We start from the raw sequence: 54,701 nt of genomic DNA on the forward strand, positions 1-54,701 counted from the left end.
GTCGTCGCCTCCTTCGTCGGCGAGTGGCTCTCCGGCGAACCGCAACCGGGGCCGGAGGTCGGGGCCGTGATGTGGGCCGATCCGCTGAAGCTCGGCGGGCTCGCAACCACGCGCGAACTCGCAGACGTGCTGCGCCGGGCTCACAGCCTGTTCACGGCCGGCGGTGCGGCATGATGCGCGGTGCGCGCGCTTGGGCCATTCTGGCCCTTGCCCTCCTCGCTCCGATGGTTTCCCAGGCGCAGCAACGCACGCCGCAGCCGGCGAAGCCGCCCGCGGCCAAACCTGCCGAGCCGCCCGTCCAGGAGCCGGACGGACCGCCCTATGAGCCGCAGCTTCTCCAGCTCGCGGAGATCATGGGGTCGCTTGCCTATCTACGCACGCTCTGCGGAGGCAAGGAGGCGCAGGACTGGCGCGCCCGCATGGCTGCCCTGCTCGATGCCGAAGGGCGCACCCCGCAACGGCGCGACCGCCTGACCGCCGCCTTCAACCGCGGCTTCAAGGCCTATTCGCTGACCCACCGTTCCTGCACCGATGCCAGCCAGGAGGCATCCGCGCGCCTCGCGGCCGAAGGCGAGGCCCTGTCGCGGGCGCTGGCCAGCCGTTATGGCGGATAGGCAACAGCTGTTGCCCGAATGCGATCTTCGGTGGAATTCTTCCGGTCGCGTTAACCTTTCTTAAACACCGCGGTAGCGTGCCGCTCTGGCACGGCTTATGACTTGAGCATCGCCCAACCGTCGCGATCCGGGTCACAACCGGCGCGATTCGCATCAGATTGAAGGCGCAGAGTCCCGTTTCGATGCCGATCCAGCCCGAAGACACGATGCTCGACCCGAATCTCGCCGAAGACCACGGCGATGCGCGCCGCGTCGCCTATGGCTATGTCGAGGACGCCTTCACCGAGGCCCAGCAGGACGGGCTCGATTCGGATGCGCTCGCGCATGCCGCGCTCTTTGCGGCGTTGCGCACACTGGTCGAGACCTATGGCGAGGAAGCCACGGCCGTCTTCACCGAGACCCTCCCCGAGAAGGTGCGTTGCGGCGCCTTCACCATCGGCACGCGGCACTAATCTGCCGCGGTGCGGGCCCTCGCCGCCCGCGCTTCCATCAACGCCCGTTCCTTGACGTTACCCGTCAGCGCCACCGCCTGCTCGAAGGCCTCCGCCGCTTCCCGGTGCCGGCCGAGCTTGGACAACAGGTCGCCGCGCACGCTCGGCAGCAGGTGGTAGCGCTTGAGCGACGGCTCGCTACCCAGCGCCTCGACCAGTTCCAAGCCCGCTGCCGGCCCTTCAGCCATGCCGACCGCTACGGCCCGGTTGAGCTCGACGATCGGCGACGGCATCACCCGGCCGAGCACCGCGTAGAGCGCCGTGATTCGCTGCCAGTCTGTCTCCTCCGCCGTTCGCGCGCGAGCATGGCAGGCTGCCAGCGCTGCCTGCAGCAGATAGGGCCCCGGCGCGGCGCCGGCGAGCCGCTGCGCCCGTTCCAGCGCCGCGAGCCCCCGCCCGATCAGCAGCCGGTCCCAGCGCGCACGATTCTGGTCTAGCAGGAGGATCGGCTCGCCGCCGGGGCCGATGCGCGCCCTGAGCCGCGAGGCCTGCAGCTCCATCAGCGCGACAAGCCCATGCACCTCCGGCTCGTCAGGCGCCCGCGCCGCGAGAACGCGCCCGAGCCTGAGCGCTTCCTCGCACAGCGCCGGCCGCACCCAATCCTGCCCTGCCGTCGCGGCATAGCCCTCGTTGAAGATCAGGTAGACGACCTCCAGCACCGAGGCCAGGCGCTCGCCGAGCTCGGCGCCGGCAGGCACCTCATAGGGGACCTTCGCCTCGCTCAGCGTCTTCTTCGCCCGCACGATGCGCTGCGCCATGGTCGGCTCCGGCACCAGGAAAGCGCGAGCGATCTCCTCGGTCGTAAGGCCCCCGAGCAGCCGGAGCGTCAGCGCGAGCCGCGCCTCCTTGGGTAGCACCGGATGGCAGGCGGTGAAGATCAGGCGCAACAGGTCGTCGCCAACCGCGTCATCGAGCGCTTCGTCGAGATCGGGCATCGCCGGCCTTTCGCCGTCGATATCGCGGCCGATCTCCTCCTGCTTGCGCCGGGCCATGATCTCGTGGCGGGCGGCATCGGCGGCGCGGTGCTTGGCGACCTGCATCAGCCAGGCAGCCGGATTGCGTGGCACGCCCTCCTCGGGCCATTGCTTCAACGCCGCGACCAGCGCGTCCTGCGCCAGCTCCTCGGCCCGACCGATATCGCGCGTCAGCCGCGTAAGGCCGGCGATCAGCCGGGGCGACTCCATACGCCAGACCGTCTCGATGGTGCGGTGTGTATCGCTGCCCGACATGGGAAGCGATACACACCATCAGCCCATCGGCTGGCAAGGGGCGCAGGCAAGGCGTCGGTCGGTCAGCCCTGCCGCTCGGACTCGGCCTTCAGGCGATCCCACTGCGCCGCAGTTTCCGGCGTGACGATCTCACCGAAATCGGCCAATTCGAACAGCGGCCGGATCTCGATTTCGGACGGGCCGGGCATCGGGTTCGGGCAACGCTTGACCCAGGCGATGGCTTCGTCGAGCGAAGCGCATTCCCAGAGCCAGTAGCCGGCCACAAGTTCCTTGGTCTCGGCGAAGGGCCCGTCGACGACGGCGCGTTTCGTGCCGTCGAACTGGACACGCGCACCCTTCGAGCTGGGCTGCAGACCGTCGCCGCCCTTCATGATGCCGGCTTTCACCAGCTCTTCGTTATAGGCCATCATCGCCTCGAGCAGTTCCTGGGTCGGCGGCGCGCCGGCCTCGCTGTCCGGGGTCGCCTTGACCATCACCATGAAACGCATCGGTTTTCTCCTTGGATTTGGGATGTCAGGTCGGGTCAGCTGATGCGCTTGTCGGCTTCGGCGCGCAGCTGCTCTTTCCGCTCGCGCCGCTCCGGCGTCACCATCTCGCCGAACTCCTCCATCTCGAAGACGGAACGCAGCTCGATCTCGGTGCCGCCGTCGAAGGGCGCGCGCTTCAGCCATTCGACGGCTTCGTCGAAGGACTTCACCTGCCAGAGCCAGAAGCCGGCGAGCAGCTCCTTGGTCTCGGCGAAGGGGCCGTCCGTGATCGTCCGCTCGCTACCGGAAAAGCGCATGCGCAGCCCCTTGGAAGTCGGGTGCAAGCCTTCTGCGGCGAGCAGGATGCCAGCCTTGATCAGCTCCTCGTTGTAGACACCCATCTTCGCGAAGACGTCCGGGTCCGGCATCACGCCGGCTTCGCTGTCCTTGCTGGCCTTGACCAGAACCATCACACGCATCGGTCTTCTCCTTGGGTTTGGGAGAACCGGGCGGCTCCGGCGCGGACCGCCGAAACCCGTTCTCTGACTGCACGTCGAACGGGCGCGGCTGGAATCGACAGCGCCGGAAATCTTTTTTCGATTTTTTTGCGGAGCCGACCGCGCGCTCATCCAGAGCCGAACGCGGGCGGCGCCGATCCGTTTCAGGCGCCGCGCGGCAGCGCCTCCAGGAAGCGGGCCGGCTCGCCCTGCGACGGCATCGTTAGCTCTCCCTCCCACATCACCTTGAGGCCGCGCACGAAGGTGCCGACCGGCCAGCCGGTGACGGTGACGCCGTCATAGGGCGTCCAGCCGCATTTCGAGGCGCTCCACTCCTTGGTGATCGTCTCCCGGCGCTTGAGATCGACGACGGTGAAATCGGCATCGTAGCCGACTGCGATCCGGCCCTTGCCTTCCAGCCCGAAGATGCGCTGCGGCCCGGCGCTGCTGAGGTCGACGAAGCGCTCCAGCGTGAGCCGGCCGGCATTCACATGGTCGAGCATGATCGGCACCAGCGTCTGCACGCCCGGCATGCCGGAATGGCTCGCCGGATAGGGGTGGTGCTTCTCCTCATGGGTATGCGGCGCATGGTCGGAGCCGAGCACGTCGACGATGCCCTGCTCGACGCCCCACCAAATGCGCTGGCGATGACTCTCGTCCCGGATCGGCGGGTTCATCTGGGCGTAGGTGCCGAGCCGCTCGTAGCAATCCGGCGCGACCAGCGTCAGATGGTTCGGCAGCACCTCGACCGACGCGACATCCTTATGGTCCTTGAGGAAGACCATCTCCTCGCCGGTCGAGATATGCAGAATATGGACGCGCGCGCCGGTCTCGCGCGCGATCCGCACCAGCCGCTTGGTGCAGGTCAGTGCTACCTCCGGCGAACGCCAGATCGGATGGCTCGACGGATCCCCCTCGACGCGCAGCGGCATGCGCTCGCGCAGCATCATCTCGTCTTCGGAATGGAAGGCGGCGCGGCGGCGCGTGCGCTTCAGGATCTCCGCGACGCCCCGGTCATCCTCGACCAGGAGGTCGCCGGTGGAGGAACCCATGAAGACCTTGATCCCGGCCGCGCCGGGCAGCCGCTCCAGCTCCGGCACATCGGCAGCGTTCTCATGCGTGCCGCCGACCCAGAAGGCGAAGTCGCAATGCATGCGGTGCCGGCCGCGCCTGATCTTGTCGGCCAGAGCCTCCGGCGTCGTCGTCTGCGGGATCGTGTTCGGCATCTCGAAGACGCAGGTCACGCCGCCGAGCGCGGCCGAGCGCGAGCCCGTCTCCAGATCCTCCTTATGGTCGAGCCCCGGCTCGCGGAAATGCACCTGGCTGTCGATCACGCCCGGCAGGATATGCAGGCCGGTGCAATCGACCACCTCACCGGCCGAGGCCTGCGAGAGATCGCCCAGCGCCATGATCTTGCCGCCGGTGATGCCGATGTCGCGCGCAACGCGGCCATCCTGGTTCACCACCGTGCCGCCCTTGAGGATGACGTCATAGGTCTGCGGCATGGCGGTTCTCCGGGCGGTTGAGCAAAGGGGCGATGCGGCCTACCTATCGGCAGAGTCGCCGTCTCGGAAGTGGAAACAGCTTTCGGGTGGCGCAGTGCTCCCTTTCGGCCGCACGAGCCCGCCACGGAATCAGAACTGGACCGGCTGCCCATGTCCGCTACCCGATTGATCGATCGCGGTGTCATCCGCGTCAGTGGCCAGGATGCCCGCGACTTCCTGCAGAACCTCGTCACCAACGATCTCGACCCGGTCACGCCGGGCCACGCCGGCTACGGTGCGCTGCTGACACCGCAGGGCAAGATCATCTGCGACTTCTTCATCGTCGCGCTGTCGCCGGAAGACGGCTGCGGCTTCCTGCTCGACACTCCGCTGCTCCAGACCCCCGATTTGATGAAACGCCTGAAGCTCTACAAGCTGCGCTCCAAGGTCGTGCTGGAGGACCTCACCGAGAAGAGCACGGTGCTCGCCTCCGCTGATGGCGCGCCGCTGCCGGAAGACGCCGGCTTCGTCTATGACGACCCGCGTCTGCCCGCACTCGGCCAGCGGGCCATAGCCGATGCCGAGGGCATCGACGATCTCGTCACGGCAACGGCTGATGCCTACCACGCCCGCCGCATCGCGCTGGGCATACCCGCCGGCGGGCGCGACTTCCCCTATGGCGACACCTTCCCGCACGAAGCGCTGCTCGACCAGCTCGGCGGCGTCTCCTTTAAGAAGGGCTGCTATATCGGCCAGGAGGTCGTCTCCCGCATGCAGCATCGCGGCACCGCCCGCACCCGCGTCGTGCCCGTTGACTTCGACGACGGCATCGTCGCCGAGACCGGCACGGAGGCGGTGGCCGGCGGCAAGATGATCGGCAGCATCGGCTCGGGCGCGAACGGCAAGGCGCTCGCCATGCTCCGCCTCGACCGGCTGGCCGACGCGCTCGCGGCCGGCGAAACGCCGCTCGGCGGCGGCCTCGCTTTCCATCTGGCGGAGAAGCCCGATTTCATCCGCTTCCCCTTCCCCGGCGAGCCGGGCTTCGGAGCAGCCGCAGAGGTCGCCCTATGAGCGAGGCAATTGTCTCGAGCGAAGAGCGCGTCGCGATCGAAGGGCCGGACGGCAAGTTCCGCTGCCGTTGGCCGGGCACGGACCCGCTCTACCTCGCCTATCACGACACTGAATGGGGCGTGCCGGAATATGATTCCCGCGCGCTCTGGGAGAAGCTGATCCTCGATGGTTTCCAGGCGGGCCTGTCCTGGATCACCATCCTCAGGAAGCGCGATGCCTTCCGCGCCGGTTTCGCCGATTTCGAGCCGGAAGCGGTCGCCCGCTTCGGCGAGGCCGATGTCCAGCGCCTGCTCGCCGATCCCGGCATCATCCGCCATCGCGGCAAGATCGAGGGCACGATCAAGAGCGCACAGGCCTATCTCAGGCTGAGTGAACGCGAGCCCTTCGCCGATTTCCTCTGGAAGCATCTCGACGGCCGCGTGCTGCAGAACAGCTATCGCACGCAGGGCGAGGTGCCGACGCAGACCAGGCTATCCGAGACGATCGCCAAGGAGCTGAAGAAAGCCGGCTTCACCTTCTGCGGCCCGACCATCGTCTACGCCTTCATGGAAGCCTGCGGGCTGGTCAACGACCACCTGACCGGCTGCTTCCGCTATGCGGAATGCGCTGCGCTGGCGCGCGACTTCCGCCCCGCCGCCTGATGGCCCGCAAGCTTGAACCGCCGCGCGCCTGGCAGCGCATGCTCTCCGGCCGCCGGCTCGACCTGCTCGACCCCTCGCCGCTCGACATCGAGATCGAGGACATCGCCCATGGCCTTGCGCGTGTCGCCCGCTGGAACGGCCAGACGCGCGGCGCGCATTCCTTCTCGGTGGCGCAGCATTGCCTGCTGGTCGAGGCGATCGCGGGTCATCTCAACCCGGATTGGAGCGATACCTGGCGCCTGATGGCGCTGCTGCACGATGCGCCGGAATATGTCATCGGCGACATGATCTCGCCGTTCAAGGTGGTTATGGGCGATGCCTATAAGAGCGTGGAACTGCGCCTGCTCACGGCCATCCATCTGCGCTTCGGCTTGCCTGCGACGACGCCGGCGATGCTCAAGCGCAGAACCAAGGAGGCCGACACCATCGCCGCCTTCTTCGAGGCGACGCAGCTCGCCGGCTTCGCCCGCGCGGAGGCACTGAAATTCTTCGGCCGACCGCAGGCGCTGCCGGCCGAGGTCATCGCCTGGCTCGATCCGCTCGATACCGAGACCGCACAACACCGCTTCCTGGCGCGCTTCGGCGAGCTCGGCGGCGAGCTCAATGAGTCAAACGCACCGCGCTGATCTCGTTCGCAATCGACTTGAAGATAGGACTCAACTGGGAGGCGCTCGTCACCTCATAATACATGCTCGCATCGCTAGCGCAGTTACGCAGCATCGCTGCGTTTCCATCCATGACCCGGATCGTATAGACATTGACGCCCGCCGCCTTGACGTTCGCGCAAGCAAGTTTCGTCCGTGCATCGATATTTGGATTCGAGGTGCTGCCGTCGCCTTCGAAACGGTTTTGTGTGTTGTCGCCATCGGTCAGCAGGATCATATACTTCTTCAGCCGCGGCTCCGTATTTGGCTTTGCCTCAGTGTAGGGCGCGCCGGGCGAAAGCGTCGCCCAGCCCCAGACTGCGCCGATGGTGACGTTGGTGGCGCCGACCGGCGTCATCGTATCGATTTTGGCTGACAGTGCTGTCCAGTCGGAACTCAGCCCCATCGTCTGCGCGAGCGAAGTCTGGCCACACCATGTCGCCGGATACTGCTGGGCGCTGGCGGAATACGACCCGCCATCGGTGACGTCATAGCTCTGGTCCCGGTCAGCTATGCAGCCCTCGGTCTTAGCCCAATTGGCCTTGGTCAGGGTCTCGGTGCAGGTCATCACGCCCTTGTTCGTCTTGCAGCCTGAGATCGTTGGATCCGACGAAGCTGCACCGCTCGGCGCCTTGCAGTTATTGCCATTCTTATCGCAGGTCATCGTCACCGAACGGGTCATGCCGTAGCGGATCCACTGCTCGTCCTTCAGGGCTCGGTCGATACGAACCTGTGTGTTGAACGGCACGATCGAGATCCGAATCTGATCTGTGTCGATCGTCGCGTCTTTCATGATCTGAATCAGATCCTTCGACGCCTGTTTCAGCGCCGTCATCTTTCCCGAGGACGACATCGAGCCCGTATTATCGAGAACCAGCGCAAGCTCGATCGTGTTGGTGCCCCAGGTCGATTGGCTATCGCTCGCAACTGCGATGGACTGAGGGCCGAGCACGCGCCCGATCGTCGTCTCCACACTGGCATTCGCCGAGATTTTGATCGTTCGCGCCGTACGGTCGATCGAGACAGTTGCGCCACCGAACTCGCTCTTCACGCTCGCTGGCAGGTTGTCGCGGATCCAGGAATCGATACGGTCCCGGAGCTGAGCGTCGGTCAGCTTCTGGGCATCGCGCGCGGCCATCAGCGAGGCGGAGTCGATCGCCGAACTCAGCGCTTGGCGGGCGTTGCTGGCACGCGCATAGTCGACGGTGACCCCGACGATTCCGATCAGCGGAAGGGTCAGGAAGCCGGTCATGACGAGCACGTTGCCGCGCTGATCGCGGCGCAACCGCCGCATCAATTCCGAAACGAAAGCGAGCTTGACCATCACATCTCATCCTGGGCCGGATTGCCGCATTGAGCCGGATGAGGGTTGGGGGTCGGAGCTTACGAATTGCTAAAATCGATTCGTGGAACTCGGCCCTATCTGCACATTTTGCGGCAAAACAGGTACCGCAACGTCATATCGCCTTCGACGCATGGAATATTATTTCCATTTCAGAACAAGTGATGATCATTTTTTGTCGTTTTGAAAATAATGATTTCACGGGACAATGCGATCAGATCACCAAAGGAGCAGCCATGTCGGACACCCCCGCTCTCTCCCTGCCCTCCGGCGTCGTCATCAAGGGCGCCGTGCAGCCGCGCTTCGACGAGATCCTCACCACGGAAGCGCTCGCCTTCGTCGCCGACCTGCATCGCCGCTTCAACGAAACGCGCAAGCGGCTGCTCGCCGTTCGCGCCGAGCGGCAGAAACGCTTCGACGCCGGCGAGACGCCCGACTTCCTGGCCGAGACCCGGCATATCCGCGAAGGCGACTGGAGCGTCGCGCCCATCCCGGCCGATCTGCAGGACCGCCGCGTCGAGATCACCGGCCCTGTCGACCGCAAGATGATCGTCAACGCGCTGAACTCCGGGGCCAAGGTTTTCATGGCCGATTTCGAGGACGCCTCCTCGCCGGTCTGGGCCAACATGATCGAAGGCCAGATCAACCTCCGCGACCGCTGGGCGAACAAGATCGACTTCACCGATCCTACGAACGGCAAGGACTACAAGCTCAAGGACAAGCCCGCGGTCCTGATCATTCGCCCGCGCGGATGGCATCTGCCGGAGCGCCATATCGAGATCGACGGCGAGGAGGCCTCGGGCTCCCTGGTCGATTTCGGCCTCTACGTCTTCCATAACGCCAAGGCGGCGCTGGCCGCCGGCTCCGGCCCCTATTTCTACCTCCCGAAGCTGGAGAGCCATCTCGAGGCCCGGCTCTGGAACGACGTCTTCGTCGCCGCGCAATCGGCGCTCGGCCTGAAGAACGGCACGATCAAGGCGACCGTCCTGATCGAGACCTTGCCCGCCGCCTTCGAGATGGACGAGATCCTCTACGAATTGCGCGAGCACATGGCAGGCCTCAACTGCGGTCGCTGGGACTACATCTTCTCCTTCATCAAGAAGCTCGCCCGCAACAAGGCCTATATCCTGCCCGACCGGTCGCAGGTCGTGATGTCCAAGGCCTTCCTGCGCGCCTATTCGCTGCTGCTGATCAAGACCTGCCACAAGCGCGGCGCCTTCGCGATGGGCGGCATGGCGGCGCAGATCCCGGTCAAGAACAACCCCGAGGCCAATGCCGCCGCCTTCGCCAAGGTCAAGGCCGACAAGGAGCGCGAGGCCGGCGATGGCCATGACGGCACCTGGGTCGCCCATCCCGACCTCGTCCCGGTCGCCATGGAGGTCTTTGACCGGCTGATGCCGCAGGCCAACCAGCTCGGCAAGAAGCGCGACGACGTGAACATCGGCACCAGGGATCTGCTGGAGGTCCACCAGGGCACACGCACGGAGGAAGGCTTCCGCGAGAATATCCGCATCGGCGTGCAGTATATCGAGGCCTGGCTGCGCGGCCGCGGCGCGGTCCCGATCTACAACATGATGGAGGATGCCGCGACCGCCGAGATCAGCCGCGCCCAGATCTGGCAGTTCGTCCAGTACGGCGTCGAACTCGAAGGCGGGGTCAAGGCCGATGCCGCGCTGTTCAAGCGCTGCCTGCCCGAGGAGATGGACAGGGTGAAGGGCGAACTCGGGGCGGAGGCCTATGCCAAGGGTCGGTTCCCCGAAGCGATCGCGCTCTTCGAGACGCTGTCGCTGGCGCCGAACTTCGAGGACTTCCTCACCGTGCCCGCCTACGCCAAGCTGGGCTGAACACAGCTCCGATCAGTCCAGGAAGGGCGCCGCCAGATGGTGGCGCCCTTTCGCTTTCGTGGTCAGTTCAGGTGCCACTAGACGCGCCCGCCGATAATCACGGCAAGCAGGATCACCGCCCCGAAGAGGTGCAGGAGATCGGCTTTCCAGCCGCCGGCCGGCGAGGAGCGCACATGCCGGTAGATCGCTTCCCGGCGGCGACGATAGCTGCCGATCGTGCTCATTGAAGTCTCCATCCGAAACATTGCGGGCGCTTCCCCCACGCCGGTCAGGCGCGGTGGGCAGGCCCCGTCGCGCCCCGGCTCGCGGGGGCCGGTACCGTTCCTGCGAGCGGGCGCGGTAGATCCTCGATCACATCACGCACGAGGGTTGCGAGCTCGGGGCGCACCGAGACGAGCGGCGCGCGGCAGGCCGCGCCGATGCCGGGATGCAGTATCGACAAGGCGAGCTTGACCAGCACCGGATCGGGCTCCCGCGCCAGCAGGTCGAGCAGCGGGACGAGGCGCCGCTGCAGGATCTGCGCCTGCCCGTAGAGCTCGGAGCGCGCCGCGCTCTCCAGCCGCGCCAGCCAATGCGGCGCGAGATTGCCGACGCTGGTGACCGCCCCGCATCCACCCGCGAGCAGATAGGCCGGGATAGTTTCGGCCGCACCGGTGAGCCGCATGAACCGGCGGTCGCGCAGCCGCGCGATCCGGTCGCAGCGCGCGAGATCGCCGCGCCGTTCGAGGATGCCGACAATGTTCGCCGCGCCTGCGAGCATCTCGAGCGTCTCCGACGCGATCTCGACGCCGCAGCGGTCCGGATCATTGTCGAGGATGATCTCGAGACCCGTGGCCTGCGCCGCCGCGAGCGCATGGGCCGCGAGCCCCGCCTGCGTCGGCCTGTTGTAATAGGGCATGCGCAGCAGCAGCGCCGAGGCGCCGGCCTTCTCGGCGGCGACGATCTCGGCAATCGTCTCGGCCGTGGCATAGCTGCCGACGGCCGCGATCACCGGGAAATGCCTGCCCGCGATGAGGCGGGCGGCAGCACAAAGTTCGCTGCGCTCCGCCTCGTTCAGCGTCGAGTTCTCGCCTGTGGCAGTGCCGATCACGATACCGTCGGCGCCCTGAGCGATCTGCCAGTGAATGAGGCGTTCCAGGGCACCGTAGTCGATCGCATCCTCGTCGAAGGGCGTGACCAGCGCGGTGAACATGCCGTGAAGCCAGTGGTTCATGGCGCGTCTCAAAGCAGCCGGAGCGTTTTCGCGGTCATACGGACCGCGCGCGGCCTGCGGCCGGCTTCGAACACGGCATAGCGCAACGCGGCGCCCTGATCGGCGAAGATTCCGCCGCCGCGGCCATGGGTCTCGACGGCCAGCCAGTGACCTTCAACGTCTCGCCCGACCAGAAACGCGAGCGGGCCGCCAAAGGGTTTGCGAGGGATACTGAGCATCATCCTGTTTCCCGAACGGTCTCCGGGACCGCACGGACAAGGTATTTTCGCCGCCATAGCCATTCGAGACAGGGCAAGGGGCGACAACATCAACGATGCATAAGGAGAACGCGAAACCGCTTTTGACTTCCGCGGGCCGCTCGCGCTCAATCCGGCCCTCTCGTCTGGATTCGCCGCATGCGCCCCCGCCTTCTCCCCCTCCTCGCCGCCCTGCTGTGCGCCTCCTTCGCCCAGGCCGCGACGCTCGCCCCCGAACAGCGCTTCAGGACGCTGGGCGACTTCTCGGGCAAAAAGCCCGGCAAGCCGGCCCGCGATGTCAGCGGCCTCGCCTGCATGCCAGTCGCGAACGGCGCCCAGCGCTGCTTGCTGATCAATGACGAGGGCTCATTCGCCCAGTTCGCCCGGATTGCGGAGAACCGCATCACGCCCGGCGCCACGCTCCCGATCGTCGGCACGGACGCTTCGCCCGACACCCTCGGCCAGCCGCCGCAGGGCATCTGCCGGGCCCCCGGCCGCTTTGCCGAACTCGACGGCGAGGCCGTCGCCTATGCGGATGGCGCCTTCTATCTGGCGGGTTCGCATGGTTGCTCGCGCAACAAGGGCGAATTCCGACTCTCCGCCTTCCATCTGGCGCGGATCAAGGTCGACGTGGAAGGCGCCCCGACCGGCCGCGTCGAGCTGACCTATCGCCTGAGCGACATGCTGCGCCAGGCCGGCGAGGCGGGAGCCTTCTTCGGCCGGAGCCTGATGGACGACAACGGGCTGAATGTGGAAGGCATCGCCGTCATCGGCGATACGCTCTGGGCCGGCCTGCGCGCACCTTCGCTCGGCGACCGCAGCTTCCTCGTCGGCGCTTCGCTCACAGCGCTCTTCGCACCCGGGCATGCGGCCGCGACAGCGGCTCCGACGGTGGTGGCGCTGCCGGCCGGGCGCGATCGCGGCATTCGTGACCTCGCCCCCCTGCCCGGTGGGCGATTGCTCGCGCTGCTTGGCCCGGCACAGGAGCAATCGCTCCCATATTCCCTGATGTTGGTCGACACGGCCCGGCCCGAGGCAGCTGAGACCCTCGGCGAGCTGCCCGCCCGCGGCAGCGGCAAGGCGGAATCCCTGACCGTTCTGGCGGAGGGCCGCGGCGCGCTCAGCGTCCTGATCGGCTATGACGGCCGCAAGAACGGCCATTTCGAATCCTACCGATTGCCCCTGCCGGCAGAGACCCGCTGAACGCCATGGACTTCCACGCCCGCCTCTCCCGCGCCGTCGCGCGCTACCGGAGCGAGGTCGCCGGCCCGCGCGAGCATCTCTCGCTGCTGCGCTGGCAGATGGCGGAGGGCCATGCGCTCGACCGCCGCGATACCTTTCCCGGCCATCTCACGACCAGCGCTTTCGTGCTCTCCCCCGACCATGCGCAGATCCTGCTGATCGACCATGTCGTGATCGGTCGCTGGCTCCAGCCCGGAGGCCATTGGGAGGAGGCTGAGCACTTCCACCTCTCGGCGGCGCGCGAGGCTGAGGAGGAGACCGGCGTCCAGGGGCTGTCCCTGCATCCCTGGCACGCGGGCGGCGACGTGCCCTTCACCATCGACAGCCACGACGTGCCCGGCAAGCCCGCGCGCGGCGAGCCGGACCATATCCATCACGATCTGCAATACCTCTTCCTGGCCGATCCTGCCTGGCCATTGGTTGCCCAGGCGGAGGAGGTACATGCCGCGGCCTGGAAACCCGTCGAGGAACTGGCGGCGATCGCGCCGCGCGCCCTGGCCCGCATCGCGATGCTGTCCCTGCCCGCCTGATTGTTGCTGCGACGCAACATGTTACGTTATAACGCAACAAGAGGCACCCCAACTCTCGCGTCGCCGTCGCGGCCACGCCATAGTTCGTCGGGAGGCGCCCCTCTATTGCAAATCACTTGCAATACGTATGACCGTCGCTCACCCGCTGGAGTCGTCATGCTGACAAACCCGTCTCTGTTGCTGCGGCACAACAGCCGGATGGATTGTCGCAATACTTATGGCTCCTTTATCGCGGCAGGCGGGCCACGAATGCATCCTTGCACCGACCCCGGATGACTGAGCGCGGTTTGCACGCGCCCGGTTCCCACTCAACTGGAATTTCTGCTATGAAGCTGGCCTCCGCCCTCCTCTCCGCCCGCCTCGGTCTCGCCCTCGTCGGCACCTGCGCCGCCTCCATCGCCTCCGCCGCCGACCTGCCATCCCGCAAGACCGCTCCCGCACCGGCGCCAGTCGTCTCGGCCTGTATCGAGAGCGAAGGCATCCCGACCGACGCCTTCGGCTTCACCACCGGCTCGGATGTTGCGGAGAAGGGCTCCTTCGGCCCGAGCCTGACCTTTAACGGTGGCTTCGGCACGCGCGTCGGCTCCTCGAACGGGCACGCCCTTACCTTGCAGGGCTCCTACGGGCTCTTCCCCTGCTTCGAAGTCGGCCCTTATGTGCTGGGCAACTTCACGAATGCCTCGGCAGGCGGCGTGAGCGCCGACTCGGGCGCCTTGGGCGCCGGCGTCGAGATGAAGTACAAGCTGCTCGGCCGCGACATGCACGGCCTCGGCCTGACGCTCGTCATCGACCCCAGCTTCAACCGCGCCGATCCGGACGGCGCCGGCCGCTTCACCACCTACAACACCGGCATCCGCCTCTTCGCCGACAAGACGCTGATCCCGAATACACTGTACGCCGCGCTCAACCTCTCGCAGGATCTGACCTGGACCGGGCCGTCGCCCTATCAGCGCTCATCCACCTTCACGGTCGGCGGTTCGCTCTCCTGGCAGGTGTCGGATGGGCTCTATCTCAGCGGCGAGGTCCGCCATATGCGCGCCCATAACGAGCTCGGCTTCGGCAACGAAGCCGGCTACGCCACCTTCGCCGGCCCCGGCATCTTCTGGCAGGCGACGAAGCAGCTCGCCCTCTCCGCCGCCTACAACATCCAGATCGCCGGCAAGGCCAAGGGCGAGCCCGGCAATCTCGATCTGACCAATTTCAGCCAGCACCTCGTCAAGGTGAAGCTCGGCTACAGCTTCTGAGCCTTCCGAACATCGCGCCTGCGCAAGGGCGGCAGCGGCAACGCTGCCGCCCTTTTTCATGTCGGCAGGTCGTCCGCATTGACATACTCCCCCCGAGTACCATAGCTTGACCGGCAGATCGAAGCTCGACGCGCCCCCAATGCCTCACACGCCTGAAGAGAAGAAGCGCGCCGTGACGCGGCTGCGCCGGATCAAGGGGCAGGCCGACGCCCTGATCGCCGCCGTGGAGCGCGGCGAGGAATGCGGCGCGTTGCTCCAGCAGCTCGCGGCGCTGCGCGGCGCAGCGACCGGGCTGATGGCGGAGGTGCTGGAAAGTCACTTGCGCGAGACCATGCATGGCACTGCCGACGCGGCGAAGGCGCCCCCCGACGATGCCGACGAAATCGCCGCGATCATGCGGGTCATCCGCCCCTATTTGAAATAGCCGTTCGCAAGGAAGGACCCCCCCGATGAAAACCCGTGCCGCCGTCGCCTGGGAAGCCGGCAAGCCCCTCACCATCGAAACCATCGAGATCGGCAGCCCCAAGGCCGGCGAGGTGCTGGTCGAGGTCATGGCCACCGGCATCTGCCACACCGACGCCTACACGCTGTCGGGCCTGGATTCGGAGGGCAAGTTTCCGGCGATCCTCGGCCATGAGGGCGCGGGCATCGTGCGCGAGGTCGGCGCCGGCGTGACGACGCTGAAGCCCGGCGATCATGTCATTCCGCTCTACACGCCGGAATGCCGCAGCTGTAAGTCCTGCCTGTCGCGCCGGACCAATCTCTGCACCGCGATCCGCTCCACCCAGGGGCAAGGCCTGATGCCCGATGGGACCAGCCGCTTCTCCTGCGACGGCGGCGAGGTCTTCCACTATATGGGCTGCTCGACCTTCGCGAACTTCACCGTCCTGCCTGAGATCGCGCTTGCCAAGGTCCGCGAGGACGCTCCCTTCGACAAGATCTGCTATATCGGCTGCGGCGTGACCACCGGCATCGGCGCTGTGATCTACACCGCCAAGGTCTGGCCAGGGGCGAACGTCGTGGTCTTCGGCCTCGGCGGCATCGGCCTCAACGTCATCCAGGGCGCCCGCATGGTCGGCGCCGACAAGATCATCGGCGTCGACATCAATCCGGCCAAGCGCGCGATGGCCGAGAAGTTCGGCATGACCGACTTCATCAACCCGGCCGAGATCGGCAACGACAAGGTGGTGCCGGCGATCGTCGACCTCACCGGCGGCGGCGCCGATTTCTCCTTCGACGCCACCGGCAACACCAATGTGATGCGTCAGGCACTGGAGTGCTGCCATCGCGGCTGGGGCGAGTCGATCATCATCGGCGTCGCCGAGGCCGGCAAGGAGATCGCGACGCGTCCCTTCCAGTTGGTCACCGGCCGCGTCTGGAAGGGCACCGCCTTCGGCGGCGCGCGCGGGCGCACCGACGTGCCGAAGATCGTCGACTGGTATATGGAAGGAAAGATCAACATCGACGACCTGATCACCCACAAGCTGAGCCTCGACGAGATCAACCACGGCTTCGACCTGATGCATGAGGGCAAGTCGATCCGCAGCGTCGTGGTGTATTGAGCCGCCGTTTTGCCGCCTCATAGGGCGGGCATCAGGACGCGATGGCCGGGCGCGCCCCGGCCATCCTCTTTGCTGGCATTCTCTGAACTCCGGCTCCCGGGAAAGTGCTCCCCATCCGGAAAATGACGTCTCGCCGCCGCCCACAAGAAAGGACCCCATATGGAACTCCTCTCCTCCTCCAAGGCCTTCGGCGGTTCCCAGCGCGTCTATCGTCATGAAAGCACGGCCTGCGCCTGCCCGATGAGTTTCGCGATCTATCTGCCGCACCAGATCGAGGATGGCCCGGTTCCCGTGCTCTGGTATCTTTCCGGGCTGACCTGCACCCATCAGAATGTCATGGATAAGGGCGAGTACCGCGCCGCAGCCGCCGCAAACGGAATCGCCATCATCTGCCCCGACACCAGCCCGCGCGGCGAAGCCGTGCCGGACGAGCCCGACAATTGGCAATTCGGCTCGGGCGCCGGCTTCTATCTCGACGCCACCCAGGAGCCCTACGCCCGCAACTACCGGATGGAGAGCTATATCCGGGACGAGTTGCCGGCGCTGGTCAGCAAGAATTTTCCGCTCGACATGCGCCGGCAAGGCATCTTCGGCCACTCCATGGGCGGGCACGGGGCGATCACGCTCGCGCTCAAGAACCCCGGGCGCTACGCGTCGATCTCCGCCTTCGCGCCGATCGCCCAGCCCTCCACCGCCGGCTGGTCCCGGCCCGCTTTCGAGAAATATCTCGGCCCCGACGAGACGACCTGGCGCGCCTATGATTCAACCCTGCTGATCGCGGATGGGCATCGTATCCCTGATCTGCTGGTGGACCAGGGCACCGCCGACGGCTTCCTCGATGAGGGCCTGCGCCCGCAACTGCTCGAAATCGCCTGCGCAACGGCCGGAATCCCCCTGCAGCTGACGATGCGGGACGGCTACGACCATTCCTATAATTTCGTCTCGACCTTCATGGCGCAGCACATCGCCTGGCATGCCGAGCGGCTATTCGCGTAGCCGGCGCCCCACGGAATTCATCCAAATGGAGGATGCTGCTTAACGCTATTTGAGGCCAACTATGCCCCGGGGGGCCACAGGTGCGGCCTATCAATGATGGAAATGCAGATCGCTCATCTGAATGAGCGTGGGAATTTTTTTGTCATCGTTCCGGTCGAAAGCTCCTTCGGCGCGCAGTCCCGCGTGGCTCAGGAGGCCGCGATCGACAGAATGCGGCTTGCTGCGATGGCAGCGCATCTCAACGGCACGGTCGTTCCCGTCTGGCAGCATGGCGACCGCCTGGCCTTTCGGGCACCCCAACGCTTTCACAGCTTCTTCAGGAGCCTGTCGCTGCCGATCATCCGCAGCAAGCTGAACGCGACTCTGCCCTGCCAATGACAGGGTGGCGGCCTGCCCGCCATTGTGCCCGCCTCAAGCTCCGGCCAATTCCGCGAGCGACAAGATTTCGTTAATAATCCGGGCATTCTTCAGGCAAAAGTAAGGTTAGCAGTTAGGGTTAAGGGTCATTTAAGAAATATCTGCCAGGTTCTTCCCGTTGGTAACTCGCGCGGGCTGCGTTCTTGCGCCGCGCAAACGCGAAGGACACTGCCATGGGCAGCCTGAAAACTCTCGCGCTGGCGGGCGCCCTGACCCTCGGTGCCTCCCTCGCGGCGCAAGCGGCCGATCTGGCCTACGCGCCTCCGCCTCCCCCGCCCGAGCCCCTGGGCCTCAAGGGCACGATCTCCAGCGGCATCTACCTGCGCGGCGACGTCGGCGTCGGCGTACAGACCGTCGGCAAGTATTTTCAGGAAGATGTTGCCCAGTTCGGCGGCAGGTTCTTCGGCAAGACCGACAACTCGGCCTTCTTCGCCGGCCTCGGCATCGGTTATCGCTTCAACAACTGGCTCCGCTTCGACGTCACCGGCGAATATCGCGGCTCTTCGTCGATCGGGGTGAACGACATCGTCTTCAACCCCTTCATCAACGACAATCAGACCAACACCTACAAGGGCAACCTGTCCTCGCTGGTCACGCTCTTCAACGGCTATATCGACCTCGGCACCTGGAACTGCCTGACGCCGTATATCGGCGCCGGCATCGGCTTCACGCAGAACCGCATCAGCGGCCTGACCGACCAGGGCTCGGTCGCCGGCTTCCCGACGCTGGGCTATGCGAACAACGGCACCAAGACCAACGTCGCCTGGGCGCTCATGGCCGGCCTCGGTTACGAGGTGAACAAGAACCTCACGCTCGAACTCGGCTATCGCTACCTCAACCTGGGCGACGGCCAGTCGGGCCGCATCCAGAACGCCTTCCTCCCCGAGAGCTATGGCCCGCTCAAGGCCAAGGATATCGACAGCCACGACTTCCGCATCGGCATGCGCTGGAACTTCGGCGACCCGAACTGCTGCGGCACGCCGGAGCCGGTCGCCTACGCACCGCCGGTCGTGCGCAAGTACTGAGCCGGCCTCGACAGCCAGCAAACGAAACGGCGCGGATCATCTCCGCGCCGTTTTGCTTTTGTCGGTCGGCGCGCTTCAGCGCAGCAGCGACTGCCCGGTCATCTCCTCCGGCTGCGCCATCCCCATCAATGCCAGCAATGTCGGCGAGATGTCCGCCAGGCGCCCATCCGCCAGCGCCTTGGCCTGCCCGCCGATCAGCACCAGCGGCACGACATTGGTCGTGTGCGCCGTATGGGGCTTTCCGGTCTGCGGATCGACCATCAGCTCGGCATTGCCGTGATCGGCGGTGACGAGCAGCGCGCCGCCCTGACGCTGCACCGCCTCGGCGATGGCGCCCAAACCCGCATCGACCGTCTCAACCGCTTTGATCGCCGCCGCCAGCACGCCGGTATGGCCGACCATGTCGGGATTGGCGAAATTGAGCACGACAAGATCGTAGCGACCGGAGTTGATCGCCTCGACCGCCCTGGCGGTCAGCTCCGGCGCCGACATCTCCGGCTGCAGATCATAGGTCGCGACCTTGGGCGACGGCACCATCGCCCGCTCCTCGCCGGCATAAGGGGTCTCCTCGCCGCCGTTGAAGAAATAGGTGACGTGCGGATACTTCTCCGTCTCCGCCATGCGGATCTGCGTCCGACCGGCCTTGGCGACCGTCTCGCCCAGCCCGTTGGCGAGCGTCTGCGGCGGGAAGAGCGCCGGCATGATCTTGTCGAGCTCGGCGCTGTAGGAGGTCATGCTGACCGCCTTGACGAGCTGCGGCCGGCGCGGGCGCTCGAAGCCGGTGAAATCAAGCTCCAGCACCGCATTCAGGATCTCGCGGATGCGGTCCGAGCGGAAGTTGAAGCTGAGCAGCCCGTCGCCATCCTTCATTCCGGCATAGCCGCCGATCACCGCCGGGAGGATGAATTCGTCGTTGACCTTGCCGGCATAGGCAGCCGCGATCGCGGCATCGGCCGTGGCGAAGGCTTCGCCCTCCCCCAGCACCATCGCACGCCAGGCCCTCTCGACCCGCTCCCAGCGATTGTCGCGGTCCATCGCGTAGTAGCGGCCGCAGACGCTGGCGATGGTCGCGCCGGGCGGCAGTGCGGCGGCAAAGGCTTTCACGTACTCAGCCGCCGATTGCGGCGGCGTATCGCGCCCGTCGGTGAAGATGTGGACCTGCACCGGGATACCCTGCTTCGCCAGGATATGGGCGAGCGCCACCGCATGGTCCTGATGGGCATGGACGCCGCCGGGCGAGACCAGGCCGAGCAGATGGCAGGCCCCGCCGCTCGCCTTCAGCGCCGCAATGAGGCCCGAATCCGCGAGCGCCGCCTCGATCGAGCCATCCGCGATCGCCTGGTTGATCCGCGGCAGGTCCTGCATCACCACCCTGCCGGCACCGAGATTGAGGTGGCCGACCTCGGAATTGCCCATCTGGCCTTCGGGCAGCCCGACGTCGAGCCCGGAGGTACGCAAGAAAGCGTGCGGGCAACTCGCCCAGAAACGATCGAAATTCGGCGTCTTCGCCAGCCGGATCGCATTGTTCTCGCTCTGCTCGCGCCAGCCCCAGCCGTCGAGGATCATCAGCATCACGGGGCGAGGCGGCATCGGCTTTGACCTGTCGGCATCTGTGAAAGGTGCTTGTGCGGATATCACGCACCCGCTCGTCTATGCGAGTGCTAAGAAAGCGGCGGAACCGCGGCGAAGCCCCAATGGGAGGCCCCGATGACGATCAAGGCGCTGGTTTTCGATGCCTATGGCACGCTGTTCGACGTGCAATCCGTCGCGGCCGTCACGGACAGGGCGTTTCCCGGACATGGCACGACGATCACCCAGATCTGGCGGCTGAAGCAGCTCGAATACACCTGGCTGCGCGCCCTGATGGACCGCTACGAGGATTTCTGGACCGTCACGCGCGACTCGCTCGACTTCACCTTGCGTACGCTCGGCCTTTCGGCGCCGCCTGATCTCGTCTGGCAGATCGCCGAGGCCTATGACGCGCTCGCCCTCTATCCGGAGGCGCGGGCGGCGCTGGAAGGGCTCGCCCCGTACCGCCTCGCCATCTTCTCGAATGGCAGCCCGGCGATGCTGAAGCGGCTCGTTGCCCATGCCGGCCTCGGCGAATTGCTGGAGACCGTGATCAGCGTCGACGAGATCGGCATCTACAAGCCCGACCCGCGGGGCTACGCCTATGTCGAGAAGCGGCTCGGGCTGACGCGGGACGAAATCCTCTTCGTCTCCTCCAACGGCTTCGACATCGCCGGTGCCAAATCGCACGGCTTCCACGTCGCCCGCATCGAGCGCGTCTCGACAGACAGGCTGCGCTGCGAGCTGGAAATGGCCGCGACGATCGACCCGGCCTTGATGTTCAAGGCGCTCAGGATGCAGCCGGAGCAGCTCGGCTTCCAGGCCGACGCGACCATTGCCGCGCTCACCGATCTCGTCTCCTATGTCGCCGCATTGAGACAGGCCTGAGCGCCGCCGAGGAGCCCCATGATCAAGCTCTACTACCACCCGTCCCCGAACCCGGCGAAGATCGCGCTCTTCCTCGAAGAGGCTGGCCTGCCCTACGAGATGGTGCCGGTCGACACGCGCAAGGGCGATCAGTTCAAGCCGGAATTCCTGGCGATCAATCCCAACGCCAAGACCCCGGCCCTCACCGATGGCGACGTCACCGTCTTCGATTCCAACGCCATCCTGCTCTACCTCGCCGAGAAGACCGGGCAGTTCCTGCCCGAGAATACGCCGAAGGCACGCGGCGAGATGCTGTCCTGGCTGATGTTCGTCGCCACCGGCATCGGCCCCTATTGCGGCCAGGCCGTGCATTTCAGCCGCTTCGCCCCGGAGAAAATCCCCTACGCCATCAACCGCTATTCCCGTGAGGCCGAGCGCCACTGGGGCATCGTCAACGATCTCCTCGCCAAGCGCCGCTACATGCTCGGGGACGTCTACACGCTGGTCGACATGTCCATTTGGGGCTGGGCGACCCGCCTTTCCTTCGCGGTGGGCGAAACCTGGCCCGAGATGTTTCCGCATGTGAAGCGCCATCTCGACGAGATCTCGGCCCGGCCCGCGGCGCAGCGCGCGGTCGCCCTTAAGGATCAGTTCGCCTTCAAGACCGATTTCGACGCGGAAGCGTTCAAGTGCCTGTTCCCGCAGAACGCTCATCTGAAAGCTTGAGCGGCCCGCGCGGCGCGCTCACCGCGAAGCGCCGCACGCCTGTGCATCATGGCAGCCACCGCAGCAAAAGCGCTGGCGGCGACGGGCGTTTCACGCCAGTGTCGCCGCGGCTCTGCCTCCGGGGAGGCGCGGAGCAAGTACAGTCTCCGAGAGGACGGATGCCGACCGATATCGAGATCGCGCGCGCCGCGACGCTTCAACCTATCGCCGCTATTGCCGAGCAGGCGGGCATTCCTTCAGAGGCGCTCAATCCCTACGGCAAACATATCGCCAAGATCGACACCCAGGCGATCCCCGATTTCGAAACGCGGCCGGACGGCAAGCTGATCCTGGTCACGGCGATCAGCCCGACACCGGCCGGCGAAGGCAAGACCACGACGACGGTCGGTCTCGGGGACGGCCTGTCCCGCATCGGCAAGCGCGCGCTGATCGCACTCCGCGAGCCCTCTCTCGGCCCCTGCTTCGGCGTCAAGGGCGGCGCGGCCGGAGGCGGCTATGCCCAGGTCGTACCGATGGAGCAGATCAATCTGCATTTCACCGGCGACTTCCACGCCATCACCAGCGCCCATAATTTGCTCGCGGCCATGGTCGACAACCATGTCTACTGGGGCAACGGGCTGGAATTCGACACCCGGCACATCGCCTGGCGACGCGTGCTCGACATGAACGACCGGGCGCTGCGCTCAACAGTCTCCTCGCTCGGCGGCCCCGGCAACGGCTTTCCGCGCGAGGATGGCTTCGACATCACCGTCGCCTCCGAAGTGATGGCGATCTTCTGCCTGGCGCGCGACGCGATCGATCTCGACGAGCGTCTTGGCCGCATCGTCGTGGGCCGCACGCGCGACAAGCGCCTGATCACCGCAGCCGACCTCAAGGCGACGGGCGCGATGAGCGTCCTGCTCAAGGATGCGCTGATGCCGAATCTGGTGCAGACGCTGGAAGGCACGCCCGCCTTCGTCCATGGCGGCCCCTTCGCCAATATTGCCCATGGCTGCAATTCGGTGATCGCGACACGCGCCGCGCTCAAACTCGCCGACTACGTCGTCACCGAGGCCGGCTTCGGCGCCGATCTCGGCGCCGAGAAGTTCTTCGACATCAAATGCCGCAAGGCCGGGCTCAAGCCCGCTGCGGCTGTCGTCGTCGCCACAGTGCGCGCCCTCAAGATGCATGGCGGCGTCGCCAAGGACGAGCTCGGCCAGGAGAACCTCAAGGCGCTGGAAGCCGGCATGGCCAACCTCGCTCGCCATGTCGAGAACATCCGCAAATTCGGCGTGCCGCCGATCGTCGCGATCAATCACTTCGCCACCGACACGGCGGCCGAGCACGATCTAATCCGCCACTACTGCCGCAACCACCTGGGCGCCGAGGCGATCATCTGCCGGCACTGGGCCGAGGGAGGCGCCGGCGCCGAGGAGCTCGCCCGCAAGGTCGCCGCGCTCACCGACGAGGACGACGCCGATTTCGCCCCGCTCTACCCCGACGAGATGCCGCTGCGGGAGAAGCTGGAGACGATCGCCCGCGAGATCTACGGGGCTGCAGGCGTCGGCGTCGACGGCAGGCTGCGTGACCGCCTGGCCGAGCTGGAGGCGGCCGGCTTCGGCAACCTGCCGATCTGCGTCGCCAAGACCCAGTATTCCTTCTCGGCCGACCCGGCGCTGCGTGGCGCCCCCTCCGGCCATATCGTGCCACTGCGCGAGCTCAGGCTTTCGGCCGGCGCGGGCTTCGTCGTCGCGATCTGCGGAGACATCATGACGATGCCCGGCCTGCCGCGTCATCCGGCGGCCGAGCGTATCCATATCGACGCGCTGGGGCGGATCGAAGGGTTGTTCTGACGGCTCTTCCCATGGCTGCCGTCACGCCTTCGTCATGTGGCTCGTCGAAGCGGCGCGCCTCGGCATCGACAGCGGGGCGGCAAAGATGAGCATGAAGATCACGGGCGGCCAAGCGCTCCTAGACGAACTCCTCACGACGGACGTCTCACTCGACGGAGGTCGGATCACCTCTCTGGGTGGGGGCTCGCAAACGGCGGGCCTCGTAATCCACGCCCAAGGCTGTCTTGTCCTGCCGGGGATCGTCGACTGCCATGGCGATGCCTTCGAGCGCCACATCATGCCGCGCCCGGGCGTTGCCTTCGACATCGACCTGGCGCTGCGTGACGCCGACCGGGCTCTCCTGGCGAGCGGCATCACCACCGCCTTCCACGGCGTTACCTGGTCCTGGGAACCGGGCCTGCGCGGTGCGGAGAACGCGCGCCGGCTGGTCGAACGCATCGCCGCGCTCAAGCCGGAATTGGGCGCCGATACCCGCTTCCACATGCGCCACGAGACCTTCAACCTTGATGCCGAGGACGAGATCGCCGCATGGCTCGCCGAGGGGCGCATCGGCGTCCTCGCCTTCAACGACCACACCGAGGGCACGCTGAAATCCCGCCACCGGCCGGACAAGGTCGGCAAGATGGTCGAGCGCACGGGCCTGAGCCACGGCGAATTCATGGAGCTCGTCGATCGCGTCTATGCCCGCAAGGGCGAGGTCGCGGGCTCGATCATCAGGCTGGCCGAGGCGGCGCGCAAGGCCGGCGTGCCGATCATGTCCCATGACGACATGAGCCCTGAGATGCGGCGGGAACATCGCGCGCTCGGCATCGCCGTCGCCGAATTCCCGATCAATGAAGCGACGGCGCGCGAGGCGGCCGGAGCTGGAGAGGCGATCGTCTTCGGCGCGCCCAACGTGGTGCGCGGCGGCTCGCATACGGGTTGCCCGGCCGCCGAGGAGATGGTGCGCCAGGGGCTCTGCACCATCCTGGCCTCCGACTATTATTACCCGGCGCTGCCGCTCGCGCCCTTCCTTCTGGCCGAGCGTCGCGCGGCCTTCCTCCCCGCTGCCTGGAAGCTTGTCTCGGATAACCCGGCGACGGCGTTGGGATTGACCGACCGCGGCCGGATCGCGCCGGGCCTGAGGGCCGACCTCGTCATCGTCAGACCGGAGCCCACACCGCGTGTGGTGGCGACCATCGCCAACGGCCGGCTCGTCCACCTCGCCGACCCGAGCTTGCTCACCGGCTGAGGCGTTCAGGCGAAGTCGAGCTGCACCTTGATCGCCTTCGACTTGTCCGCGGCGAGATCGAAGGCCTCGACCGCTCGGTCGACCGGGATCGTGGCCGTCAGCAGCGGCGAGAGATCGATGTTCCCGGAGCCGATCATCGCCACCGCCCAGTCGAACTCCTCATGGAAACGGAAAGAACCGCGCAGGTCGAATTCCTTGGCGACGAGGACATTCATCGGCAGCGTGAACTGGCCGCCGACGCCGATCTGCACGATGACGCCGCCCGGCCTGATCACGTCGAAGGCGCCGGTCAGCGCATGCTGATTGCCGGAGGCTTCGAACATCACGTCGAACGCGCCCTTCTCGGCCCCGTATTCCGCCTTCAGCCGATCAGGCTCGGCCGCGACATTGACGGTTGCGCTCGCGCCCATCTTCCGCGCAATCGGCAGCGGTCCGTCGACCACGTCCGTCGCGACGATCTCGGCGGCGCCCGCCGCTTTCGCTGCGACGATGGTGAGCGCGCCGATCGGCCCCGCTCCCGTCACCAGCACGCGCTTGCCGAGCAACGGCCCCGCACGCTTGGCGGCATGCAGGCAGACCGAGAGCGGCTCGGCGAAGGCCGCCTCGGCAGCGGTGACATGCGGCGCGACCTTCACCGCCTGCCGCTCCTCGACGACGAGCACGTCGCGGAAGCCGCCCTGCACATGCGGGAAGCGCATCGCCGAGCCGTAGAAAAGCATGTCGGTGCAGTGCTGCTGCAGTCCCATCTGACAGTAGCGGCAATGGCCACAGGCCCGGCTCGGATTGACCGCGACGCGATCGTCCGGCTGCACCCGCGAGACCTCGCCGCCGACAGCCTCGACCCGGCCGGCGATCTCATGGCCGAGGATCATCGGCTCCCGCACGCGGATCGTGCCGAAGCCCCCATGGAGATAATAGTGGAGGTCAGAGCCGCAGATGCCGCCGGCCTCGATCCTCACGCGGACGTCGCGCGGTCTCAATTCAGGCGCCGTGGTCGGCTCGACGCGCAGATCCTTCTCGGCATGAATAACGACGGCCCGCATGGTGGCTCTCCCTGATCCGACTGGCCTGCTTTTCTCAGCCCTCATCCTGAGGAACCGCGAAGCGGCGTCTCGAAGGCTGATCCAGCGCCCTCGGGAGCCTCCTTCGAGACGCAAGGCTTGCGCCTTGCCCCTCATGATGAGGGCCGAGAAAGCCAATCCATCATTGTCTAATCGATTGAAACCTGCTTACCCAAAGATGCAGGCTTTGCGCAAACCGAATTTGCTCACACCAGAACGCTGCGAGGATACGCCATGTCGCTGTCGCTGTTCAGTCTCGAAGGCAAGATCGCGCTGGTCACCGGCTCCGGCCAGGGCATCGGCCTGGCGCTCGCAGAGGGCCTGTCGGAGGCCGGCGCCCATGTCGTGCTGAACGGCCGCGACAGGGCCAAGCTCGAACGGGCCCAGCAGGCGCTCACTGCGGCCGGGCGCAAGGCCTCCATCGCCCCCTTCGACGTCACCGACCACAAGGCCGTCGAGGCGGGCATTGCCGCGATCGAGGCCGAGATCGGGCCGATCGACATCCTGATCAACAATGCCGGCATGCAGAAGCGCGCGCCGATCACCGAATTCCCGGTCGAGGGCTGGCACGAGGTGATGAACACCAACCTGCATTCCGTGTTCTACGTCACCCAGGCGGTGGCGAAGCGGATGGTGCCGCGCAAGCGCGGCAAGATCATCAATATCGGCTCGGTGATGAGCGAGCTCGGCCGCGCCACCATCATTCCCTACACGGCATCGAAGGGCGCGGTGAAGATGATGACGCGGGGGCTCGCCGCCGAGCTCGGCAAGCACAATATCCAGGCCAACGCCATCGGCCCCGGCTATTTCGCCACCGAGATCAATGCCGCGCTGATTGCGGACGAAGCCTTCTCGAACTGGGTTTCCACCCGCACACCGGCCGGGCGCTGGGGCGAGACGAAGGAACTCGTCGGCGCCGCCATCTTCCTGTCCGCGGCGGCATCCGACTACGTCAACGGTCACCTGCTGATGGTCGACGGTGGCCTGACCGCGGTGGTGTGAGGACGCCTCAGCCGGCCTTCTCGGGCAGCGTCAGCTGACCCGAGAAGCGCGGAACGAGACGGCAGGAGGAGACAGCACAAAAGCCTCCTCCGGCTGGAGATGCTCGGGTCGAACCCGAGCATGACGCCTGGGCTCAGGCCGCGGCCTTCGTCACCGCATCGACCACATCGTCCACGGCGCGCTCGACCAGATCGCGGTCGTCGCCCTCCGCCATGACGCGGATCACCGGTTCGGTTCCCGACGGGCGGATCACCAGGCGCCCGCTGTCGCCCAGCAACTGCTTCGCCGCCTCGATCGCGCTGATGACGGGCTGCTCCTCCAGCGGCTTGCCGGCCTTGTAGCGCACATTCTTGAGAATCTGCGGCAGCGGCTCGAAGCAGTGGCAGACCTCAGAGACCGGCTTGTCCATCCGCTGGACCACCGCGAGCAGTTGCAGCGCTGCGACGAGGCCGTCGCCGGTCGTGCCGAAATCCGAAAGGATGATATGGCCGGACTGCTCGCCCCCAAGGTTGAAGCCGTGGTTGCGCATGTGCTCCAGCACATAGCGGTCTCCGACCGCCGTGCGCGCCAATGAGAGGCCCAGCCCCGCCAGATAACGCTCCAGCCCGAGATTGGACATCACGGTTGCGACGATACCTGGGGCCGAGAGACGGCCGTCTTCCATCCAGCTGCGCGCGATCACCGCCATGAGCTGGTCGCCATCGACGATATGGCCGTGTTCGTCGACGATGAGCACGCGGTCGGCGTCGCCGTCCAGCGCAATGCCGACATCGGCGCGCATCTCCTTGACCTTCTCGATCAGCGTCGAGGGATGGGTCGAGCCGATCTCGCGGTTGATGTTGAAGCCGTCGGGCTCGACGCCGATGGTGATGACCTCGGCGCCCAGCTCCCAGAGCGCTTGCGGCGCGACCTTATAGGCGGCGCCATTGGCGCAATCGAGCACGATGCGCAGGCCTTCAAGGCTCAGATTGCGCGGCAGCGTCCGCTTGGCGAACTCGACATAGCGTGCATCGGCACTGTCGATACGCTTGGCCCGGCCGAGCGCCGGCGAAGTCGCCAGGCGCGGGCCGAGATCGGCGTCGATCAGCGCCTCGATCTCCCGCTCGACCTCGTCGTTGAGCTTGTAGCCATCGGGCCCGAACAGCTTGATGCCGTTATCCTCATAGGCGTTGTGCGAGGCCGAGATCATCACGCCGAGATCCGCGCGCATCGAGCGCGTCAGCATGGCGACGGCCGGCGTCGGCATCGGGCCGAGCAGCAACACGTCCATGCCGACCGCGGTGAAACCGGCGACCATGGCATACTCGATCATATAGCCGGAGAGGCGGGTATCCTTGCCGATCACGACCCGATGGCGATATTCACCGCGGCGGAAGGCGAGCCCAGTCGCCTGGCCGACCTTCATGGCAAGATCGGGCGTGATGACGCCGTTCGCCCGCCCGCGAATGCCGTCGGTTCCAAAATATTTGCGCGTCATTGCGTTCCGCTTCCGAGGGGCTGCAACGCCCGATTGTGCGTGTTCTATAGCCAAAAAAGCTTTCCGCCTTCTCACAAATTATGACGGAACGTGACATCGTGGCCGGTCAAACAGAAAGGGCGGCCGCTGAGGCCGCCCTTTCCTTCAACGCTGCTGGATGCATCAGACCTGCGGCTGCGGCTCCATGCCCGCATCCGGCTCGCCGCGCTTGCGGCCCTTGCCGGCGCTCGGCACGGCCGAACCGCGCGGAGCGTGCGGGGTGTCGTCGAGATCGCGCGAGGGGCGCTTGCCGGCGATGAGGTCGCGAATTTCCTCGCCCGTCAGCGTCTCGAATTCGAGCAGCGCCTCGGCCACCGAAACGAACTCGTCATGATGCTCGGTCAGGATCTTCTTGGCGTCCTGATAGCCATTGTCGACGAGGCGCTTCACCTCGGCGTCGATCTTCTGGGCGGTGGCCTCGGAGACCGACTGGCTGCGGCCCATCGACATGCCCAGGAAGACCTCTTCCTGATTGTCGCCATAGGCGACCATGCCAAGCTCGTCCGAATAGCCCATCTGCGTGACCATGGCCTTGGCCATCTTGGTCGCCTGCTGGATGTCGCCGGTCGCGCCCGAGGTGACGTTCTCGCGGCCGAAGGTCATCTCCTCCGCCACGCGCCCACCCATGGCGACCGCGAGCTGCGAGGTGAACTCCTTGAACTTCATCGAATAGCGGTCGCCCTCCGGCAGGAACTTCACCATGCCGAGCGCGCGACCGCGCGGAATGATCGTCGCCTTGTGGACGGGAATTCCGGCCGGGACATAGAGACCGACGATCGCATGGCCAGCCTCGTGATAGGCGGTCAGCTTCTTCTCTTCCTCGGACATCGCCATGGATTTGCGCTCGGCGCCCATCATGACCTTGTCCTTGGCGTCCTCGAACTCGGCATGGGTGACCATGCGCTTGCCGCGACGGGCCGCGAGCAACGCCGCCTCGTTGACGAGGTTCATCAGGTCGGCGCCCGAGAAGCCGGGCGTGCCGCGGGCGAGGATCTTGAGATCGACGTCAGGGGCCATCGGCACCTTGCGGACATGAACCTTGAGGATCTTCTCGCGGCCGGCAACATCCGGGTTCGGCACGACGATCTGGCGGTCGAAGCGGCCCGGGCGCAGCAGCGCCGGGTCGAGCACGTCCGGACGGTTGGTCGCGGCGATGATGATCACGCCCTCGTTCGGCTCGAAGCCGTCCATCTCGACGAGGAGCTGGTTCAGCGTCTGCTCGCGCTCGTCATTGCCGCCGCCGAGGCCGGCGCCGCGATGACGGCCGACCGCGTCGATTTCGTCGATGAAGATGATGCAGGGCGCATTCTTCTTGGCCTGCTCGAACATGTCGCGGACGCGGCTCGCGCCGACGCCGACGAACATCTCGACGAAATCAGAGCCCGAGATGGTGAAGAACGGCACATTGGCCTCACCCGCGACGGCGCGCGCCGTGAGGGTCTTGCCGGTGCCGGGAGGGCCGACGAGCAGCACGCCGCGCGGGATGCGCCCGCCCAGCCGCTGGAACTTCTGCGGATCACGCAGGAACTCGACGATCTCCTGCAGGTCTTCCTTGGCCTCGTCGATGCCCGCGACGTCCTCGAAGGTGACGCGGCCATGCGCCTCGGTCAGCAGCTTGGCCTTCGACTTGCCGAAGCCCATCGCCCGGCCGGCGCCGTTCTGCATCTGGCGGGACATGAAGATCCACAGGCCGATGAAGATGACGAAGGGCAGCGAATTGACCAGCAGCGCCATGAACCACGGCGTGCCCTCGGACGGCGCACGGGCCGACACCTGCACACCCTTCTGCGCCATGGTCTTCAGGAGGTTGGGGTCGCCATAGGGCGCATAGGTCACGAAATTGCGGCCATCGGAGAAGCTGCCGGAAATCTCCTGTCCAGCGACCACGACATTGGCGACACGCCCGGCTTCAGCCTCGTTGATGAGCTGGCTGTAGGGGATTTCGTTGGTGCTCGCGCGCTGGCTTGGGCTCTGGAACAGAGTCACCAGCGCCAGGACGAGAAGGAAAATCACCACCCAGAGGGCGAAATTACGAAAATTCGGATTCATCACCAGTCCGATCGGGCCTGCCGGACCAACCGGATAAGGCCAAGGGTTTACTGGACTAATCTAGGAGCGGCGGTCGCCCTTGCCAAGGGAAACAGAAGACGTAGGGGCACTAAGATGTCGCAGGGTGAACGCCGCGTCGCCGCGGCGGCTCCCGTTCGAGGAGCAGAACGCCGTCGGAGCCGATCCTTATCATGCAGCCGGACAATGTCCGTCTCATGGCAGAACCTGTCTTCGTCGCGGCACGCAGCGCCTGCACGCAATCCTCCAGCCGTCCCAGCCGACGGTAGCGGTCGCCGGTGGTCACGACGGCATCGAGCGCCCGCCCGACCACGCGCAGAACGATCTCGTCCGGCTCAGCCATCAGCGCCGAAAAATCGAGCCGCAGCCGGTCCTCGCCCGCCTCTCGCGGCAAACCGACCGCCGCAAACACGGCCTGCGCGCGTTGGCTCGCCGCAGCGTCCAGCCGCGCCATCCTTTCCGCCATCCGCCCGAAGCGCTCGGCGGTCAGCCCCTCCTCAGCGAGAACCGGCATGATCTCGCGCCAGCGAACACGCTCGAAGCGTTGGTCGGCATTGCTCGGATCGCTGACGAAAGGAAGGCCCCGCGCCCGGGCGGTCGCAATGAGCCGCGCCTTCGGAAGGCCGAGAAGCGGGCGGATGAGCACGACACCGTCCTTCACGGTTCGGGCCCGCATCCCGACGAGACCGGACGGGCCGGAGCCATGGGCGAGCCGCATCAGCATCGTCTCGGCCTGATCGTCGAGCGTGTGGGCGGTCACGAGAGCGGCGCCGCCGAGCCGCTTCGCCTCTCCCGCCAGCAGCGCGTAACGGGCGTGCCGGGCCGCAGCCTGGATACCCCTTGCGGGCTTCTCTCCCTCCCAGCGCAGGTTCGCATGCGCGACGCCGAGGCGCGCGCAGAGCGCGGCGACGGCGACAGCCTCCGCCGCGGCCTCCGGCCTCAAGCCATGGTCGACGGTCGCGGCATGGAGCAAGGGCCGGCCCGGAGCGCGCGCCCACTCGGCCAGCAGCCCCAGCAACGCGACCGAATCCGGGCCGCCTGAAACCGCGACGAGCAGCGCGCGCTCCTGCGTCAACCCCAGAAAGAGTTCGCCGGCCTCGACAGGCGAGACCGGCGACGCATACGTTTCATTCTGCGGCAGCGCGCTCAAGCGCAGCCGGAGCGACGGCGCTCGCGCGCCACGCCCTGGCGAACCGCATTGGAGGCCGACGGATAATCGACGCCGACCTTGGCATAGGTCGCGCAGGCCTGGTCCTTGGCGCCGAGCCCGTTCAGCGCCATGCCGAGCTTGAGCAGGCTGTCCGGCGCCTTGGTCGCCTTCGGCGATTCCCGCGAGATCTTCAGGAACTGTTCGGCCGCCTCGCGATAGCGCTGCCGCTGCAGATAGCTCTCGCCGAGCCAATAGGTGGCGTCGATCGCCAGCCGGTCGCGCGGATAGCTCTGCAGGAACTGGCGAAAGCCCATCTCGGCCTGCTCGTATTCCCGGCGCTGAAGCGAGGCGAAGGCGAGGTCGTAGGCCTCCTTGGCGCTCTGCGGACCGCTGGCGGCCGCGACGCTCGCCCCCCGCGGCATGGCCTGCGACAGGCCGCCCTGTGGAACGGGGCGTCCGACGCCCTGCAGGTCGAGCGGCCGGCCCGTGGCCGGTCCGCCACCATCCTCATCCTCGATGATGCCGGCGATCCCGCCGCCGAGCTGCTGCGGCGCACCGGCCGCGCCCTGCTGCATCGTCGGATCGAAGGCGTCGCCACGGCGCTGACGCTGCGGCGCCGCAGGGGCGCCACCACTCGGCGCTGCCGCACCTGGACGCCCGCCGCCCTTCTCGTTCAGGCGGAAATCGACATCTTCCTGGAACTTGCGCACCTGTTCGCTGAGGCGGCGGTTCTCGAACTGGAGCTGCTCGATCTGGCCGGACATCTGGCGCAGCTGGTTCTCCAGCCGCGTCGTGCGCACCAGCAGGTCAGCGGCATCCTGCGCCGAGCCGGGCACGGCCCCGCCGAAAAGCGCAGCGGCACAAGCGAGCGCACCCAGCCCCGAACGGGAAAGATGACGGGCAAGGATCGAAGGAAGCATCGATGAAACCGGTTTTCCGAACATGTCGCGCTTTCCTATATCACTTGCTCACCACGGCCAAAATATGAACATTTTCATGGCGCCCCCGCACATTTGGGCGCGGGCCGGAAAATCGCCTCTGGCGCTTTGCCGGCGGCTTGCTTACATTGACGAGGCGGGGCTGCCTGGTGCGTGAGAGACAGCATTCCCCGGGCCCATACGACTCCCTAGGGAGCTGTCCCTGTCCGGATCCTTGGAACCGGACACACGGCGCCCACCTACTTCTGTAGGTGTCCCGGGATTCAAAACTCCACGGCCGAGGTGGCTCCGCAGCCTGCCCATGACGACGACGCGTCCCGATACGCCTTTCATCCCCCCGGTCTCCCCTTCCCCACGCAAGGCCGCGCTTCGCGACGCCGCACTGACCCGCCGCGACGCGCTGGATCTCGACAGCCGGCTCGACTGGGATCAGGACATCGCCGCCCGCGTCCTCGCTCTGCCCGTCTGGGACAGCCCGGGCCCGGTCTCCGCCTATTGGCCGATGCGCTCGGAGGCCGATCCGCGCCCGATCCTCGAAGCGCTGGATGGACGCGGTTTGCCGCTCTGCCTGCCGGCAATCGTCGAGAAGCGCATGATTTTCCGCCGTTGGGCGCCCTATGAGCCGATCGTGCCCGGCGGCTTCGGCACGCTCGTGCCGGCTCCCGCCGAGCCCGAGACCAAGCCCGCCATCCTGATCGTGCCGCTCGCAGCCTTCGACCGGCGCGGCCACCGCATCGGCTACGGCAAGGGCTATTACGACCGGGCTCTGACCGAGCTCGGGCCGACCGTCAGCATCGGCATCGGCTACGCCGCACAGGAGATCGAGGCCATGCCGGACGAGCCGCATGACCGACGCCTCGACTGGATCGTGACCGAGCGCGACACCATCCGCTGCGGTTGATTCCGGCAGGCTTTCGGGTCACGGAAGAGGACAGAACTGCCATTCCACAGCCCTCATCCTGAGGAGCCGCGGAACGCGGCGTCTGGAAGGACGTTTCAGTGGGCTCCCGCACCTCCTGGAACATCCTTCGGGACTCGCCTTCGCCGCTCCTCAGGATGTGGGCTTGTATGGCCAACCGCCTTTACGCGTCCGGAGTCCACATGCGTTTTCTCTTCCTCGGTGACATCGTCGGCCGCCCCGGCCGGATCGCGGTTCAGGAGCGTTTGCCGGCACTGCGCGAGGCCTGGAAGCTCGACTGCGTCGTCATCAACGGCGAGAACTCCGCCGGCGGCTTCGGCATCACCGAGGCGATCTGCGACGAGATCCTCGCCGCCGGCGCTGATGTCATCACCCTCGGAAACCATTCCTGGGACCAGCGCGAGGCGCTTGTCTTCATCACCAGGCAAGATCGGCTGATCCGCCCGGCGAACTACCCGCCCGGCACGCCCGGCCGCGGCGCCACCGTGATCGAGGCGCGCAACGGGGCCCGCGTCCTCGTCGTCAACGTCATGGGCCGGCTCTTCATGGACCCACTCGACGACCCCTTCGCCGCAGTCGAGCGCGAGCTGGCCGCCTGCCCGCTCGGCGAGGTCGCCGATGCGGTTATCGTCGATGTTCATGCCGAGGCGACGAGCGAAAAACAGGCGATGGCCTATTTCCTCGATGGCCGCGCCAGCCTCGTCGTCGGCACCCACACTCACGCACCGACCTCCGATACGCGCATCCTCCCGGCAGGCACGGCCTATCAGTCCGATGCCGGGATGTGCGGCGATTATGATTCAGTGCTCGGCATGCAGAAGGACGAGCCGGTGCGCCGCTTCCTGCAGAAGGTGCCGGGCGCGCGGCTGGAGCCGGCCACCGGCGAAGGCACGCTGTCTGGCGTCGCAGTCGATATCGATGATGCGACCGGTCTCGCAAAGGCGGTCTGGGCCGTGCGGGTCGGCCCGCATCTCAGCGAGGCCCTGCCCGGCTGGGCGCAGGGCTGACCCACAAGAGTCTGCGCGTCTCAGACTGCGCGGTGCTGGCGAACCAGATCATCGAAGGCGTGGTTCAGGCTCTCGGCTTGGCGGGACAGGGTGCCCGCCACGTCGAGCACGTCATGCACCGCCTTGCCGGCCTGCTGTGCGCGGTCGTTCAGGTGCACGATGGTTTCGGCGTTGGCCTGCGTGCCCATCGCCGCCTGATCGGCGCTGCGGGCGATTTCCTGCGTGGCGGCACGCTGCTCGTCGATGCTGGCCGCGACCGCGCCGGCGATGCCATTCACCTGGCTGACGAAGGCGACGATGCTCTCAATCGCCGTCACCGCCTCGCGCGTCGCCGCCTGCATGGCCGGGACCTGGGCCGCGATTTCGTCCGTGGCCTTGGCGGTGCGTGATGACAGCTGCTTCACCTCCGTGGCCACCACCGCGAAGCCCCGCCCGGTCTCGCCGGCCCGTGCGGCCTCGATCGTGGCATTGAGCGCAAGCAGATTGGTCTGGCTGGCGATCGTCTGGATCATCTCCACGACCGAGCCGATCGTCTCCGCCGAAAGAGCGAGACTCTTGACGATGGCATCAGTCTTCTGCGCCGCGACATGGGCCTCATGCGCCATGGTCGAGGCCCGCACCACCTCCGCCGCGACATGGTCGAGAGAGATCGACAGCTCGTTCGTCGCGGTCGCGACATTGCTGACATTGTCCGAAGCGCTGCCCGCCGCCCCCGCGGCCCGTTTGGCCTGCGCGCTGGTCTCGCCGACCACGTCCTCGACCGAGGCCGCGAGCCGCTCCACCTTGCCGGCGCTCGCATTCACCGCGCCGACAACCTCTCTCACCGTGACCTCGAACGCCTCGATCTGCTGGCGCGTGCGGTCGCGGTTCTCCTGCTGGACGACGGCATAGGTCTCGAGCAGCAGCTCCAGGTCGAGCTGGGTCGCCTTGGAGAGCGCCGTGCGCGTCGCGATCCGCCGGTCGAGCTCGCGTCTCTGCCAGAAGCTCGACAGCCCCATCATGCTCTGCCGGTCGAGCCCGAGCTCGACGATGATCGCGTTCGAGACGATCGCGTGGCAGATCACCACCGCATAGATCGGCACGCCATGGTCGTGAAAGGCAGTCGCCAGCTTCCGCGCCGACTCGATGTAACCCTCCCGAAGATCGCCGGAAGCGAGCCTGATCCAGTGCGCCAGCCGCCGCTCGTGGACGTCCGGCCGGCGCAGAGCCTGCGCAATTTCCGGCCAGGGCGCGAATTGCTCGTGCAGTTCCTCAAGCAGTTGCGGCAGCCGGTTGCGCGCGAAGCCCGACAGCGAAGCGAGAAGCTCGATATCCTCGTTGAAGATCCGGAAGGCGCGAAAGCGGTGTTCCTGCGCGGCGATGGAGTTGGATGTCACTGGTTCACGAGCTTGAAAGATGACGGCGTGGCGCACCGGCATGTTGCTCGGCCATGGCAAAGAATGGCTTAACGGCCGCTTCGCCGTCGATCTCGCCAACGAGAGCCCACTGGCGCTTGCCTGTCCCGGAAATCGGCGCCTATAAGGCCGTTCCGATCGCCCCGGCGCGCCGCGGGCGGTGTTTCCATGGTTCCATCATCTCAAAGGGCAGCGAGTCCCCATGGCCGGCCATTCACAGTTCAAGAACATCATGCACCGCAAGGGCAAGCAGGACGCGGTGCGCTCCAAGCTGTTCTCGAAGCTGGCCCGCGAAATCACCGTCGCCGCCAAGATGGGCATGCCCGATATCAACATGAACCCGCGGCTGCGCATGGCGGTTCTCGCCGCCCGCGCCGAGAACATGCCGAAAGACAATATCCAGCGCGCCATCAACAAGGCCGCCGGCGGCGAAGGCGATAACTACGACGAAGTTCGCTACGAAGGCTACGGCCCGGGCGGCGCCGCCGTCATCGTCGAGGCGCTGACCGACAATCGCAACCGCACCGCCTCCGCCGTCCGCTCCTACTTCACCAAGGCCGGCGGCGCGCTCGGTGAGAGCAACTCGGTCTCCTTCATGTTCAACCGCGTCGGCGAGGTCAGCTATCCACCGGAGGCCGGCGACGCCGACAAGGTCATGGAAGCTGCGATCGAAGCCGGCGCCGACGATGTCGCCTCGGACGAGAGCGGCCATGTCATCACCTGCGCCTTCGACGCGCTGAACGAAGTTTCCAAGGCGCTTGAAGCTTCGCTTGGCGCCCCCGCCTCGGCCAAGCCGGCCTGGCGGCCGACCACGACCGCCCCGCTCGACGAGGAAAAAGCGGCATCGATGATGCGGTTGATGGAAGCGCTCGACAATGACGACGACGTCCAGAACGTCTTCGCCAATTTCGAGATCGCCGACGACATCATGGCCAAGCTCAGCGCCTGATATCAGCCTGCGTCATTCTCGGGCTTGACCCGAGAATGACGCGCCGGAAAAACGCCCGCACCTCCTCGTCACGAGATGCTCGGGCCAAGCCCGAGCATGACGGCCTTCATCGCCCGATCAGCGCATCCCAGAGCGGCAGGCTGATCAGCGCGCTCAGGAAGATCACCAGATAGGCGCCGCGCCGGAAGCTCTGCTCCGAGGCGAGGCGGAAGCCATGCGTGCCGGCCCACAGCCCGATGCCGTAGACCGCGAAGAGCGGCACCGCCATCAGTAGCGCGCCGAAGATGAGAATGCCCTTCCACCACAGCACGGCGCCGCTGATCAGCGTGGAAACGCCGAAGAAGGCCTGCATATTGGCCCGCGTCTTGTGCCGGTCGTTGCGCTGGGCGCCAAGCCAGAACACCGCGAGCGGCATGCCGCCGATCGAGGCCATGCCATTGAACAGGCCCGACAGCGCGCCCACCCCGAGCGAGAGCGGGATCGTCGGGCGCCCGTGATAGCGCCAGCCCGAGGCCATCAGCCCGACGGCGGCCAGCACCAGCGCGGCCAGCAGCCAGCGCATGGTTTCGCGGTCGAGCCAGATCAAGAGCCAGATGCCGGCCGGCAGGGCCAGGGTCGCCGTCAGCAGAAGCGGCAGGATCTCGCTCCATTCAGCCCGCCGGGCGCTTCTCGCCGCGATCGGCAGGGCGAAGGGCAGGTCGATGAACCAGATCAGCCCTAGCGCCGCCACCGGCCCGAGCACCATCGAGGCCAGCGGCATGAACACCATCGCGAAGCCGAAGCCGGTGAAGCCGCGCACCAACCCGCCGAGGAGCGTCGCTGCGAGCAGGACGGCGATGCCGTCATAGGTCAGGCCGGGCATGAAGGCGGAGAGGCTGAAAGGCATGGCGTCGCATATGAGTAAGGCTGACCCGGCGAACCATGCCCGCCACGCTCCGGCAAGAACAACTTTCCTTTTTGATGCGATCGATGAGCGGAATTCATCCCCGCTCAAGTTCCGGGCGGGACAAATCCGAAACATCCGTTAGCTTGAGCCCGTCATGGCACCCGCGATTCGCATCATTGGCATCGACCCCGGCCTTCGGAAGACCGGCTGGGGCGTCGTCGTCTCGGAAGGCAGCAAGCTCTCCTTCGTCGCCTGCGGCTGCGTCGAGAGCGACGGCAGCCTCCCGCTCGGCGAACGCCTCCGGCAGCTGCACGAGGGGCTGCACAAGATCATCGCCGCGCATCGCCCGCATGAGGCAGCTGTGGAAGAGACCTTCATCAACCGCGATCCGCAATCGGCGCTGAAGCTCGGCCAAGCCCGCGGCATCGCACTGGTCGTGCCCTCGCTCGCGGGGTTGAGCGTCGCCGAATACGCCGCCAACCTCGTCAAGAAGACGGTGGTCGGTGTCGGCCACGCCGACAAGAAGCAGGTGCAGGCGATGATCCGCGTGCTGTTGCCCAAGGCCGAGACCCGCTCGGCCGACGCGGCTGACGCGCTCGCCGTCGCGATCTGCCATGCCCAGCATCGCGGCATGAAGGCATTGGTCGCGCAGATGCGCGCGGCGGGTTGAGAGTGGCGGCCGGGGGAAAGACACGATGATCGGCAAGCTCAAGGGCCTGATCGATTCCTATGGCGAGGACCACGTCATCATCGACGTGCAGGGCGTCGGCTATGTCGTGCAGTGCTCGGCGCGCACTCTCCAACGCCTGCCCAAGCCGGGCGAGGCGGCGGCGCTCTCCATCGAGACCCATGTCCGCGAGGATGCGATCCGCCTCTACGGCTTCATGTCCGACGTCGAGCGCGATTGGTTCCGGCTGATGCAGGTGGTGCAGGGCGTCGGCGCCAAGGTCGCGCTCGCCATCCTCTCGACGCTCGATCCCGGCAGCCTCGCGACCGCCATCGCCACCAACGACAAGGCCGCGATCGCCCGCGCGCCCGGCGTCGGCCCCAAACTCGCCCAGCGCCTCTGCGCCGAGCTCAAGGACAAGGCGCCGGCCTTCGGCCATATCGACCCCGGGGTCGTCCAGCTTTCGGGCGCACTCGAAGATAGGAAGCTGCCGCAGCCCATCGCGGACGCCGTCTCGGCACTCGCCAATCTCGGCTATCCTCAGGCCCAGGCCGTGGTCGCCGTGGCCGCTGCCGCCAAGGCGGCCGGCGACGGTGCCGGCACGGCCCAGCTGATCAAGCTGGGTCTGAAGGAACTGGCGAAGTGAGCGCACCGCCCGACGAGCTGGAACTGCGCATCGTCACCGACAAGACCGAGCTGTGTCGCATCATGCTGGCGAGTTGGGGCTCGCACAGCATGATGATCGACCTGCATGTCTATGACGTCGCCGAGATCGACGCGCTCGGCTTGTTCGAGCCCGATGGCAGGACGGCGGCATTGGCGAGCTGGACGGCGAGAGGCGACACCGCCTATCTCTGCGCGCTCCATTCGCTCCGTCCCGGCGAAGGCGTGGCGATCCAGATGCTCGACGCCGTCATCGCGGCGGCACGGGCGGCGGGCGCGAAGAAGCTCAAGGCGATGCTGACCAACGACAACATGCCCGGCATGACCTTCTACCAGCGCCGCGGCTTTCGCCTTTCGGGGCTTTATCTCGAAGCCATCGACGCCTATCGCTCGGTCGTGCCGACGATCATCAAGACGGGATACAAGGACATTCCGATCCACGACGCGCTCGAACTGGAGATGGCGCTGTGAGCGACCCCAAGCGCTCCGGGTTGCTGACGGCCGAACGCCGCGACGACGACAGCGAAACCTCGCTGCGGCCGCTCTCGCTCGCAGATTTCACGGGCCAGGCGGCAGCACGCGCCAATCTCCAGGTCTTCATCAACGCCGCCAAAAGCCGGGGCGATGCGCTCGACCATGTTCTCTTCGTCGGGCCGCCCGGCCTCGGCAAGACGACGCTGGCGCAGATCGTGGCGCGCGAACTCGGCGTCAATTTCCGCTCGACTTCGGGGCCGGTCATCGCCAAGGCCGGCGACCTCGCCGCCCAGCTCACCAATCTCGAAGAGCGCGACGTGCTCTTCATCGACGAGATCCACCGCCTCAACCCGGCCGTGGAGGAAATCCTCTATCCGGCGATGGAGGACTACCAGCTCGACCTCATCATCGGCGAAGGCCCGGCGGCGCGCTCGGTCAAGATCGACCTGCCCAAGTTCACGCTCGTCGGCGCCACCACCCGCGCCGGCCTCCTGACGACGCCGCTGCGCGACCGCTTCGGCATCCCCATTCGCTTGCAGTTCTACACGGTCGAGGAACTGCAGGGCATCGTCGCCCGCGGCGCCCGCGTGCTCGGCGTGCCGATGTCCGACGACGGCGCCAACGAGATCGCCAAGCGCTCGCGCGGCACGCCGCGCATCGCCGGACGGCTGCTGCGCCGCGTACGCGATTTCGCCATCGTCGACGGCGACCCGATCGTCACCCGCAAGGTCGCCGACAAGGCGCTGTCGCTGCTCGACGTCGACGCCATCGGACTCGACCAGATGGACCGGCGGTATCTCACGACCGTCGCGATCAATTTCGGCGGCGGCCCGGTCGGGATCGAGACGATCGCGGCTTCGCTCTCGGAACCGCGCGACGCGATCGAGGAGATCATCGAGCCCTTCCTGCTCCAGCAGGGCTTCATCCAGCGCACGCCGCGCGGGCGGCTGCTGACCCCTCATGCCTTCCGCCATCTCGGCATGCCCGAGCCCTCACGCGAAGCGGCGCAGTTCGGGCTGTTCGGAAACGACGAGGACGAGGCGTGAAACGGCTCCTTTGGAATTTCGCGCTCGCGCTCGCCCTGACCGGCCTTTTCGCTGTCCTGGCGGTTTCGGCCAGAGCCGGCGACGATGTTCCGCGCGGGCCGGTGGAAGAAGGCTACGCCATCACGGCCAAAACGCTCGCAGCCAAGGGCAAGGCCCCGCCGCCGGCCTGGCGGCCGCCCCACCGTGACAAGCTGATGAGCAAGAGCCTGGCCGCGCTCTTCGCCCGCGACGACCTCTATCAGGATGAAAGCGGCGATATGGGCCAGATCGGCGCCGACCCCTTCCTCAACGGCCAGGATGGCGAGATCAAGAAGCTGAGCTTCGACACGATYCCCGTCGCGGCGGGCAAGGCGACCGTGCTGGCCAATTTCCGCAGCTTGGGCAAGCCCGTCACCGTCCAGTTCCAGGTGATCAGGGAGAATGGCGGCTGGCGCATCGACGACATCGTCAACCGTTTCGAGGGCAAGGATTATTCGATCCGCGAACAGCTTTCGCAGCCCTATGACTGCGGCTCCTTCATGAACAAGCCCTGCAAGCGCTGAGTGCTCGCAGGGCCTGAGACAACCGCGTCACCGGAACGCGCCGACTGATCAGCCGCTACGGCGCGCCATTTTCGCGCGCATCATGGCGGGGCGAGCACCGGCATCCTTGAGCGCGCCGGATTTCGCGGCCTTGGGATTCTCGACCGGCCGCATGCCCTTGCCGGCGGTGCGGCTCTTCGGGCGCTCCAGCGCGCTCTGGCGCTGCTTCAGGGCGAGTGCCTTGCGGGCGAGGCTGCGCTGGCTCGGCGCGCGCAGTTTCTCGGCCCGGCGGGTCTGCTCGGCCCCGACGCGCTTCAGCGCCACCGTCAGCGCATCGGCCTTGGCCTTGGTGCCCTGATTGTCCGAAGCCGGCCGCGTACCTTGCGGCGGCGCCTTGCCGCGGAACTCGCGGCGCTGCTGCCGGGCGATGTCTCGCGCGCGGTCGCGCTTCTCGCGCAGGATACGTGCGAGATCGCGCAGCCCGTCGTCCTTTTCGCCTGAAAGCTTGCCGCGCCGCGTGCGCCCCACAAGATCGAATTCGGATTTGTCGAGAAGTCGTTCGAGTGCCTTGGCCGATAACGACATGGATATCTCCGTAGCGTTGTTCCCCCGCCCCCGATCATGCGCCAGGCCACGCTTTTGTTCCCGCGGGTATTTGCTCGCGATGCGTCTCGCCTATATGCCGGCCTCCATGACCAGCCCCCATCAGATCACTGTCCGCGTCTATTATGAAGACACCGATTTCTCGGGCGTGGTCTACCATGCTTCCTATCTGCGCTTCATGGAGCGCGGGCGCACGGAGCTGATCCGCGCGCTCGGCATCGAGCAGCGCGAACTCTTCGACGGCGAGACCGCGCTGGGCTTTGCCGTGCGCAAGATGACGATCGACTTCCTGCGCCCCGCCGTGATGGATGACCTCCTCACCATCGAGACGCGCTGTGTCGTAGCGCGTGGCGCCACCATGGATCTGGAGCAGCGCGTGCTGCGCGGCGAGGAGGAGCTGATCACCGCCGGGGTGACTGTCGCCTGCGTCGGTGGCGGCCGGGCGCGGCGCATACCGGACGGCCTGCGCAAGCGCCTGATGCTCGACGTCTGACGATGCCGCATCCGCCCATCGACGCGGGGCCCGCCCGCATGTTAGCGCTCTTAACATGAGCTGGAAGCGCGACAGACCCGAAACGCCCCGCGGTTATCACCATGGCAACCTCAAGGAGGAACTGGTGCGGGCCGCGCTCGGGCTGATCGGCGAGAAGGGGCCGAACGGCTTCACCTTCGCCGAGGCCGCGCGCATGGCCGGTGTCAGCCCGGCCGCGCCTTATCGCCATTTCCGCGACCGCGACGAATTGCTGGCCGATGTCGCGGCGCGTGGCTTCCAGGCCTTCGAGGCCGCCCTCGCCCGCGCCTGGGATCAAGGCCGGCCCGATCCCGAAACCGCCTTCCACCGGCTGGGGCGCGCCTATCTCGCCTTCGCCCATGATGAACCGGCTTATTATTCGGCGATGTTCGAGGCGGGCGTGCCGCTCGATGCCAGCCCCGAGCTGCGTGCGGCGGCCGATCGGGCCTTTGCCGGTCTGCGCCAGGCGGCCGAGGCGCTGATCGCTCAACTGCCGCAGGGCGAGCGCCCGCCAGCCCTGATGATGGCACTGCATGTCTGGGCGATGTCGCACGGCGTCGCCGCCCTGTTCGGCCGCGCCGATGGCGGGCGCCGGCCCCTGCCGATGTCGGCGGCCGAGCTGCTGGAGGCCGGCATGCTGATATATCTCCAGGGCCTCGGCATCGGCCGCAAAGGCGCCGCCAAGCCCGACTAATTCTTTTCCGCGGGCCGACTTCTTGACAACCGGCAGTGTCGCGCGCATTTATGTAAATGTGATTTACATTCACGTCTTGTCATGAGAGGGAGCAATGCCGATCGTCGAGAAGTTGGACGAATATGGGAAGGGAGCCTGGATCGCCCTCGCGGTTCTCGGCTTCATCATGTTCTGGCCCCTGGGTCTGGCGACCCTGGCCTTTCTTTTCTGGAGTGGACGCATGGGTTGTGGGTACGCAGGAGACCGTTACGAGCACCGGATGAACCGCCTGCAGGACAAGATGGACCGCATGCGCGAGCGCATGGCCGGTCGTGACGGTCGCGGTTTCGGCGGCTTCGGCGGTTGGGGCCGCGGCGGCCCCTCCAGCGGCAACCGCGCCTTCGACGAGTACCGCGCCGAGACGCTGCGCCGGCTCGAAGACGAGCAGCGCGAGTTCCACGACTTCCTGGGCCGCCTGCGCATGGCCCGCGACAAGGCCGAGTTCGACCAGTTCATGGCCGACCGCCGCAACAACCCGCCGGCCAATCCTCCGGCCCAGCCTGACGCTGCCTGACGCGGCAGTTGAGCCGAGCCTCTATCCCGCCCGCCCCGGTCCGCCGGGGCGGGCTTTTCTTTTCGGCCGCGGCTTCGTCGCAACCATTCGCCAGGCGCCGGCGCGGCCGGACACGTCTCCTCGCCCAGGCAGTTCGGCCTGCCCCGCCCCCGGGGCAGGCGGCCCATGCGACCAAGACGCTATTTGAGCGTGATGTAGAAGGCTTCCTCGAAGCTGAGATCCACCATGTCGCCGCGCTTGAACTTCTGCAGCCGCGCCTTCACGGCAGGGTCGACCACGGTGATCGAGCGCGGACCGAAGGGGCCGACATAACTCACCACGCCGCTGGCCGCATCGAAGCGCTCGAACTTGGCCGTCAGCGTCACCGATCGGGCGACGAACCGCTCCGGCAGGTTCTGGAAAGTCGAGCTGGCTCCCATTTCCGTATAGGTGATCCCCGGCTTGGCCCCTCGCCGGTTCGGCCTGACCTCGACGACCACACCTTCGACACGGCTGATGTCGACCGAGTCGCCTTCCCGCAGATTTTCGAGATTGCCGAACACTGGCGGGACTTGAACAAGCCACCTGTAGCCGCGCTGCTCGACCGTTACCTCACGGTTGGGCCGATCGATCGACACGACACGGACATTGAGGCGCTCGATCTCGACGGGACCGACGCCTGCAACGATCACGGTTTGGCTGGTAACTTCGGGGTAGGTGGCGCAACCCGCCAGACCCGCCGCGATTGAAATGGCAACAATCAGACCAATGTGCTTCGACATAGGAAACCTCTCCGCTGAAAAAAGGCAACTCCGGGTCAATGCTGGTGTCTTGTCGCGGATGAATTCCGCGACGACAGTCGTAGAGCGTTCCGAGATAAGTTTCAGCCCCGATTCTTGCCTGTCGTGATTGCGGCCGCGCCCACCCGGGGCTCGGCGAACTCCGAGGGGCCGATTCGGCCCTGCCGGCCGAAGGGCGTCTCGGATGGCGCCGGCGGACCGCGCTCAGGGCGGATCGCGCGCCGTTTCCGGACATGTTCGCCGGGCCTTGTCTTCAGAACCCGCGTGCGACATCTGCAGGGAATGCTGGCCGCTACTTGCGGCGCAGCAGCGGAATCAAGCGCTCACGCCGTGATTGACGAGCGCTCCCCATCGCCGCCGGGGCCCGTCATCGCAGCATCGCACGGGGCGTATACCCGACATTAACCTTGCCGGATGCTTAACTCCTCTTGGAGCATGCGTTTCGTGGGAAACCCCGTTTCGGCCCATCTTTCGCCGAATTCGCGCGCGATTGACGGGGTACGGCATTTCCCCGATCGCGAAACGGGCGGCGGCGTGGGTCTCCTGCGACGCGAGCGGCGGGGTTTGGAGCCGGGGCTATGAGCCTTGCAGGTTCGGGCTACCGGCGTACCGCCTGGTTGAGAAGGATGACAGGATGAACCCCGCCGACGTCGCGCAGGCCGCGCCACAGATCGACATGTCGTTCTGGACGCTGTTCTGGCATGCCCACATCGTCGTCAAGCTGGTGATGATGGGCCTGATCGGCGCCTCGATCTGGTGCTGGTCGATCATCATCGACAAGACGCTGCTCTATCGGCGCACGCGGCGCGACATGGACGCCTTCGAGGAGGTGTTCTGGTCCGGCCGCTCGCTGGAGGAGCTCTATCGCGACCTCGCCGGCAAGCCGGTCAACGACATGGCTGCGGTCTTCGTAGCCGCGATGCGCGAGTGGAAACGATCCTTCGAGAACGGCGGCCGCTCCGTCGCCAGCCTCTCCCAGCGTATCGACAAGGTGCTCGACGTCACCATCCAGCGTGAGACCGAGCGGCTGGAATCGAAGCTCCTGGTGCTCTCCACCATCGCTTCGGCCGCCCCCTTCATCGGCCTCTTCGGCACGGTCTGGGGCATCATGCACTCCTTCACCGCCATCGCRGTCTCCAAGAATTCCTCCCTCGCAGTGGTCGCGCCCGGCATCGCCGAAGCGCTCTTCGCCACCGCGATCGGCCTCTTCGCCGCAATTCCCGCGCTGATGGCCTACAACAAGCTCCAGGCCGAGGTCGCCAAGGCTCAGGGCCGGCTCGAAGCCTTCGCCGACGAGTTCTCCGCGATCCTGTCGCGGCAGATCGACGAGCGGATGGCGGCGTGAGGGGCTGAATCATGGGCATGTCCGCCGCTACAGCCGCGAAGGGCGCCGGCCGCCGGGGCCGCCGCGGGCGCCGCCACGGCGCCATCGCCGAGATCAACATGACGCCGTTCATCGACGTCATGCTGGTGTTGCTCATCATCTTTATGGTCGCCGCGCCGCTGATCGCGACGGGCGTGCCGCTCGATCTGCCGCAGACCGGCGCCAAGCCGATCAATGTCGATCAGAAGCCGATCACCATCGCGATCGACAGCAAGGGGCAGATCTTCCTGCAGGACCAGCCGACGCTGGAGCCGGACCTTGTCAGCAAGCTGCAGGGCCTCGCCAAGCAGGGCTTCGACGAGCGCATCTATGTGCGCGGCGACAAGCAGGTGGATTACGGCCGGGTTGCTTCGGTGATGTCGACCATCACCTCGGCCGGCTTCAAGCGGGTCGCGCTGGTCACCGAGCCGGCGAGCCGCTGAGAGCGACGAGAAGTAAGGATGTTCAGGGCGTGAAGCTTACGACCTCCGAACCTGGCATGCTGGTGTCGGCGCTCGGCCACGTGACGGTCCTCGTCGCGGGGCTGCTGGCGTTTTCGGCGCCGACGCCGCTACCGGAGAACGAGGAGGCGATCGCCGTCGAGATCATCGATCCCAACGCGCTGAATCAGATTACGCGCGGCGAGCGCAGCGCCGAAAAGGTGCAGGCGCAGCCGACGCCGCGCGCCGAGCGCCAGTCCGACGTCGTCGAGCGCAAGGAGGCCGGCGAGGCCAAGACCGATACGCCTGCCCCGCCCTCGCGCCCGCCCGAGCTGAAGGTCGCCGAGGACAACGCCTCGACGCCGCCGCCGCCGGCCCGCCCGGTCGAATTGCCGAAGCCCGAAACCAAGCCGCCGGAGCCCGCCAAGCAGCCCCCGCAGAAAAGCGAGGCCGCGGCCGCTCGCGAAGCCGAGCAGAAGCGCGAGGAGCTGGCGAAGCTCGCCGAGGAGGCTGAGCTCGCCTCCAAGGCGAAGCAGGCCGAGGAGGCGGCGAAGGCCGCCGCCAAGGCCAAGGCGGAGGCCGAGGCCCAGGCTGCCAAGCGCGTCGCCGAAGCGAAGGCCAAGGCCGAGGCGCTCGCCAAGGCCGAAGCCGATAAGCAGGCCAAGGAGAACGCGGAAGCCGCCGCCAAGGCGAAGGCTGAGGCCGAGCAGAAGGCGAAGCTCGCCGCCGAAGCCAAGGCCAAGCAGGAGGCCGAGGCCAAGGCGAAGAAAGAGGCGCAGATCGCCAAGAACTTCAATGCAAGCGACATCGAGCGTCTGCTGCAGTCGAAGGAGAAGGCGCAGTCCTCTGGTTCATCGGCACCGCAGGTCAATCGCACCGCCTCGCTCGGTACTGAACGCGGCGCCGCGCAGAAACTCAGCCCCTCGCTGCGGGCCCAGCTCGTCGGCATCATCCAGGACCAGTTGCTGAAGTGCTGGAACGTGCCGATCGCGCTCGCCAACGCCCATGGCAACGGCAACATCGTTCCGTCCGTGCGGATGAAGCTCAACACCGACGGCTCGCTTGCCGGCCAGCCGGGCGTGATCAACTCCTCGTCCGACCCGCTCTTCCGTGTCGCCGCCGACTCGGCGCTGACCGCCACCCGCCGCTGCGCGCCTTTGCGCATTCCGGCTCAATTCGCCGCCTATTATGACGACTGGCGCGACGTCGTCGTCAATTTCGACGCAAGGGACGTCATGTGACCCCGATGATCGACATTAGCCCCCTCCCCTTCCTGACGGCCGCGCCGACGCGCCGCCGCCTCCTCGCCACAGCCGGCGCCGCCCTGATGGTGCCCGTCGCGGCCAAGGCCGAGCTCGTCATCGACCTGCGCGGCGGCGCCTTCCAGCCCATGCCGATCGCCATCGCCGATTTCGCCGGCGACGGCGGCGTCCTCGTCTCCGGCGTGATCACCAACAACCTCAAGCGCTGCGGCTACTTCACGCCGGTCGACAAGAGCCGCTTCCCGGAACCGAACCCGCCCTTCGACTCAGCACCCCGCTTCGACGCCTGGAAGGCCAGCGGCGTGCAGGCGCTCGTCACCGGCCGCGTCGCGCGCGAGGCCGGCCGCATCCGCGCAGAATTCCGGCTCTGGGACGTCGCGACCGGCACGCAGACCGACGGCCAGCAATACTTCACCGACCCGAGCAATGCCCGCCGCGTCGGCCACATCATCTCGGATGCGATCTTCAGCAAGGTCACCGGGCTCGGCGGCTTCTTCGACACCCGCGTCGTCTTCGTCGACGAATCTGGCCCGAAGGAGACGCGCCGCAAGCGCCTCGCCATCATGGACCAGGACGGCGCCAATGTGCGCTATCTCACCAATGGCGATACCTCGGTGGTGACGCCGCGCTATTCGCCGGTTTCGCAGGACGTCACCTTCATGTCGCAGCGCCAGGGCGAGCAGCCCCGCGTGCAGGTGTTGAACATCGAGACCGGCCAGCGCCAGATCGTCGGCAACTTCCCCGATATGAGCTCGAGCCCGCGCTTCGCGCCCAACGGCCAGCGGGTCGTGCTCTCGCTGCAGCAGGGCGGAAACGCCAATCTCTACGCCATCGACATCGGCTCGCGCTCGACGACGCGCCTGACCTCGACGGCGGCGATCGACACCTCGCCCTCCTACGCTCCCGACAGCTCCCGCATCGTCTTCGAGAGCGACCGCGGCGGCCAGCAGCAGCTTTACGTGATGTCGTCCGGCGGCGGCGACGCCCAGCGCATCTCCTTCGGCCAGGGCCGCTATTCGCAGCCTTCATGGTCGCCGCGCGGCGACCTCATCGCCTTCACCCGCCAGGGCAGCGGCGGCTTCGCCATCGGCGTCATGCGTCCGGACGGCTCGGGCGAGCGCATCCTGACCGAAGGCTTCCACAATGAAGCCCCCAACTGGGCTCCGAACGGCCAGTACCTGATGTTCTTCCGCGATCCGGGCGGACAATCCGGAGGGAAGCTTTACATGGTGGACATCACCGGCCGCGTCGAAGTTCCCGTCCCGACCCCGGCCTTCGCCTCCGACCCGACCTGGTCGCCGCTGCTGAGCGGCCAGCGCTGAAGCCAAAGCGAACGCCGCATCCGTTCTTCGCAAGCCGCCCGGCCTACGCCGGGCGGCTTTTTGATAGGGCGGTGGAAGGGGGAGCCCGGCGCAGCGGACGTCCGAATTGGATAGGGAGTTGACATTGCGGTGCTCCCCGTATGCACAAACTCCTGCCGGGCTTGGCCGGCAGGAGTGTTCGAAAGCGCGCATACTCGACAGGGACGATGATCGCCGGTGCCGTCGTTGCCTACTGCCCTTCGTGCGACCGCATGGCCGCGTCGATCTTCTCCTTTACCGCAGAAAGGTTGAAAGAGGCGGGTGCTTGCATGGGCGGAAACTCGATTGCGGTTCGCGCTAGGTCCGCCACCCGCTCCTGCACCTGCACGAAACGCCAAAATTCGCGCGCCATGAAGTCGTTCATGTAGCCGCCAGCCGCATTATTCAGCGTCTCGCCGCGGATCGACGGCGTCCGCTCGAAGGGATCCCAACGCAGGTTGACGATCGTCGGGAGATCAGTTGTCACCTTTTCACCGGGCCAGCCATATGGTTGCTGCATGAACTGAAACTTGAAGTCATCGATACGAATAGCGCCGAGATTTGCCTCGGAGAAGTAGAAGATCTCATGCCGCTTCGACGGGCCGGCAGCGGTCAACACATCCATCTGGTTGTAGCCGTCCAGATGGTTCTTGTAGCTCCGGTCGCCGAGCTGCACGCCGCGGAGAAGCTGCTCGGTGATATTCGGGTTTCCCGCAGCGGCCGCGAGCGTTGGCAGCCAGTCAAGGCCGGAGAAGATGCCGTTCTCGACCGTGCCTGGCTTGATCTTGCCTGGCCAGCGAATGAGGCAGGGCACACGGAAGCCGCCCTCATACGCGGTCCCCTTGGTGGCACGGAACGGCGTCATGCCGCCATCCGGCCAGGTGAACACTTCCGCGCCGTTGTCAGTGCTGAAGATGACGATGGTGTTGTCGGCAACGCCGATATCAGTGAGGTGCTTGAGCAGGTCGCCGACGTCGTCGTCAAGCTGCGCCATGCCCGCCTCTTCCAGACCGAGACCGCTCTGCGGGGTCATCTTCGCTTGATACTTCTGGGACAGATACGTGAAGATGTGCATGCGCGTCGTGTTATGCCAAATGAAGAATGGCTTTCCGGCCTGCTTCGCCTGGTCCATGAAACGCTTGCTGTTCTCGACCAGCACAGCATCGAATGTCTGCATATTGTACTTGGCTGGCCGACCCTTTTGCCAGTTCTGGTGATCAGCGCCCATCTCGGGGAAAGGTGGGAGCGGTCCTTCGTCCACGATCCGCTGTTTGCCGATCTTGCCCCAGCGCGGCATCACGGTGGGGTCGTCAGTATCGGTCGCGTAGGAATGTACGATGTTGCGCGGTCCGTACTTGTCGATCCAGTCCTGAGGATAACTGAACCAGTATGGATCCGACATAGCGTCGAGATGGTACAGGTAGCCGAAGAATTCGTCGAAGCCGTGCAGCGTTGGTAGATATTTGTTCAGGTCGCCCAGGTGGTTCTTGCCGAATTGTCCCGTCGCGTAACCCATTGATCTCAAGACGGTCGCTACCGTAACCGACTGTTCAGGCATGCCGACATCCGCGCCCGCCTGCCCCACGGTTGTGAGGCCGGTACGCAGCGGTATTTGTCCGGTGATGAAGTTGGCACGGCCGGCCGTGCAGCTTGCCTCCGCATAATAGTCGGTGAAGCGCATCCCCTCGGCGGCAATCCTATCCAGGTTCGGCGTTTTGCCGGCCATCATGCCCTGGTGATAGGCGCCGATGTTGAACCATCCGACATCGTCTCCCATGATGAACAGGATATTCGGCTTTTGGCCCGCCGCTTGCTGTGCCTGGGCGGTTCGAATTGAGGTGGCAGAGCCAAGAGCCGAAGCGGCGGCAATCGCGGTGCTGCCAAGCAGCAAGTTGCGACGATCGAGCAGGCGGATTTCCGGCTGAGAGCCGGTGTCTTCTTCCGGGGTGCGCGACATTTGATGCTCCCTCTTCACAAGATATTGAACCTCATGGTGCTGGGACGCTTACCGAGACAAAATGTTAGGAATCGACCAGGCAATACCGGGGGTGAAGCATCCCGTTGCGGCTATGCATCTTCGGAAATTCTGCTCAGGTTCGAGTATTCTAGCGCAGCGTGGCGGAAGGCGATTAAGCTAAGGTGCTCCCAGGGCAGCGAGCGCGCGCTGTTGCACGTCCGACTTTCCAGGAATTGGTGCCCGCCGACACGCACTCTCACGTTAGGGTTGATCGTCGCAGGATACTCCTGTTGCCGCCCCCCATCAACGCGTGGAGTTCGGCGGCGACTGACAGGGCAACAAGCCGCCTGACCTGATCTGGGGAGGGAGCGCCGCGACGATCTTCGTTCGCGCCTGGGAACCGTACTCTGGCCCAAGAACTCCTATTCTGGCTCCGTCAGGTACGCTGCAAATCGGATTGTCTGAACGCGGCCGTCCTAAACGCCAGAAAAGGGCCAAACCCGGTCGCCAGATACCGGTCTTTCAAATGTCTCAGATGGATTGGGAGCGGATGCGCCCCGGCCGATGTTCACGGCCGGCTTCCAGCGATCTCGAAAACCTGCTCCGACCGCCTGTGTCACCGAGGCCACAGCCGGGCGCACAAAGATCTTTCGCCATGATTGGTTAACCATACGCCGCAATGCCGCCACTTCGCCTTGTTCTGGCAAGGTCTCGTTTAGGTTGACGCTTCATTGATGGGAGCCACGCGAAGCCCTCTTCGAAGCGCGCCGCCACAAATTTTGATCGCCCGGAGTTCAGCCATGATGACCACTCTCTTCGCCGGCGGCCGTTCCGTCCGTTTCGCCGCTGCCATCGCCGCCACACTCGCGCTCGGCGCCTGCGCCAAGGACCAGAACGCCGACGCCTCGGGCTTCGGTGCCGGTGGCGCCGCCACGCCGGGCAGCGCGCAGGACTTCGTCGTCAATGTCGGCGACCGCGTCTTCTTCGAGACCGACTCGACCGACCTGACCTCGACCGCCACCGCCACCCTCGACAAGCAGGCCGGCTGGCTGCAGCGCTATCCGCGCTACACCTTCACGGTCGAGGGCCACGCCGACGAGCGCGGCACCCGCGAATACAACTATTCTCTCGGCGCCCGCCGCGCCCAGACGGTGCGCGACTACCTCGCCTCGCGCGGCATCCAGGCCAACCGCATGCGCACCATCTCCTATGGCAAGGAGCGCCCGGTCGCGGTTTGCAACGACATCTCCTGCTGGTCGCAGAACCGCCGCTCCGTCACGGTGCTGGACGGCGCCGGCGGCGCCCCGGGCGTCTGATCACGGCCTGAGCTGCATAAGAAAAAAGCCCCGGACGGCAACGTCCGGGGCTTTTCCATTATTGATGCCCGCATTCTCGGGCGGAGCGAAGCGCGGAGCAGAGAATTTCCAGCAGGACAAAACTGCGGAGCCTTCTTCGCTCGGAGATGCTCCGGTCAAGTCCGAGCACGACTCATGTTCATCAGCCCGCAACAGTCGGAAGCAGGCTCTTCGCGACGCCCTCGATCCGCTCGGCCGCTGCGACCAGGGCTTCCGCCGCGCGGTCCTCGACCTCGCTCAGGCGCTGGTCGGCTGCGCCCGCATCGCCCTGCGTCGCGGCGAGGTCGGATTCGATCTTCGCCAGCCGCTGCTTCAACTCATGGACCTCGTCGGCGACCATCAGCGCGGCCATGACATGCAGCCGCATGTCGCCGATCTCGCCGAAGGCCTGCCGCATCTCGCCGATCTTCTCGTCATAGAACTGAGCCAGCCCTTCGAGATGGGCTTCTTCGCCCTCGCCGCATGCCATGCGGTAGGCCTTGCCGGCGATCATGACGTTAACTTGCGGCATTCGTCCTCCTGCCTTCCGCTTTAGCTCGCCTCGTGCTCGGGTTCGGGCTCTGCCGGCTGCTGCGCCTGCACCCGCTCGATCACTGCGCTGATGACGTTCATCGCCCGCAGCAACCGCTGGTCGACATCGGCGGCCGCAGTCTCGACATGGCCGAGCCGCGCCATTGCACCGTCGAGATCGGCCGCGAGCCGTGCCCGGTCGTCCTGCATCAGCGCCAGCTCGGTTTCGAGATTGCCCCGGCCGCGTTCCGCCTCGATCCGCCGCCGCGCCGCCGCCTCGAGCTGCCCCAGAGCGCTGTCGAGGCGCGCCAGCGCATTGTCCAGCATCAGGCTCGCCACCATCGTTCTCCTTTCAGACCGAAGCCGGCTCACACGATTCGTGCCTGAATTTACAGCAAAATGCCGGAAAACAGGAATCGGTCTCAAGCTGCGGAATCGCGCCCCTACAAGGGCTTGCCCGCCGCGGCTGACGCGCCATCTGCGGAAAACCGCGGCAAAGCGGCGCCTGCGACCCTGAAAGCCTTCCTCCGCGAATTGACTCGAAGGGAGCGCCGGGCCTAATCCACCCGTCCTTTCCAAGCTCGCCAAAAGCGGCTGCAAGACTGCCTTCCCTCCTCACCGGCCTGCTGTCGCGCTGGCCGGCCCCGGCCCTCCCGCCCGCCCGACGGAGCCCTGTGAGACCATCATGACCAGCATCGACCGCGCCCAGCACGACAAGCTCGCCAACGCCATCCGCGGCCTGGCGATGGACGGCGTCGAGAAGGCCAAGTCCGGCCATCCCGGCCTGCCGATGGGCGCCGCCGACGTCGCCGCCGTGCTGTTTACCCGCGTGATGAAGTATGACGCCGCCGATCCGCGCTGGCCGGACCGCGACCGCTTCGTGCTCTCGGCCGGCCATGGCTCGATGCTGCTCTACGCCCTGCTCTATCTCACCGGCACGCCCGGCATGGAGCTCGACGACCTCAAGAAGTTCCGCCAGCTCGGCTCCGTCACGCCCGGCCACCCCGAGAATTTCGAGACCAAGGGCGTCGAGACCACAACCGGCCCGCTCGGCCAGGGTCTGGCCACCGCCGTCGGCATGGCGATGGCCGAGCGCATGCTCGCCGCCGAGTTCGGCAAGAAGGTCGTCGACCACCACACCTATGTGCTGGCGTCCGACGGTGACCTGATGGAGGGCATCAGCCAGGAGGCGATCGCGCTTGCAGGCCACCAGAAGCTCAACAAGCTCATCGTCTTCTGGGACGATAACGGCATCTCGATCGACGGCCCGCTGACCATCACCGACAATGTCGACCAGGTCGCGCGCTTCAAGGCCTGCGGCTGGCGCTCCGAGCGCGTCGACGGCCATGACCCCGACGCCATCGAGGCTGCGATCCGCCGCGCCCAGAAGTCGAACAAGCCGACGATGATCGCCTGCAAGACCATCATCGGTTTCGGCGCGCCGCATAAGCAGGGCACCTCGAAGGCCCACGGCGAGGCGCTGGGCGCCGATGAGCTCGCCGCAGCCAAGAAGAACCTCGGCATCACCGGCGGCCCCTTCGACGTTCCGGCCGATGTTCTGAAGGCCTGGCGCAGCTACGGCATGGCCGGCCATCTCGCCCATAAGGACTGGCTCCTCCGCTTCGGTGCGCTCTCCGAGCGCAAGCGCGGCGAGTTCGAGCGCCGTCTCGGCCACACGGTTCCCGCCAAGCTCGACAAGGCGATCCTCGCCCACAAGAAGGGGCTGATCGCCGCGCCGCAGGCCGTCGCGACCCGCAAGGCCTCGGAGCTGGCGCTGGAAGCCATCATTCCGGTCATGCCCGAGCTGGTGATGGGCTCGGCCGACCTGACGCCCTCGAACAACACCCGCACCAAGGCGGCCGAGGACTTCACGCCGAAGACCCCGAAGGGCCGCTATGTCCGTTACGGCATCCGCGAGCACGGCATGGCCGCCGCGATGAACGGCATCACCCTGCATGGCGGCTTCCGCACCGCCGGCGGCACCTTCCTGGTCTTCGCCGACTATGCCCGCCCGTCGATGCGCCTCGCCGCCCTGATGGGGCTGCCGGTCATTTATGTCA

Annotated in this window: 58 protein-coding genes and 1 other RNA gene (2 of these 59 cut by a window edge); 38 read left to right on the forward strand and 21 right to left on the reverse strand. The window is 66.3% G+C overall.

Annotated elements, in window-relative coordinates; genetic code table 11:
• From AC1DE3_RS04530 to AC1DE3_RS04540, 3 genes are all read left to right on the forward strand, one after another.
• Positions 1-174: the 3' portion of an NUDIX hydrolase gene (locus tag AC1DE3_RS04530; RefSeq protein WP_476781253.1), read on the forward strand. Its footprint begins 306 nt before the window's first position; 174 of the gene's 480 nt are visible here — the last part of the coding sequence; its start codon lies beyond the left edge, outside the window; it ends in the stop codon at positions 172-174.
• Positions 171-614: a TIGR02301 family protein gene (locus AC1DE3_RS04535; protein ID WP_476781252.1), complete on the forward strand. Its 444-nt coding sequence runs from the start codon at positions 171-173 to the stop codon at positions 612-614. Before AC1DE3_RS04530 ends, AC1DE3_RS04535 begins: the two co-directional genes overlap by 4 nt.
• A gap of 182 nt (positions 615-796) precedes the next feature.
• On the forward strand, positions 797-1,066 hold the full coding sequence (locus AC1DE3_RS04540; protein ID WP_441510149.1) for a hypothetical protein: 270 nt from the start codon (positions 797-799) through the stop codon (positions 1,064-1,066).
• Here the strand turns inward: AC1DE3_RS04540 and AC1DE3_RS04545 are convergent.
• The 4 genes from AC1DE3_RS04545 to AC1DE3_RS04560 all read right to left on the reverse strand — a co-directional run bounded on the left by AC1DE3_RS04545 (position 1,063) and on the right by AC1DE3_RS04560 (position 4,803).
• Positions 1,063-2,334, reverse strand: a complete 1,272-nt coding sequence (locus AC1DE3_RS04545; RefSeq protein WP_476781251.1) for an RNA polymerase sigma factor — start codon at positions 2,332-2,334, stop codon at positions 1,063-1,065. The two genes, AC1DE3_RS04540 and AC1DE3_RS04545, sit on opposite strands and share 4 nt — an antisense overlap.
• Before the next feature lie 62 nt (positions 2,335-2,396).
• On the reverse strand, positions 2,397-2,822 hold the full coding sequence (locus tag AC1DE3_RS04550; protein ID WP_441510151.1) for a YciI family protein: 426 nt from the start codon (positions 2,820-2,822) through the stop codon (positions 2,397-2,399).
• A gap of 35 nt (positions 2,823-2,857) precedes the next feature.
• On the reverse strand, positions 2,858-3,280 hold the full coding sequence (locus AC1DE3_RS04555) for a YciI family protein (protein ID WP_476781249.1): 423 nt from the start codon (positions 3,278-3,280) through the stop codon (positions 2,858-2,860).
• 182 nt (positions 3,281-3,462) lie between these two features.
• Complete coding sequence (locus AC1DE3_RS04560; protein WP_476852109.1) at positions 3,463-4,803, reverse strand: dihydroorotase; 1,341 nt, start codon at positions 4,801-4,803, stop codon at positions 3,463-3,465.
• 150 nt (positions 4,804-4,953) lie between these two features.
• Between AC1DE3_RS04560 and ygfZ the strand changes: the two genes are divergently transcribed.
• Genes ygfZ through AC1DE3_RS04575 form a run of 3 tightly spaced genes read left to right on the forward strand, consistent with a single transcriptional unit; the run spans position 4,954 to position 7,120 of the window.
• The gene (gene ygfZ, locus AC1DE3_RS04565; RefSeq protein ID WP_476781247.1) at positions 4,954-5,853 is read left to right on the forward strand and encodes a CAF17-like 4Fe-4S cluster assembly/insertion protein YgfZ; all 900 of its coding nucleotides are present in this window, start codon (positions 4,954-4,956) and stop codon (positions 5,851-5,853) included.
• On the forward strand, positions 5,850-6,494 hold the full coding sequence (locus AC1DE3_RS04570; RefSeq protein WP_476781246.1) for a DNA-3-methyladenine glycosylase I: 645 nt from the start codon (positions 5,850-5,852) through the stop codon (positions 6,492-6,494). Before ygfZ ends, AC1DE3_RS04570 begins: the two co-directional genes overlap by 4 nt.
• Complete coding sequence (locus AC1DE3_RS04575; RefSeq protein WP_476781245.1) at positions 6,494-7,120, forward strand: YfbR-like 5'-deoxynucleotidase; 627 nt, start codon at positions 6,494-6,496, stop codon at positions 7,118-7,120. Before AC1DE3_RS04570 ends, AC1DE3_RS04575 begins: the two co-directional genes overlap by 1 nt.
• Here AC1DE3_RS04575 and AC1DE3_RS04580 read toward each other — a convergent pair.
• On the reverse strand, positions 7,095-8,462 hold the full coding sequence (locus AC1DE3_RS04580) for a pilus assembly protein TadG-related protein (protein WP_476781244.1): 1,368 nt from the start codon (positions 8,460-8,462) through the stop codon (positions 7,095-7,097). The genes AC1DE3_RS04575 and AC1DE3_RS04580 overlap by 26 nt on opposite strands.
• Before the next feature lie 254 nt (positions 8,463-8,716).
• Here AC1DE3_RS04580 and aceB point away from each other — a divergent pair, with 254 nt between their 5' ends.
• The gene (aceB, locus tag AC1DE3_RS04585) at positions 8,717-10,324 is read left to right on the forward strand and encodes a malate synthase A (RefSeq protein ID WP_476781243.1); all 1,608 of its coding nucleotides are present in this window, start codon (positions 8,717-8,719) and stop codon (positions 10,322-10,324) included.
• A 77-nt stretch (positions 10,325-10,401) separates the two neighbouring features.
• Here aceB and AC1DE3_RS04590 read toward each other — a convergent pair whose 3' ends face one another.
• From AC1DE3_RS04590 to AC1DE3_RS04600, 3 genes are read right to left on the reverse strand one after another with little or no spacing between them, the layout of a single operon-like run.
• A complete protein-coding gene (locus AC1DE3_RS04590) occupies positions 10,402-10,548 on the reverse strand; it encodes a hypothetical protein (protein ID WP_476781242.1) in 147 nt (48 codons plus the stop codon).
• Between the two features lie 44 nt (positions 10,549-10,592).
• Positions 10,593-11,537, reverse strand: coding sequence for a dihydrodipicolinate synthase family protein (locus AC1DE3_RS04595; RefSeq protein WP_476781241.1), 945 nt, complete (start codon positions 11,535-11,537; stop codon positions 10,593-10,595).
• Between the two features lie 8 nt (positions 11,538-11,545).
• Positions 11,546-11,755 carry a hypothetical protein gene (locus AC1DE3_RS04600; protein WP_476781240.1) on the reverse strand — a complete coding sequence of 70 codons (210 nt, stop codon included), beginning with the start codon at positions 11,753-11,755 and terminating at the stop codon, positions 11,546-11,548.
• 177 nt (positions 11,756-11,932) lie between these two features.
• Here AC1DE3_RS04600 and AC1DE3_RS04605 point away from each other — a divergent pair, with 177 nt between their 5' ends.
• The 8 genes from AC1DE3_RS04605 to AC1DE3_RS04640 all read left to right on the forward strand — a co-directional run bounded on the left by AC1DE3_RS04605 (position 11,933) and on the right by AC1DE3_RS04640 (position 18,789).
• On the forward strand, positions 11,933-12,976 hold the full coding sequence (locus tag AC1DE3_RS04605) for a DUF3616 domain-containing protein (RefSeq protein WP_476781239.1): 1,044 nt from the start codon (positions 11,933-11,935) through the stop codon (positions 12,974-12,976).
• A 5-nt stretch (positions 12,977-12,981) separates the two neighbouring features.
• Positions 12,982-13,545, forward strand: coding sequence for an NUDIX hydrolase (locus AC1DE3_RS04610; RefSeq protein WP_476781238.1), 564 nt, complete (start codon positions 12,982-12,984; stop codon positions 13,543-13,545).
• Positions 13,546-13,871: 326 nt separating this feature from the next.
• Positions 13,872-14,789: a hypothetical protein gene (locus AC1DE3_RS04615; RefSeq protein WP_476852110.1), complete on the forward strand. Its 918-nt coding sequence runs from the start codon at positions 13,872-13,874 to the stop codon at positions 14,787-14,789.
• A gap of 139 nt (positions 14,790-14,928) precedes the next feature.
• Positions 14,929-15,213: a metal-sensing transcriptional repressor gene (locus AC1DE3_RS04620; protein ID WP_441510165.1), complete on the forward strand. Its 285-nt coding sequence runs from the start codon at positions 14,929-14,931 to the stop codon at positions 15,211-15,213.
• Between the two features lie 25 nt (positions 15,214-15,238).
• Complete coding sequence (locus AC1DE3_RS04625) at positions 15,239-16,351, forward strand: S-(hydroxymethyl)glutathione dehydrogenase/class III alcohol dehydrogenase (RefSeq protein ID WP_476852111.1); 1,113 nt, start codon at positions 15,239-15,241, stop codon at positions 16,349-16,351.
• A 159-nt stretch (positions 16,352-16,510) separates the two neighbouring features.
• Positions 16,511-17,347 (forward strand): S-formylglutathione hydrolase, encoded by an 837-nt coding sequence (gene fghA / locus AC1DE3_RS04630; RefSeq protein ID WP_476780366.1) that lies wholly within the window; start codon positions 16,511-16,513, stop codon positions 17,345-17,347.
• A 96-nt stretch (positions 17,348-17,443) separates the two neighbouring features.
• Positions 17,444-17,725: a hypothetical protein gene (locus tag AC1DE3_RS04635; RefSeq protein ID WP_476852112.1), complete on the forward strand. Its 282-nt coding sequence runs from the start codon at positions 17,444-17,446 to the stop codon at positions 17,723-17,725.
• A gap of 212 nt (positions 17,726-17,937) precedes the next feature.
• Positions 17,938-18,789 carry an outer membrane protein gene (locus AC1DE3_RS04640; protein ID WP_476780365.1) on the forward strand — a complete coding sequence of 284 codons (852 nt, stop codon included), beginning with the start codon at positions 17,938-17,940 and terminating at the stop codon, positions 18,787-18,789.
• 75 nt (positions 18,790-18,864) lie between these two features.
• Here AC1DE3_RS04640 and gpmI read toward each other — a convergent pair whose 3' ends face one another.
• The gene (gene gpmI / locus AC1DE3_RS04645; RefSeq protein ID WP_476780364.1) at positions 18,865-20,379 is read right to left on the reverse strand and encodes a 2,3-bisphosphoglycerate-independent phosphoglycerate mutase; all 1,515 of its coding nucleotides are present in this window, start codon (positions 20,377-20,379) and stop codon (positions 18,865-18,867) included.
• Positions 20,380-20,496: 117 nt separating this feature from the next.
• Here gpmI and AC1DE3_RS04650 point away from each other — a divergent pair, with 117 nt between their 5' ends.
• From AC1DE3_RS04650 to AC1DE3_RS04665, 4 genes are all read left to right on the forward strand, one after another.
• Positions 20,497-21,246 carry a haloacid dehalogenase type II gene (locus tag AC1DE3_RS04650; protein WP_476780363.1) on the forward strand — a complete coding sequence of 250 codons (750 nt, stop codon included), beginning with the start codon at positions 20,497-20,499 and terminating at the stop codon, positions 21,244-21,246.
• A gap of 18 nt (positions 21,247-21,264) precedes the next feature.
• On the forward strand, positions 21,265-21,951 hold the full coding sequence (locus tag AC1DE3_RS04655) for a glutathione S-transferase family protein (RefSeq protein WP_476780362.1): 687 nt from the start codon (positions 21,265-21,267) through the stop codon (positions 21,949-21,951).
• Between the two features lie 158 nt (positions 21,952-22,109).
• A complete protein-coding gene (locus tag AC1DE3_RS04660) occupies positions 22,110-23,783 on the forward strand; it encodes a formate--tetrahydrofolate ligase (protein WP_476780361.1) in 1,674 nt (557 codons plus the stop codon).
• An 85-nt stretch (positions 23,784-23,868) separates the two neighbouring features.
• Complete coding sequence (locus tag AC1DE3_RS04665) at positions 23,869-25,014, forward strand: alpha-D-ribose 1-methylphosphonate 5-triphosphate diphosphatase (protein WP_476780360.1); 1,146 nt, start codon at positions 23,869-23,871, stop codon at positions 25,012-25,014.
• 5 nt (positions 25,015-25,019) lie between these two features.
• On the opposite strand, the gene AC1DE3_RS04670 is transcribed toward AC1DE3_RS04665, so the two are convergent.
• The gene (locus tag AC1DE3_RS04670; protein WP_476852113.1) at positions 25,020-26,057 is read right to left on the reverse strand and encodes an L-idonate 5-dehydrogenase; all 1,038 of its coding nucleotides are present in this window, start codon (positions 26,055-26,057) and stop codon (positions 25,020-25,022) included.
• A gap of 252 nt (positions 26,058-26,309) precedes the next feature.
• Between AC1DE3_RS04670 and AC1DE3_RS04675 the strand changes: the two genes are divergently transcribed.
• Positions 26,310-27,077 carry an SDR family NAD(P)-dependent oxidoreductase gene (locus tag AC1DE3_RS04675; protein WP_476780358.1) on the forward strand — a complete coding sequence of 256 codons (768 nt, stop codon included), beginning with the start codon at positions 26,310-26,312 and terminating at the stop codon, positions 27,075-27,077.
• A gap of 133 nt (positions 27,078-27,210) precedes the next feature.
• On the opposite strand, the gene glmM is transcribed toward AC1DE3_RS04675, so the two are convergent.
• The 4 genes from glmM to ybgF form a co-directional block, all read right to left on the reverse strand.
• Positions 27,211-28,554, reverse strand: coding sequence for a phosphoglucosamine mutase (glmM, locus tag AC1DE3_RS04680; protein ID WP_441510177.1), 1,344 nt, complete (start codon positions 28,552-28,554; stop codon positions 27,211-27,213).
• 162 nt (positions 28,555-28,716) lie between these two features.
• Complete coding sequence (gene ftsH, locus AC1DE3_RS04685) at positions 28,717-30,642, reverse strand: ATP-dependent zinc metalloprotease FtsH (RefSeq protein ID WP_441510178.1); 1,926 nt, start codon at positions 30,640-30,642, stop codon at positions 28,717-28,719.
• Between the two features lie 109 nt (positions 30,643-30,751).
• A complete protein-coding gene (tilS, locus tag AC1DE3_RS04690) occupies positions 30,752-31,810 on the reverse strand; it encodes a tRNA lysidine(34) synthetase TilS (RefSeq protein ID WP_476780357.1) in 1,059 nt (352 codons plus the stop codon).
• Positions 31,807-32,730 (reverse strand): tol-pal system protein YbgF, encoded by a 924-nt coding sequence (gene ybgF / locus AC1DE3_RS04695; RefSeq protein ID WP_476780356.1) that lies wholly within the window; start codon positions 32,728-32,730, stop codon positions 31,807-31,809. Before ybgF ends, tilS begins: the two co-directional genes overlap by 4 nt.
• A 154-nt stretch (positions 32,731-32,884) precedes the next feature.
• On the opposite strand from ybgF, the gene ssrS reads away from it, so the two are divergent.
• The 3 genes from ssrS (at position 32,885) to AC1DE3_RS04710 (ending at position 34,674) form a co-directional block, all read left to right on the forward strand.
• Positions 32,885-33,041: non-coding RNA, 6S RNA (ssrS, locus tag AC1DE3_RS04700), on the forward strand.
• Positions 33,042-33,049: 8 nt separating this feature from the next.
• On the forward strand, positions 33,050-33,649 hold the full coding sequence (locus AC1DE3_RS04705; protein ID WP_476780355.1) for a 5-formyltetrahydrofolate cyclo-ligase: 600 nt from the start codon (positions 33,050-33,052) through the stop codon (positions 33,647-33,649).
• A gap of 200 nt (positions 33,650-33,849) precedes the next feature.
• Positions 33,850-34,674, forward strand: coding sequence for a TIGR00282 family metallophosphoesterase (locus AC1DE3_RS04710; protein ID WP_476780354.1), 825 nt, complete (start codon positions 33,850-33,852; stop codon positions 34,672-34,674).
• Between the two features lie 20 nt (positions 34,675-34,694).
• On the opposite strand, the gene AC1DE3_RS04715 is transcribed toward AC1DE3_RS04710, so the two are convergent.
• A complete protein-coding gene (locus tag AC1DE3_RS04715) occupies positions 34,695-36,050 on the reverse strand; it encodes a methyl-accepting chemotaxis protein (RefSeq protein ID WP_476852114.1) in 1,356 nt (451 codons plus the stop codon).
• Between the two features lie 220 nt (positions 36,051-36,270).
• On the opposite strand from AC1DE3_RS04715, the gene AC1DE3_RS04720 reads away from it, so the two are divergent.
• A complete protein-coding gene (locus AC1DE3_RS04720; protein ID WP_476852115.1) occupies positions 36,271-37,017 on the forward strand; it encodes a YebC/PmpR family DNA-binding transcriptional regulator in 747 nt (248 codons plus the stop codon).
• 106 nt (positions 37,018-37,123) lie between these two features.
• Here AC1DE3_RS04720 and AC1DE3_RS04725 read toward each other — a convergent pair whose 3' ends face one another.
• A complete protein-coding gene (locus AC1DE3_RS04725) occupies positions 37,124-37,903 on the reverse strand; it encodes a sulfite exporter TauE/SafE family protein (protein WP_441510185.1) in 780 nt (259 codons plus the stop codon).
• 154 nt (positions 37,904-38,057) lie between these two features.
• Between AC1DE3_RS04725 and ruvC the strand changes: the two genes are divergently transcribed.
• From ruvC to AC1DE3_RS04750, 5 genes are read left to right on the forward strand one after another with little or no spacing between them, the layout of a single operon-like run.
• Complete coding sequence (gene ruvC / locus AC1DE3_RS04730) at positions 38,058-38,573, forward strand: crossover junction endodeoxyribonuclease RuvC (protein ID WP_476780352.1); 516 nt, start codon at positions 38,058-38,060, stop codon at positions 38,571-38,573.
• 25 nt (positions 38,574-38,598) lie between these two features.
• Positions 38,599-39,216: a Holliday junction branch migration protein RuvA gene (gene ruvA, locus AC1DE3_RS04735; protein ID WP_441510187.1), complete on the forward strand. Its 618-nt coding sequence runs from the start codon at positions 38,599-38,601 to the stop codon at positions 39,214-39,216.
• Complete coding sequence (locus AC1DE3_RS04740; RefSeq protein ID WP_476780351.1) at positions 39,213-39,704, forward strand: GNAT family N-acetyltransferase; 492 nt, start codon at positions 39,213-39,215, stop codon at positions 39,702-39,704. Before ruvA ends, AC1DE3_RS04740 begins: the two co-directional genes overlap by 4 nt.
• Entirely contained in the window at positions 39,701-40,753 is a 1,053-nt protein-coding gene (gene ruvB, locus AC1DE3_RS04745) for a Holliday junction branch migration DNA helicase RuvB (protein WP_476780350.1), read from the forward strand. Before AC1DE3_RS04740 ends, ruvB begins: the two co-directional genes overlap by 4 nt.
• Positions 40,750-41,295: a DUF3828 domain-containing protein gene (locus AC1DE3_RS04750; protein ID WP_476780349.1), complete on the forward strand. Its 546-nt coding sequence runs from the start codon at positions 40,750-40,752 to the stop codon at positions 41,293-41,295. The genes ruvB and AC1DE3_RS04750 overlap by 4 nt, the downstream gene beginning before the upstream one ends.
• A 48-nt stretch (positions 41,296-41,343) precedes the next feature.
• Here AC1DE3_RS04750 and AC1DE3_RS04755 read toward each other — a convergent pair whose 3' ends face one another.
• Complete coding sequence (locus AC1DE3_RS04755) at positions 41,344-41,859, reverse strand: hypothetical protein (protein ID WP_476780348.1); 516 nt, start codon at positions 41,857-41,859, stop codon at positions 41,344-41,346.
• A 106-nt stretch (positions 41,860-41,965) separates the two neighbouring features.
• On the opposite strand from AC1DE3_RS04755, the gene ybgC reads away from it, so the two are divergent.
• From ybgC to AC1DE3_RS04770, 3 genes are all read left to right on the forward strand, one after another.
• Complete coding sequence (gene ybgC, locus AC1DE3_RS04760) at positions 41,966-42,370, forward strand: tol-pal system-associated acyl-CoA thioesterase (protein WP_476780347.1); 405 nt, start codon at positions 41,966-41,968, stop codon at positions 42,368-42,370.
• Between the two features lie 55 nt (positions 42,371-42,425).
• Positions 42,426-43,082, forward strand: coding sequence for a TetR/AcrR family transcriptional regulator (locus AC1DE3_RS04765; RefSeq protein WP_441510195.1), 657 nt, complete (start codon positions 42,426-42,428; stop codon positions 43,080-43,082).
• Positions 43,083-43,176: 94 nt separating this feature from the next.
• Entirely contained in the window at positions 43,177-43,635 is a 459-nt protein-coding gene (locus AC1DE3_RS04770; protein WP_441510196.1) for a DUF2852 domain-containing protein, read from the forward strand.
• A gap of 179 nt (positions 43,636-43,814) precedes the next feature.
• Here the strand turns inward: AC1DE3_RS04770 and AC1DE3_RS04775 are convergent, their stop codons facing one another.
• On the reverse strand, positions 43,815-44,396 hold the full coding sequence (locus AC1DE3_RS04775) for a hypothetical protein (protein WP_476780346.1): 582 nt from the start codon (positions 44,394-44,396) through the stop codon (positions 43,815-43,817).
• Between the two features lie 652 nt (positions 44,397-45,048).
• Here AC1DE3_RS04775 and tolQ point away from each other — a divergent pair.
• The 4 genes from tolQ (at position 45,049) to tolB (ending at position 48,801) form a co-directional block, all read left to right on the forward strand.
• The gene (gene tolQ / locus AC1DE3_RS04780; RefSeq protein ID WP_441510198.1) at positions 45,049-45,759 is read left to right on the forward strand and encodes a protein TolQ; all 711 of its coding nucleotides are present in this window, start codon (positions 45,049-45,051) and stop codon (positions 45,757-45,759) included.
• A gap of 11 nt (positions 45,760-45,770) precedes the next feature.
• Positions 45,771-46,220, forward strand: coding sequence for a protein TolR (gene tolR, locus AC1DE3_RS04785; protein WP_441510199.1), 450 nt, complete (start codon positions 45,771-45,773; stop codon positions 46,218-46,220).
• Positions 46,221-46,249: 29 nt separating this feature from the next.
• Entirely contained in the window at positions 46,250-47,458 is a 1,209-nt protein-coding gene (gene tolA / locus AC1DE3_RS04790) for a cell envelope integrity protein TolA (protein WP_441510200.1), read from the forward strand.
• Positions 47,459-47,544: 86 nt separating this feature from the next.
• Complete coding sequence (gene tolB, locus AC1DE3_RS04795) at positions 47,545-48,801, forward strand: Tol-Pal system beta propeller repeat protein TolB (RefSeq protein ID WP_476780370.1); 1,257 nt, start codon at positions 47,545-47,547, stop codon at positions 48,799-48,801.
• Between the two features lie 229 nt (positions 48,802-49,030).
• Here the strand turns inward: tolB and AC1DE3_RS04800 are convergent, their stop codons facing one another.
• Positions 49,031-50,776, reverse strand: a complete 1,746-nt coding sequence (locus tag AC1DE3_RS04800) for an arylsulfatase (RefSeq protein ID WP_476780345.1) — start codon at positions 50,774-50,776, stop codon at positions 49,031-49,033.
• An 803-nt stretch (positions 50,777-51,579) separates the two neighbouring features.
• Between AC1DE3_RS04800 and pal the strand changes: the two genes are divergently transcribed.
• Positions 51,580-52,092 carry a peptidoglycan-associated lipoprotein Pal gene (pal, locus tag AC1DE3_RS04805; protein ID WP_441473018.1) on the forward strand — a complete coding sequence of 171 codons (513 nt, stop codon included), beginning with the start codon at positions 51,580-51,582 and terminating at the stop codon, positions 52,090-52,092.
• A gap of 181 nt (positions 52,093-52,273) precedes the next feature.
• Here pal and AC1DE3_RS04810 read toward each other — a convergent pair whose 3' ends face one another.
• Both AC1DE3_RS04810 and AC1DE3_RS04815 read right to left on the reverse strand, forming a co-directional pair.
• Positions 52,274-52,642, reverse strand: coding sequence for a cell division protein ZapA (locus AC1DE3_RS04810; protein ID WP_476780344.1), 369 nt, complete (start codon positions 52,640-52,642; stop codon positions 52,274-52,276).
• A 20-nt stretch (positions 52,643-52,662) separates the two neighbouring features.
• Positions 52,663-52,980, reverse strand: a complete 318-nt coding sequence (locus AC1DE3_RS04815; RefSeq protein WP_476796599.1) for a DUF4164 family protein — start codon at positions 52,978-52,980, stop codon at positions 52,663-52,665.
• Between the two features lie 346 nt (positions 52,981-53,326).
• Here AC1DE3_RS04815 and tkt point away from each other — a divergent pair, with 346 nt between their 5' ends.
• Positions 53,327-54,701, forward strand: the 5' portion of a protein-coding gene (tkt, locus tag AC1DE3_RS04820; protein ID WP_476796600.1) for a transketolase. The gene runs 623 nt beyond the window's last position; the window shows 1,375 of its 1,998 coding nt (coding positions 1-1,375); it begins with the start codon at positions 53,327-53,329; its stop codon lies off the right edge, out of view.

Source organism: Allobosea sp. 10L417, assembly GCF_056395485.1.

Coding starts and splice junctions, on each gene's coding strand:
- AC1DE3_RS04535 (WP_476781252.1), top strand. CDS start 171: ATGATGCGCGGTGCGCGCGCTTGGGCCATTCTGGCCCTTGCCCTCCTC.
- AC1DE3_RS04540 (WP_441510149.1), top strand. CDS start 797: ATGCCGATCCAGCCCGAAGACACGATGCTCGACCCGAATCTCGCCGAA.
- AC1DE3_RS04545 (WP_476781251.1), bottom strand. CDS start 2,334: ATGTCGGGCAGCGATACACACCGCACCATCGAGACGGTCTGGCGTATG.
- AC1DE3_RS04550 (WP_441510151.1), bottom strand. CDS start 2,822: ATGCGTTTCATGGTGATGGTCAAGGCGACCCCGGACAGCGAGGCCGGC.
- AC1DE3_RS04555 (WP_476781249.1), bottom strand. CDS start 3,280: ATGCGTGTGATGGTTCTGGTCAAGGCCAGCAAGGACAGCGAAGCCGGC.
- AC1DE3_RS04560 (WP_476852109.1), bottom strand. CDS start 4,803: ATGCCGCAGACCTATGACGTCATCCTCAAGGGCGGCACGGTGGTGAAC.
- ygfZ (WP_476781247.1), top strand. CDS start 4,954: ATGTCCGCTACCCGATTGATCGATCGCGGTGTCATCCGCGTCAGTGGC.
- AC1DE3_RS04570 (WP_476781246.1), top strand. CDS start 5,850: ATGAGCGAGGCAATTGTCTCGAGCGAAGAGCGCGTCGCGATCGAAGGG.
- AC1DE3_RS04575 (WP_476781245.1), top strand. CDS start 6,494: ATGGCCCGCAAGCTTGAACCGCCGCGCGCCTGGCAGCGCATGCTCTCC.
- AC1DE3_RS04580 (WP_476781244.1), bottom strand. CDS start 8,462: ATGGTCAAGCTCGCTTTCGTTTCGGAATTGATGCGGCGGTTGCGCCGC.
- aceB (WP_476781243.1), top strand. CDS start 8,717: ATGTCGGACACCCCCGCTCTCTCCCTGCCCTCCGGCGTCGTCATCAAG.
- AC1DE3_RS04590 (WP_476781242.1), bottom strand. CDS start 10,548: ATGAGCACGATCGGCAGCTATCGTCGCCGCCGGGAAGCGATCTACCGG.
- AC1DE3_RS04595 (WP_476781241.1), bottom strand. CDS start 11,537: ATGAACCACTGGCTTCACGGCATGTTCACCGCGCTGGTCACGCCCTTC.
- AC1DE3_RS04600 (WP_476781240.1), bottom strand. CDS start 11,755: ATGCTCAGTATCCCTCGCAAACCCTTTGGCGGCCCGCTCGCGTTTCTG.
- AC1DE3_RS04605 (WP_476781239.1), top strand. CDS start 11,933: ATGCGCCCCCGCCTTCTCCCCCTCCTCGCCGCCCTGCTGTGCGCCTCC.
- AC1DE3_RS04610 (WP_476781238.1), top strand. CDS start 12,982: ATGGACTTCCACGCCCGCCTCTCCCGCGCCGTCGCGCGCTACCGGAGC.
- AC1DE3_RS04615 (WP_476852110.1), top strand. CDS start 13,872: ATGAAGCTGGCCTCCGCCCTCCTCTCCGCCCGCCTCGGTCTCGCCCTC.
- AC1DE3_RS04620 (WP_441510165.1), top strand. CDS start 14,929: ATGCCTCACACGCCTGAAGAGAAGAAGCGCGCCGTGACGCGGCTGCGC.
- AC1DE3_RS04625 (WP_476852111.1), top strand. CDS start 15,239: ATGAAAACCCGTGCCGCCGTCGCCTGGGAAGCCGGCAAGCCCCTCACC.
- fghA (WP_476780366.1), top strand. CDS start 16,511: ATGGAACTCCTCTCCTCCTCCAAGGCCTTCGGCGGTTCCCAGCGCGTC.
- AC1DE3_RS04635 (WP_476852112.1), top strand. CDS start 17,444: ATGGAAATGCAGATCGCTCATCTGAATGAGCGTGGGAATTTTTTTGTC.
- AC1DE3_RS04640 (WP_476780365.1), top strand. CDS start 17,938: ATGGGCAGCCTGAAAACTCTCGCGCTGGCGGGCGCCCTGACCCTCGGT.
- gpmI (WP_476780364.1), bottom strand. CDS start 20,379: ATGCCGCCTCGCCCCGTGATGCTGATGATCCTCGACGGCTGGGGCTGG.
- AC1DE3_RS04650 (WP_476780363.1), top strand. CDS start 20,497: ATGACGATCAAGGCGCTGGTTTTCGATGCCTATGGCACGCTGTTCGAC.
- AC1DE3_RS04655 (WP_476780362.1), top strand. CDS start 21,265: ATGATCAAGCTCTACTACCACCCGTCCCCGAACCCGGCGAAGATCGCG.
- AC1DE3_RS04660 (WP_476780361.1), top strand. CDS start 22,110: ATGCCGACCGATATCGAGATCGCGCGCGCCGCGACGCTTCAACCTATC.
- AC1DE3_RS04665 (WP_476780360.1), top strand. CDS start 23,869: ATGAGCATGAAGATCACGGGCGGCCAAGCGCTCCTAGACGAACTCCTC.
- AC1DE3_RS04670 (WP_476852113.1), bottom strand. CDS start 26,057: ATGCGGGCCGTCGTTATTCATGCCGAGAAGGATCTGCGCGTCGAGCCG.
- AC1DE3_RS04675 (WP_476780358.1), top strand. CDS start 26,310: ATGTCGCTGTCGCTGTTCAGTCTCGAAGGCAAGATCGCGCTGGTCACC.
- glmM (WP_441510177.1), bottom strand. CDS start 28,554: ATGACGCGCAAATATTTTGGAACCGACGGCATTCGCGGGCGGGCGAAC.
- ftsH (WP_441510178.1), bottom strand. CDS start 30,642: ATGAATCCGAATTTTCGTAATTTCGCCCTCTGGGTGGTGATTTTCCTT.
- ybgF (WP_476780356.1), bottom strand. CDS start 32,730: ATGCTTCCTTCGATCCTTGCCCGTCATCTTTCCCGTTCGGGGCTGGGT.
- AC1DE3_RS04705 (WP_476780355.1), top strand. CDS start 33,050: ATGACGACGACGCGTCCCGATACGCCTTTCATCCCCCCGGTCTCCCCT.
- AC1DE3_RS04710 (WP_476780354.1), top strand. CDS start 33,850: ATGCGTTTTCTCTTCCTCGGTGACATCGTCGGCCGCCCCGGCCGGATC.
- AC1DE3_RS04720 (WP_476852115.1), top strand. CDS start 36,271: ATGGCCGGCCATTCACAGTTCAAGAACATCATGCACCGCAAGGGCAAG.
- AC1DE3_RS04725 (WP_441510185.1), bottom strand. CDS start 37,903: ATGCCTTTCAGCCTCTCCGCCTTCATGCCCGGCCTGACCTATGACGGC.
- ruvC (WP_476780352.1), top strand. CDS start 38,058: ATGGCACCCGCGATTCGCATCATTGGCATCGACCCCGGCCTTCGGAAG.
- ruvA (WP_441510187.1), top strand. CDS start 38,599: ATGATCGGCAAGCTCAAGGGCCTGATCGATTCCTATGGCGAGGACCAC.
- AC1DE3_RS04755 (WP_476780348.1), bottom strand. CDS start 41,859: ATGTCGTTATCGGCCAAGGCACTCGAACGACTTCTCGACAAATCCGAA.
- ybgC (WP_476780347.1), top strand. CDS start 41,966: ATGACCAGCCCCCATCAGATCACTGTCCGCGTCTATTATGAAGACACC.
- AC1DE3_RS04765 (WP_441510195.1), top strand. CDS start 42,426: ATGAGCTGGAAGCGCGACAGACCCGAAACGCCCCGCGGTTATCACCAT.
- AC1DE3_RS04770 (WP_441510196.1), top strand. CDS start 43,177: ATGCCGATCGTCGAGAAGTTGGACGAATATGGGAAGGGAGCCTGGATC.
- AC1DE3_RS04775 (WP_476780346.1), bottom strand. CDS start 44,396: ATGTCGAAGCACATTGGTCTGATTGTTGCCATTTCAATCGCGGCGGGT.
- tolR (WP_441510199.1), top strand. CDS start 45,771: ATGGGCATGTCCGCCGCTACAGCCGCGAAGGGCGCCGGCCGCCGGGGC.
- tolB (WP_476780370.1), top strand. CDS start 47,545: ATGGTGCCCGTCGCGGCCAAGGCCGAGCTCGTCATCGACCTGCGCGGC.
- AC1DE3_RS04800 (WP_476780345.1), bottom strand. CDS start 50,776: ATGTCGCGCACCCCGGAAGAAGACACCGGCTCTCAGCCGGAAATCCGC.
- pal (WP_441473018.1), top strand. CDS start 51,580: ATGACCACTCTCTTCGCCGGCGGCCGTTCCGTCCGTTTCGCCGCTGCC.
- AC1DE3_RS04810 (WP_476780344.1), bottom strand. CDS start 52,642: ATGCCGCAAGTTAACGTCATGATCGCCGGCAAGGCCTACCGCATGGCA.